Origin of the sequence: Chitinophaga sp. 30R24 (genome assembly GCF_049056765.1) — a bacterium.
Classification (GTDB): Bacteria; Bacteroidota; Bacteroidia; order Chitinophagales; family Chitinophagaceae; genus Chitinophaga.
Genome location: NZ_JBJGXX010000011.1, coordinates 57,672 through 115,342, shown reverse-complemented (window position 1 = coordinate 115,342; position 57,671 = coordinate 57,672). Strand labels below are relative to the sequence as shown.

Here is a 57,671-nt window from a genome sequence, read left to right as displayed (position 1 = left end):
ATAACCTGATCTACGGCGACCAATCCATGATGCCAGACAGTCTTAAAGATAACAAGGCGCACAACACCATGTTCTTCCTGCCCTTCATCCTGGGCCTGCTGGGTTTCTTCTATCAATATAAACACCACCGTAAGGATACACTCATCGTATCACTGCTGTTCTTCTTTACAGGTTTCGCCATCGTTATCTACCTCAACCAGGCAGGTAACCAGCCACGTGAACGTGACTACGCCTATGTAGGCTCTTTCTACGCATTCGCAGTTTGGATCGGCCTGGGCGTATTGTCTGTTTATAGTTTTCTGAAGAAGAAAATAAAAAGCCCGCTCTCCCCTGTATTGGCAACGGCTGTTTGCCTGCTGGCGGTACCGGTATTAATGGGCTTCCAGGAATGGGATGACCACGATCGCTCTACCAAAACAGTAGCCAGGGATGTGGCAAAAGATTACCTGGAATCCTGCCAGAAAGATGCTATCCTCTTTACCGTAGGCGATAACGACACCTATCCGCTCTGGTACGCTCAGGAAGTAGAAGGTATCCGCCCAGACATCAGGGTAATTAACCTGAGCCTCCTGGGTGTAGACTGGTACATCGATCAAATGCGTAAAGCTGTGAACGAAAGCCCGGCCATCCCTATGACCTGGACACAAGATAAATACCAAGGAGAAAACCGTAACTACATCCGCTTCTTTGATCCGGGAAATATTCCTGCTGATAAATACTTTAACCTGAAAGAAATCATGGCCTTCATGGGTAGCGATGATCCTAACAGTAAAGTAACTACACAGGATGGCGGCTCTGAAAACTTCCTGCCTACCCGTCAGCTGTTTATTCCGGTCGACAAACAAACGATCCTGGAAAATGGCGTAGTAGCAGCGAAAGACAGTGCGAAGATCCTCCCTTCCATGCCTTTCAAAATATCTAAGAATTATCTGCTGAAAAATGACCTTGCAGTATATGATATCATTGCAGCCAATAACTGGAAAAGACCTATCTACTTTACCAGCCCTACAGACCTTGGCCTCAACGACTACCTGCAAACCGACGGTCTCACCTACCACCTGGTGCCGCTGCCTAAAGCTACTTCAACAGATCCGCTGGGCATGGACATCAACGCTAACGTAGGCGTAATGTATAACAACCTGATGCATAAATTCGAATTCGGTGGCGCACAAACCCGCGGTACCTATTTCGATGAGCCAAACCGTAAAATGATCATGTACCTGCGCCAAGCATTTACCAAACTGTCTGTTGCCATGACACAGGAAGGGCTGGCCAAAGACAGCGCGCTGAATGTGCTCCACTATATGGACAAAAACATACTGGAAACCAACTTCCCTTATGCACTAACCACACCAGGTAATATGCATAACTATACGTCCATCCAAACCATCTATGCGTATTATATGGCTGGAGATGCGAAAAGAGCAGATGAATTGGCCGACAAGGTGATCAAAGATTGCGAACAACAAATTCGTTACTATAGCTCCCTGCCTGCCAGCAAAATGACCAACGACTTACAACGTGACGGCCAGAATGCACAACAATTCGTCGCCTGGCTCCACCAGATGAAAGGTGAATTCGGTGTAAATGGCACCAAAAATAATAAAGAAGGACTCCTTCAGGTAAATACCCAGGAAGATTCCAATGCTGTAAATACAGCGGATTCTATCCAACAGTAATCACGGAAAGTAACAGCCACTCCCGTTTACCCAGTTGCTTTAACTATCTGTAAAACACCAGCGCCCAGGGCTTCTCCCCTGGGCGCTGGTGTTTTATCCTTGTATCAGTATCGACTACATGTTACTTACCATTGTTCTCCAGAAAGCGGCACTAGCCTTTACTTCTGGTACATTATTATCAAAGTTGTATTCATATTCTGCAGAAAACAGTCCTTTGAATTTCTGGTTTTTCAAGGTTTCCAACACTTTTGGCAGTTGACAAACACCATTGCCCCAAACTACGTCGTGGGAATCAGGAGATTTGTCGTTCAGGTCTTTGAAATGCAAACTTACAATATGTCCATCCAGTTTTTTGATGCATTCTACCGGATCAAGGCCAGAACGTACCCAGTGGCCTATATCTGCACAGGCACCCATTAATTTGCTTCTACCCTTAATAGCTGCCAGCACCAGGTCTGGATTCCAGTAAGGACTGGGTTTAGGATGGTCGTGGAGCGCCAGTTTGATCTGGTACTGGTCGCACAAAGAAGAGATCAGGTCCAGGTCTTCCGCCTTAGGCTCAGAAGTAATGCTCTGGATGCCCATTCTGTTGGCAAAATCGAACAACATACGCCATTCTGCGGCAGATTCAGGTACTACTACGCCAAAAGCAATCAGTACTTTACGTTTCTTTTTCAACAGCGATTTTACCTGCTCCTGTTTATCCGGCGACATATGGTAATCGAATTTACCTTCAATTCCGCCACCGATCACTTGTCCGGGGTAAGCTTCCACATACTGGATACCACAGCTATCCATTTTATCCAATGCTTCTGCAAACGTGAAATGGTTAAATGTCCATGCCTGTGCACCCAACTTCCAGCCCAAGGCGTCTGCCCTGCTTTGTGCAGCAGCAGATTTTGCAAACAATGCAATCGCCAGACCGCCTGCCAGCACTAATGCATTTCTCAGTTTTTTCATATAGATATTTTTTTGATGATTGAAAGTACTTGGTTTCAAGCAAAAAATCAATGTGATGGAATTGATTTTTTTAATAACCCGGAGAAACAGGGCCGGTAACAACACCCTCCACCCCCCTCTTACCCCCTTGTTCATCCGGGATGTCCAAAGAAATCATATGAATCACATCATTTTTTGGCGTATTTTTATTATAGAAGACGGTTATTTTAATACAATAGAAGATGTGTTATGAGAGGATTACAATTTACCAGGTTCAACCCGGACGATAACAAAAAGCCACCTTTCCAGCAATTACTGGACCTTTTTACCCAACTCCTTACCTATACCAGCGGTGATATTACGGAAGCCCTGCAATGGCTCACCGAACTAGACAAGGAATATCAGCTCACCAACGGGGAATACGGTATTGGCGACTTTATAGAAGATCTGAAAAATAAGGGATATATCCGCGAAAATGAAGAAAGCGGTGAAATCGAGATTACCTCTAAAGCCGAACAAACCATACGCAAAAATGCCCTGGAAGAAATTTTCGGCAAACTAAAAAAATCAACTGCCGGCAATCATAATATCCGTAAACCGGGTATGGGCGACGAGCTGAACGCCGAAACGCGGCCATTCGAATTTGGAGACGGAGTAGATCAATTGGATATTACCGCATCAATCCGCAATGCCCAGATCAACCATGGCATCGATAGCTTCTCTATCCACCAGGATGATCTGGAGGTAAAGGAAACTGATTTCAAAACCCAGACCTCTACCGCGCTGATGATCGATATCTCCCACTCCATGATCCTGTATGGCGAAGATAGGATCACCCCTGCCAAAAAAGTGGCGATGGCACTGGCAGAGCTAATCACTACCCGGTATCCGAAAGATACCCTCGATATTATTGTTTTTGGTAATGACGCCTGGCAGATAGAGATCAAAGACCTGCCCTATTTACAGGTAGGCCCCTACCACACCAATACGGTAGCCGGCCTGGAACTGGCCATGGACTTGCTCCGCCGCCGGCGCAATCCTAACAAGCAGATCTTTATGATCACAGACGGAAAACCCACCTGCCTCAAAACAGGTACCCAGTACTACAAAAACAGTTTCGGCCTCGATAGGAAAATACTCAACCGTACCCTTAACCTGGCTGCACAATGCAAAAAACTAAAAATACCGATCACTACCTTCATGGTGGCCTCCGATCCCTGGCTCCAGAAGTTTGTACAGGAATTTACGGAAACCAATAGCGGCAAAGCCTTCTTCTCAGGTACAGACAAACTCGGGCAATTCCTTTTCCGCGATTTTGAAAACGGCAAAAGAAAGTTCTATTAAAGCAGGCAGCCTTCCCGGCTAACAAGCCTGCAATATTTGTAATCGTAATTATCACAGATGAATACAAGCATAAAAACACTAGGCGAATTAAGAAAAAGTGGCTATAAACCAGTTTCAGTGAAAGAAGAGATCAGACGGAACCTGATCAAAAAATTAAAAGATAAGGAAAGTACCTTCCCTGGCATCATCGGTTATGAAGACACAGTGATCCCCGATACAGAAAGAGCCCTGCTCTCCCGTCACAACATCCTTTTCCTGGGCTTACGCGGACAAGCGAAAACACGTATGGCCCGGCAAATGACCGACCTGCTGGATGAATACATCCCGGTAGTGGAAGGCTCGGAAGTAAACGACGATCCGTTTAATCCACTCTCCCGCTATGCCCGCGATCTGATCGCAGAAAAAGGAGACGATACGCCTATTACCTGGCTACACAGCAGCGCCCGCTATGGTGAAAAATTGGCCACACCAGACGTTTCTGTGGCCGACCTGGTAGGAGATATAGACCCGATCAAAGCGGCCAACCTGAAACTCAGCTACGCCGACGAAAGAGTGATCCACTTCGGTATCATCCCACGCTCCAACCGCGGTATCTTCGTGATCAACGAACTACCGGATCTACAGGCCCGCATCCAGGTATCTTTGTTCAATATCCTCCAGGAAGGAGATATACAGATCAGAGGTTTCAAAGTGAGAATGCCGCTTGATATCCTGTTTGTATTCACCGCCAACCCGGAAGATTATACTAACCGCGGCTCTATCGTTACGCCGCTGAAAGACAGGATCGAAAGCCAGATCATCACCCATTACCCGAAAACAATAGAAAACGCCCTGCTCATCACAGAACAGGAAGCCAATATTCACGAAGAACAAGCGAAAGTACAGATCGCCGATATGGTGAAACGCCTCATCGAACAGGTGTCTTTCGAAGCGCGCAGCAGCGAATATGTAGACAAAAAAAGCGGGGTATCTGCCCGCTTAACGATTGCCGCTTACGAAAACGCAGTAAGTGCAGGAGAGCGCCGCGCCATTATCAACAAGGAAAAAGAAACCCAGGTACGCATTGCCGACCTTCAGGCTATTATCCCTGCCATCACCGGTAAAATAGAGCTGGTGTACGAAGGAGAACAGGAAGGCCCCCTGCAGGTAGCCCACAACTTGTTGGATAAAGCTATCCGTACCCTCTTCGCTATCTATTTCCCGAATCCGGATTCCTTTAAGAAAAAGAAACAAAGCGCTCCGGTGGAAAATCCATACCGTAGCGTGATCCAGTGGTTCGATAAAGGTAATGCCGTACAGCTGCTGCAAGATATCAGCGACAAACAGTACGAAACCACCCTAGCAAAAGTGGAAGGCCTAAAGGAACTGGTGAAAGCACGCTTCCCTAAAGCTAATAATAAAGAATCCCTCTTGCTCATGGAATTTGTATTGCATGGCCTGTCTTCCTACTCCCTGATCAGCAAAAAAGTGGTGGAAAATGAAACCCGCTTCAGTGATCTCCTGGGCACTATGATGAATTTCAGCCTGAGCAACGAAGAATCGGAAGAAGAATAACCACGTTATATATACGAAGAGGCTACCTCCCTATGTTTGCAAAAACGGAGATAGCCTCTTTATTTGGGTATAGCCCCTTGCTCCTTTCCACAAACTTCCCTATTTTGTATAATCGTTAATTCCACAATTCCACCACAATGAATAACTCGCGCAGAAATTTTATTAAGTCCACGTCTACCTTAATGGCCGGAGCTGGCCTGGCATCCGCGTTCCCCGGCACCCTAAAAGCTGCTGCTGCCAGCGACCGGGTAAATATTGCTGCTATTGGCATCAATGGCATGGGCTGGTCTGATCTGAATGCCATGCTGAAAAATCCGGCGGCCCAATGTGTAGCTTTATGCGACGTAGATGAAAACGTATTAAACAAACGGGTGGCCGAGCTGGCACGAAGAGGCATCCAGGTAAAAGCCTATAGCGATTACCGTAAATTATTAGCAGATAAGGATATTGATGCGGTGATCATCGGCGTACCAGATCACTGGCATTGTTTACAAATGACCGACGCCTGTGCTGCCGGAAAAGATGTATATGTAGAAAAGCCCATGGGTAATGCTATCGTAGAATGCCGGACCATGGTGGCTGCACAGCAAAAGTACCGCCGCGTTGTGCAAGTGGGGCAGTGGCAGCGCAGCCAACAACACTTTAAGGATGCAATCGACTTTGTACACAGCGGACAACTGGGCAAGATACGCCTGGTAAAGGCCTGGGCTTACATGGGCTGGATGAAATCCATTCCTGTAAAACCAGATGGTACGCCGCCGGCGGGAGTAGATTATACTTCCTGGTTAGGCCCTGCTGCTACCCGTCCTTTCAACGAAAACCGCTTCCACTTCAATTTCCGCTGGTATTGGGATTATGCAGGTGGTCTCATGACCGACTGGGGTGTACACCTGCTGGATTATGCCCTGTTGGGTATGAAATCCGGCGCTCCCAAATCTATTATGGCAGCCGGCGGCAAGTTCGCCTATCCAGACGATGCTGCGGAAACTCCGGATACACTGACAACTGTATACGAATTTGATGGCTACAACATCCAGTGGGAACAGGCTACCGGCATCGATGGAGGACCTTATGGACGGGATCATGGCATTGCCTTTATCGGCAATAACGGCACCCTCGTGCTAAACCGTGGCGGTTGGGAAGTAATACCGGAAAAGGGCAAAATGGAAGCAGTACCCCGGCAAAAATCTGTTGATAACGGATTAGACTTACATACCTCCAACTTTATAGCTACCGTGAAATCACGGCAGTTCGGCGACCTGCACGCCCCAGTGCAGGCAGGCGCCCTGGTGGCTACTACCGCACAAATGGGTAATATTGCCTATCGTACAGGTAAAAAGCTTTATTGGAACGATAGTGCCGGCCAGTTTACCGACAACGATGCCAACAAATTCCTGGTGGCAGCTTATCACAACGGCTATAAAATTCCTGATATTATCTAACTCAACCGTATAATGTGGCAAATAGTACCGTACCATATAGGCAGATGCTGCTAGTAGCTAGAAGCTAAGCGATAAAAATACGGCATCACTGATGGGATTATCATAATAGGCTGCTATTGGTTGAAATCCCAAAGAAGTATAGAGATCGATGGCTGGCCGCATATGCGCCAAAGTATCCAGCAAGATGCGCTTATAACCCAGCCGGCGGCTCTCTTCAATTGCAGTGCTGGCCAATGCTTTACCTACACCATGGCCTTTAAAGGCGTCTTTTACAAAAAGACGTTTCATTTCTGCAGTGCTATTATCGAACGACCGGACAGCAACGCAACCTGCCAGCTGCCCATCTACTAATGCCAGCAATAAAGCTCCTGTAGGAGGAACATATACTCCTGGTAAATGGGCCAACTCTTCTTCAAATTGCTGAAAACTGAGGTCTACATTTAACCAATTGGCATATTCACGGAAAAGCAGCTTCACCTGTTCCACGTGCCTGGCATCTTCGGCGGTTACTTTAATAATCTCTGTCATAGCCACTTCTTTTTATAGTACATAAAACACAACAGGCCTTCTGCATGCAGAAGGCCTGTTGCTTGGATAAATATTGGCACTCTCCTGTTATTGGAAATTGCCGCGTATCTTCTTATCAATCACATATGCTGTAAAACGTAGCTTGCGTAAACTATTGATAAAACCTGTTGCCTCCTATAATTGCTCCTGCTTCATGCGGGGTATGCAATATAATATTTTACATTGATAAAAACACATCAGTCAAAATAAATCTTTCTTAACTTTAAAAACCGCCAGCAGTAAGGCATTTGAAGCCTCTTCTCCCCTAACGGACCAGATATACGCCTTTATAATAACCGGTATACCTACCCAACTGTTAGACAGCGATGTAGAAATATGATGAAGAATTACTTCATGAAAAACCTATTGAATCTATCAGTTGTGACATCCTTTTTTCAGGTTCATGCATCCTTTTTCAGCAAATGATTGTTAACTGAAAAGATTTATCTCCGATGATAAAAAACGCTTTCTTACTCCTTCTGTGCTGCTATCCTGTACTGGCATGCGCCCAGCAACAGCCGGCAGATACGGCGGCGGCACCGCCGCCCAAAGGGTTATTCAAAAAGATGATCTATTACTTGAAACACACTAACGACGTTAAAAAGAAAAAAAAATTTGATTTCAGCATTATTGGGGGTCCTTACTCTGCACCCGAAACCAATGTTGGCATTGCCATTATGGGGGCTGCCCAGTATAAAACAGACTACCACGACCCTAACTTAGCAATATCTAACGCTAATGTATATATCTCTGGCTCCCTCTCCGGCTTCTATGGCGTTGGCCTTAATGACAACACTATTTTCCGTCACGATCGCTATCGCTTAAACGCCCAGGCTGCATTCAACTATATGCCTGATAGGTACTGGGGCATCGGCTATGATGCCGGCAACCTCAAAAATAACTATACAAAATATACGCTGGTAACGGATAATATTGCTGTTGATTTCGGCAGGCGCATTCTCTCTGGCCTATACGCCGGCATAAGTGTGCTGGCCAATAATAGCAGGGCAAGCAAAATAGACAGCAGCGCAGGAAAGCCCATCATGCCTACCTTACACGAATTTGATTTTGGCATAGGCCCATTTGTAGTATACGATACCCGCGATTTTATACCCAATCCTTACAAAGGCATCTACGCCAGGCTGGGCTACCAAATCTTCCCCGCTTTCCTGGGCAGCACGTCAGTTTTTTCCACCTGGACATTACAGCTGGATGCATACCAGCCCCTGTGGAAAGGCGCTATTTGGGCCAACGACCTGTATGGAGCAACCAGCGGCGGCGATGTCCCCTGGACATTGCTACCGGAAGCGGGGGGCGCCAACCGGCTGCGTGGTTACTACCAAGGACGTTTCCGTGATAAAAACTTCATCGCCCTGCAAACAGAATTACGGCAAAGAATCTACCGCCGTAATGGCCTGGTGGTATGGGTAGGCGCCGGCAACGTATTCCCCTCTTTTCCCGCCTTTACGCTCAACCAAACCCTCATCAGTTACGGCATTGGCTATCGCTGGGAATTCAAAAAGCGGGTCAATATCCGGTTGGACTATGGCCTGGCAAAAGACCAGTCGGGCTTCTACTTTGGCATCAATGAAGCTTTTTAAATACCTGAACTATACATCAAATGATTCATCTGCATTGGAATAAACAATCTTTTCTGCTCCTCCTCTTCGCCGTAATGTGGGTAATTCCCAACATGGCATTAGTATATATCCGGTTCTCCTGGCTAAACTTGCTGGCTAACTTGCTGTTTCCCTTTACCATTGGCCTCAGCCTCCTTTCTATTTTCAGAAAGCCAGGTATTATGGTACTGGTGATGTTGCCGATGGTAATCATTCACGCCTATGAGATCGTATTCCTTTACCTGTTTGGCCGGGAAGTAATCACAACTGATATGTTCCTCAACACGGTTACTACAGATATGGAAGAAAGCAGGGAGCTACTCTCCAACATCTATCCGGCTATTCTGCTGGTATGCATAATTTATATTCCCATGATCGTTTTGGGTATTATATCCTGTCGTATGAAAGAGCGGCTCCATGCAGGTTTCCGGCGAACATTCAGTTTATTGAGCGCATTGGCCGCCCTCGCAATGGCTGTTATCATCCTGGCTGTTGGCATGCGGATAGATGTGAGCGTGTACCCACTCAATATGATGTACAATTTCAACTTTGCGATCAACAAATGGTACCGCGAACGGAATTACCCCATTACCTCTGCAGGCTTCAGCTTTCAGGCTACCAAGCGGGTACATGCACGGCAACGTGAAGTATACGTATTGGTAATAGGGGAATCTGCCCGTGCGATGAACTGGCAGCTACTGGGCTATCCACTCCCTACAAATCCTACCCTCAGCCGCATTCCGGGCCTGATCGTATTTTCCAATATTACCACCCAGTCGAACGCTACGCAAAAAAGCGTGCCCCTCATCTTATCTGCTGCCAGCGCCAACAACAGCGATGCCCTCTACAACCAAAAGAGTGTGCTTACCCTCTTCAAGGAAGCCGGCTTTAAAACTATCTTCATTACTAATCAGATCGCCAATCAACAATTGCTAGGTTTTTATGCGCATGAAGCCGATCAATGGATAGACATTAATGCCGGCCCCAGAGAGAAAGAATCGGTGGGTAAATATGATGAAGATATGCTGCCTGTTTTCTCCCAGGCCCTCGATAAGGATACTGGCAACCTCTTTATTGTATTGCATATGCATGGCTCGCATTTCAACTATGCTTACCGCTATCCGCCTAATTATGCGCTGTTCCAACCCGACCATCCGCTGCAGATTAAATTAAGCCACAAACAAGCCTTATTAAATGCTTACAACAATACAATTTTGTACACCGATCACTTCCTGTCGGAAGTAATCCGCCTGCTAGATGCCCGCCAACTCTGCTCCAGCATGCTCTATCTCTCCGATCACGGAGAAAATCTTTTCGACGACAACCGCCACCTCTTCCTCCATTCCACTCCCTTTCCTACCATCTACGAACTGCACATTCCATTGCTGCTATGGTGTTCCCCACAGTATATAAACAACTGGCCTGCCAAAGCAGCCATTGCCAATCGTCATACCGCCTTGCCGGCAGATACACGTATTGTATTCCACACCCTGGCCGATATGGCAGGTATTAGCACGCCCTGGTTAAAAGAAGATGAGTCATTGATCAATGTGGCCTTTGTGCCGGAAATTCCCCGTCTGATCCTAGGCGATCATGAACAACCACAGGTATTTACCACATACTTCCAGCCGGAAGATTATAAAATATTGAAAGCCATGGATACAGCTTCTTTTAAAAGCCCGCTCACGCGCAAATAATGGATCAAATTGAAAACTGATCCCAAATAATATCCGCAAAATAGCTGTAACCTTGCTAGTAAACAAAAAAGCCGCATTACTGCGGCTTTTAGCATTTATTTTTTTGAGGTTCCGAGCGGATTCGAACCGCTGTACGAGGTTTTGCAGACCTCTGCCTAGCCACTCGGCCACGGAACCATTTGTTGATATAACCGCCGCTGATGCCCCACTGGCGTATATCTCATTCGTTTTGTGGGATTGCAAAAGTAGTCAATTTCTGATTACCACCAAATATTATTTAAAAAATATCTAAAAAAAATTTTGATAATAATACAGAACAAAGGAATATTGAGGACCGAAAGCCGACAGGTAAATGGGTGAAATATAAAAATTAATACAATGGATAAACGTATTGCCGAGTCAGAATTGATTATCAACAACCGTGGAGCAGTGTATCACCTCGATGTAAGACCCGATGAACTGGCTCACACCATCATCACCGTCGGTGATCCTGATCGCGTAGGTGCAGTAAGTAAATACTTCGATACCATTGAAGGCAAATTCCAACACCGCGAATTTGTTACACATACCGGATATATTGGTAAAAAACGTTTATCCGTAGTGTCTACCGGTATTGGTACAGATAATATCGATATTGTGCTAAACGAACTGGATGCCCTGGCAAATATCGATTTCAACACGCGCATGGTAAAGCCTGATCTCACTTCCTTGCAGATCATACGCCTTGGCACTTCCGGCGCACTGCAGGAAAGCATTCCGGTAGATAGCTTCGTGGTGTCTTCTCATGGCCTGGGACTCGATAACCTGATGCACTACTACGCCTTTGAAAACACAACGGCAGAAAAACAATTGCTGGAAGCCTTCCGTGGCCAGGTGTCGTTGATACACGGTGGCGCAGGCCCTTACCTCTTCGAAGCATCTGCCTCCCTACACCAACATTTCCAGACAGGCTTTCATACAGGCATCACCGTTACCTGCCCAGGTTTCTATGCCCCACAAGGACGCGTACTGCGTGGCGCCCTCTCCAATCCCCACCTGATCGACGATCTTACAGGGTTCTCTTATGAATCCCACCGTATCACCAACTTCGAAATGGAAACTTCCGGTATCTATGGAATAGGACGCGTACTGAAACATGAATGCCTTTCCATCAGCGCGATTGTGGCAAACCGTATCCGCCAGGAATTCAGCAAAGATGGCGGCGCTGCCGTTACGGCCCTGATAGAAAAAGGATTGGAAATTATAGCGGCTATCTAGCCTTTGCCGTAGTAGTGCCTTCCATTGCGGCATTACTTTATTTTTTATCTTTGTTCATTATGAACAATATCCACTTCTATAAATACCAGGGAACCGGAAATGATTTCATCATCATGGATAACCGGGAAGGACAATATAACTGGCTCACAGATGAACAGGTGAATGAATTATGCGACCGCCGCTTCGGTATCGGAGCAGATGGTCTCATGCTCCTCAATAAAAGCGAAGACTACGACTTTGCCATGAAATACTACAATGCAGATGGCCATGAAGGCTCTATGTGTGGTAATGGCGGCAGGTGCCTGGCGGCCTTCGCCCACAAAATGGGCATTGGCGATGGTAACCTGTATTTTATTGCGTCAGACGGAGAACATGAAGCCACCCTCGACGGCGATAGCTGGGTAAACTTAAAAATGCAGGATGTACACGACCTAGAACAAGGCTCCCTATACTATTACCTGAACACCGGCTCTCCGCATTTCGTAAAATTTGTGGAAGATGTACAGGCTGTAGATGTTTTTAATGAAGGCCGCGCCATCCGCTATAACGAACGCTTCGCCGCCGTAGGCACCAACGTAAATTTTGCCCAGCCTTTTGAAAATGGCATCTTTGTTCGTACTTACGAAAGAGGTGTAGAAGATGAAACCTACTCTTGTGGCACTGGCGTAACCGCCGCCGCCCTTACCTTTGCCGGCAAAGAAGAAAAAGAGTACGTGGTGCCGGTACAAACACTGGGCGGGCAACTCGAAGTACGTTTCACCAAAACATCTGAACGCACATTCGATAATATTTGGCTCTGTGGCCCTGCTACCCTTGTTTTTGAAGGAAACATCACCGTGAAATAATCACGGTTTTACAGCATATGCTACATGGTATGTTTTACCAGCTTCTTCACAAATCCCAGCCATACACGGGCAAGATTATAAGGAATCAGCGGAAGCGGACAAGACAACAAAATAAATGCAGAAAAATAAACCGGGTTACCCGTGGCTCTCTTCGAGAATATTTTCTTTAAATATTTTCGAAGAGATTTTTCCCCCAACTGGTGGATACCAGTAGTTTCTTCGTTCATCAACAATTTTACCCGCTCATCACTGGTTAATTTAAAACCCCGCTTGCCCGCACGGATCGTAAATTCAAAATCAGATCCATAATGCGGTAACATCCCCGGGCGTAATCCACCAATCTTCATAAAAGCGGCTACCGTCATAAATAGGCCGCGGGTAGACAAACAGTTTACATCTTCTTTGCGCTGCGCAATATCAAATGTCATTTTCCTCCAATTGGCCACTACGCCTATATCCAGCAGTTTACCGGTTTGCCGGCTATATGCCTGCGATAACAACAGGGTATCAGGCGCCGTACGCATATAATCGACCCCTTGCTGTAAATAATCCGGCTCAAATTCTACATCGTCATTTTCTATCAATACAATATCATCTTCTTTACCCACATTCTCCTTCACCCACAAATACCCCTGTTGTAAACTACCTCCCCACCACCAATCACCTGTACCTGTTAATACAGTAGCTGTAGGCAAATAAAACCGCACCATCTCTGCAGTACCATCGGTAGACCCATCATCTACCAATACTAGGTGATAATTTTTATAGGTTTGTTTTACCAGGCATTCCATAAACAACCGGGTAATATTGATCCTGTTATGAACAGGGAGAATAATATATACAGTAGGATTCATTCACTATTATGGTTTCCTTAAAAAATAAATGCAGTTATCGCCTGCATTCAACGCATCAAACACACGGGTAATGATATGATTCACTTTCAACCGGTGAAATCCTGCGATCATTTTCATTTTAAATTTCTGTGCTGCCGTTTTGGGCGCATTGGGCGTCCAGAATACCGACTTCTCTCCTGGTTTCGGATAAGTAGCCATATGCAACCATTGATAATGCAGCCACTCTGAATTAGTGACCGTAAACGATTTCTCCAATACCAGGCCGGCATCTTCTGCAAATTTTTTCATCGCTTTACGGCTAAACAGGTGCAAATGGTAAGGCGTATGCCAATGCGCCCATTTTTTGCCAAATGCCGGAATACCCCAACCTTTGGCATTAGGCGTAGTCAGGATGGCCACCCCGCCTGGCTTTAATATTTTTGCTATTCCCTGTAAAGAATCCATAGGGTCTGTTACATGCTCTATCACCTGGTCCATTGTCACATAATCAAAATATTCCGGTTGGTAATCTCTTGGATCAAACAATCCTGCTTTTACCTGAAAACCAAACTTGTCTCCTACCCGCTTAATATTCTCATCAGCTTCCACTCCATACACCTCACAGCCCCTGTTACGGTGATACCCCAAGGTTTCCCCAAATCCACAACCAATGTCCAGGATTTTTACATTTTTAGGAACATAGTGATAACCAGCGCTACGGGAACCCTGGAACCAGGGCTTAAATCCACTGAGCTCTTTGTAAGGAGCCCAATCTTCCAGTTTCAATTGCGTTCTTGGATAATAATTGGAATACAAGTCGCCGATCATCTCCGGCGTAAAATCGGCTGCCAGGGAAAGAATATCGCAGTAGTTACATTTATACATCGTAAAACGCCCAGGGTAACCATAACGGTTATCATACAACTCTTCAGCAACTACCTGTAAAGGGCTATCACAATATTTACAGTTCATATTTTTCATGATAACAATGATATCTGTATTAAATTTAGCGTTTCCTACGTATTCGCTGCACCATCGCCCGGGCGGTACTATCAATATCCTCTGATACCTTGAATGCCAGAATACCGCCTATAAACACCCCTGAAAATACAATACTTCTTATAACAATATCCAATAACGCATTTCCCGTATGCGGCGGCAAAAGACCCACCCCATAAGCAACAACAGCAATAACAATGGCTTTAAGCGTTTGCCGGGTAAAGGGCTGCAATCCGAATTTCTTCCAGATAAACACACAACGGATACAGTTAAACACCAGCATAGACAGGAAGTCAGCATATCCAGACCCCATAATACCGAAGGTGCGTATCAATGTATAATTCAACGGAATGGATAAAATAACCAGGATCACAGAACTATACAGGTCAAAACGCCATAAACGCGAAGTGCTCAGCAACTGCGCATTCACCCCCGTTCCCAGGTCTATTACTTTAGATAGCCCCAGGAAAAAGAACACATACTTCCCCACGCTGTAGCTAGATGGCAGCAACTGAAAAAAGCTATCTATACTTAACCAGATGCCCAGGTAAATATACAACGCTGCAATCAACTGTAAAAGGGAGGATTTCTGGTAAATCTCATGGATTTTACCCATATTTTTATCTATCCATGATTGCGCCAGTACAGGTAATGCAATGGAAGAAATGCTGCGCTGAGGCACCTGTATCATCGTAGCCAGATAAGTAGCAATGGAGAGATAAGCCACCTGCTTCAAACCATCGGTACTGGAAATGATCAACGGCGCCACATTTTTCGCAAGCAGCGTAAAAAAAGTAGCGCCCAGGATAGACGCAGTATAGGTACGCATTGAGCGAAAAAGCCGGCGTGTTACGTTGCTTACCCGGAAACTCAGGTACAGCTGACCCTGCTTCCGCAGGTATATCAGCAATATCACCAACGCTACCCCCCACAACAAATTTAATAACCACAAAAAAAGATCAAACCCGATAACCCCGAACAAGTACAATACAATCAGCAACATAGTCGCCAACCGGATACCCACTTCCTTCAAAAAGTTGGGCATTACTGTTCTATGCCGCGACCAACTGTAGTTCTCTACAATGGAAAAAAAAGCATAGCAAAATATAAATGGATAAAACTGATAGAAATATGTCAGCAACATGGGAGCATTCACGGAATATTTCCTGACAATCACCCCCTTGAAAACCACGGTACCCAACACAAATAACAAATATCCCACCAAAGTAACCGCCAGCGCCCAGGTAAGCATATCATTTTTCTTATCTTCCAGATGGCTGGTATAATAAGGATAGAACTTATTAATGGTAGGACCCATACTCAAAGTACACAATGGCACCAATACAATCCCAATTTCCGGGAACATGCGGGTGAGTGCATACTGATCGTCCGTAAAAAAATGCGGGAAAAGAAAAAGCGTATTGATCCCTCCAATGGCAAATCCAAGATAAATCAGTACCGTAGATATAATGCTTTGCTGTTTTACTACTCCCATTAAAATATTAGCATATTGATGTATATGAATTCCGGTCCACAATATTACATTAAAAGTCAACATGATTCAACATTTTAACTACCTTTGCGCCCGATGATCCAGTATTTTACAAATATTGACTCCAAAACGGTAGAAATCAGCCATCCGGAGAACGGGGCTTGGGTAAATATTACGCCCCCGCTCAGACAGGCCGAATTCGAACAGTTATCCGAGGGGCTGGATATTCCACTGGACTTCCTCACCGACTCGCTGGATATCGATGAAAAATCGAGGTATGAGATAGAAGACAATGTAAAGCTCATTGTACTGAAAACACCAACCGAAAATAACTCGATCAACGAAAGCGATGCCTTTTATATCACGATCCCGATCGTAATTATCCTGACCCATCATCAGATCATTACCGTTAACTCGTTCGATAACACTGCTATCAAAAAATTTCTGAATACTTTCCATAACCGCTCTCCTGAAAAGAGAAATATGATGGTGCTGAAAATTTTCGAGAAAGTGGTCATTAACTTCCTGGATTATCTGAAAGAGATCAACCAACGCAGGAATATACTGGAAGCCAAATTGTACGACGCTAACCGTAATGAGGAACTGCTGGGCATTATGCGTATCCAGAAAAGCCTGGTGTACTTTGTAACTGCCCTCCGCAGCAATGAATTATTACTGATGAAGCTGGAACGCAATAATTTTCTGGGATTAAATGAAGAGGAAAAAGAATTCCTGCACGACCTGATCGTAGATACTTCACAGGCGCTGGAAATGGCCAACGTATATACCAATATCCTCAGCAGCACGATGGATGCTTTTGCCAGTATCATTTCCAACAACCTTAACGTGGTCATGAAACGGCTTACTTCCATCACCATCATTCTTACCTTTCCTATGCTGGTAGCCAGTATCTATGGTATGAACGTAGATATCCCCTATCAGCATACTATGCACGCTTTTTATATCCCGATCATACTATCTATTGCCATTTCGGTGGTGATCAGCTGGTATTTTATGAAAAAGAAGTGGTTCTAATCTGATTTATATTATAATATGCAAACAGGATTCAACGTAAGGGTATACGGCATCATGATCAATGATCAACAACAGGTGCTGGTAAGCGATGAGTATATCCGTGGAAGTTATTATACCAAATTTCCCGGCGGCGGCCTGGAATTTGGAGAAGGCACCCTGGAATGCCTTGTCCGCGAATGGCAGGAGGAACTGGGCCAGGAAGTAAAAGTAGTGGAACATATTTACACTACCGATTTCTTCCAGATCTCTGCTTTCGATAATGTTACCCAGATTATCTCTATCTATTATCTTGTTACGCCAGTATCGGCTTTTACTGCGCCAGTCATCACCCAACCATTTAACTTCCCGGTGCCGGAAGGTGCAGAGGAAGTAGAGCGCGCCCGCTGGATCGATTGGAAAGACTTTTCTTCCGCTGCGGTAACTTTGCCCATAGATAAGGTAGTAGCAGATATCGTAAAAGTGAAATACGGCGCCTAAAAAAGGCGCCATTTGCACAATGCAGGCCTGACGCTAGTGCCAGCCCTATATCTAATCGTTCGTTAAGGTGGTTTCCAATAATGGTTCTTTACCCATGGCCGCCGCCTTCATTCTTTTAGCCGTATCATGCCCCAGGTAACGATCCACCCGGTGCTCCAACAGGTAGATCAACGGCGTTAACCCTACAGCCAACACAAATTTATAGCTGTAGTTAACCATGCAAATCGCCAGCACCCGCTGCCAGCTCCAGTTATTTCCCAACTTAAATGCAATGTACAACACGATGAAACTATCTACCAGCTGCGATACAATAGTAGAACCGGTAGCCCTTAACCATACATGTTTGTCGCCGGTACGCCGCTTAATCCGGTGAAATACGGTAACATCCACAATCTGGCTTACCAGAAAAGCCGTTAAGCTACCCAGGATAATCCACATGCCCTGCCCAAATATGCTGGCGAATGCCGTTTGCATATCCGGTACGCCGGCTTCGGCCTTACTGCCTCTCCACCAACTGTCGGCCGGTACGCTCATGGCTACCCAAAACATAATAAATGCATACGCGATCAGCCCTATCGCAACGTAAGAAATACGGTGCACCGCTTTAGGACCGAAATACTCATTTACAATGTCTGTCATCACAAATTCCAACGGCCATAATAATACCCCGGCGGTAAGGGTATAAGACAATCCACTTTCCCCGAACAGGGTAAAAGTATGCACCGGCAGCCCTAAGAGTTTCTCCAGCGAAAATAATTTTCCACCTATACATTCTGCAATCAGGGCATTAGCCACAAAAAAGCTCGTAAAGATGACAAAAAGTTTAGTGGGCTTATCGTTTAACAGATTTTTGATCATTAATAATTAACTATAAGTTGAAATATAAAGATGGCAATATTGAGCAAATATAACCAGGGAGGCAACGCCTTCCATTGTATTTTTTTTAACAATAACAGTATACCCATCAACAGGCATATCAATGTATTCAATGGGAAAGCAACCCCCACACCTAGTACCAGCACATGATTCACCACCGTATCCCAGGAATGGCTGTACGCAGTAATGCGCAGGATTTCACTACCAAGAAAGCACAGATTGCAGATAAATGCAAATTTTAAAAGAAACCGTATCCAGCGCATATTGAAATTTCGGATAAATTACAGTTATTTTTGTTTCTTTAAAACTAAATCCAAAATATCCGATGAAGCAAAACCGGCTAAAAGCCATTCTTCCTCATCTTGCAGCCATAGGCATCTTCCTGTTGCTGGCATTTGTGTATTGCTCTCCTGTCCTGGAAGGCAAAGTGGTGAACCAAAGTGACATGAAGAGCGTGAAGGGAATGGCCAAAGAAGCAAAGGACTATTATGAAGCAACCGGTGACCGTCCTTTGTGGACTAACAGCATGTTTTCCGGCATGCCCTCCTATGTGATCTATACAGGCCCCAGTGGTAACAAGATCGGACACCTGAACCGGATCATCACGCTCAATACGCCCGATCCGGTAAATATGCTGTTCCTCGCAATGCTATCCATGTACCTGCTCTTATGTATACTAGACTTTAAATATTGGATACGCGTTATGGGCGCCATCGCCTTTGCGTTCTGCTCCTATAACGTAATTATCATCGACGTAGGCCACATCACCAAAATGTACGACATCGCCCTGATGCCGGCAGTACTGGCAGGTATCGTTCTTGCCTACCGGGGCAAACTGCTCTCCGGTTTCGCCTTAACTGCCCTGGCCACTGCTATGCTCATTTACAATAACCACCTGCAGATTATCTACTATACCCTTATCATGGTAGTATGCCTGGTAGCTGGCGCCTTTGTACATGCTTTACAGGAAAAACAGCTGCCCCGGTTCCTCAAAGCTTCCGGATTGCTGGCCATTGCCGGCGCACTGGCCATCTTTACCTGCATGGATAACCTCCTGGTTTTACGTGAATACACCGACTATACCATGCGTGGCAGCAAATCGGAACTTACCATCGATAAAGATGATGTTACACAAAAAAAATCTTCCGGCCTGGAAATAGAATACGCATACGACTGGAGCTATGGTAAAGCCGAATCCGGCACCTTCATCATCCCTGGCTACGTAGGCAATTCTTCCGGCCAGAAACTGGATGTACACTCCAACTTCGGCCAGCAAATGATTAGCCTGGGCGTTCCTGAAGCACAGGCAGAACAATTTCTCTCCCAGCAACGGCTGCCACTTTATTATGGCGCCCAGTCTAAAGGTACTTCCGGCCCTGTTTACGTAGGCGCTATTATCTGTTTCCTTTTCGTGCTATCGTTACTGTTAGTGAAAAGCTGGCATAAATGGTGGTTGCTGGCAGTTACCCTTATAGGCTTTATCCTTGCATGGGGTAAAAACCTGGCTTTCATCAACGATTTCCTTTTCTACCACCTCCCGCTGTATAATAAATTCCGTGCCCCCGCACAAGCGCTGGTACTGCCTTCGCTCACCTTTGTAGTGCTGGCCTGCTGGGGATTACAAGAAGTGATCAACGGACAGCATACCAAAGATGCCCTGCTCAAAAAACTGAAAGAAGCCGCTCTGATCACCGTAGGGGTGATCGTTGGATTTATACTCATCAGCAATTTCTTTGTAGGCTTCTCTGGCGCCAGCGATGCTACCATGCTGCAATATTTCTCCCAGATGATGGGCGGCGAAGAAAATGGTAAGCTCCTCATCCGCGCACTGGAAAAAGACCGTAGCAGCTTACTGTGGAAAGACGGCTTCCGTTCTGTAGTCTTTATCGCCATCGCTGCTGCAGCCATATGGGCCTTCCTACAGGGAAAACTGAAATGGCAGGTAACTGCGATGATCATCACCGCCGCAGTTACTATCGACCTCCTGGCAGTAGATAAAAACTACCTGAACAACGAAAGCTTCGTGGACGACCTGAGCTATATGCAGGAACTGCAGCCTTCCGCAGCAGACCAACAAATCAGCCAGGACCCCGATCCATACTACCGCGTATTTAACCTTACCGTATCTCCTTTCGATGATGCTACCACATCCTATTTCCACAAGAGTATTGGCGGATACAGCCCGGCCAAATTGTGGATCTACCAGGACCTGATCTCCCATCAGATCGCCAAGAACAATATGCATGTGCTGAATATGCTCAACACAAAATACTTTATTGTTCCCGATCAGAAAACAGGACAACCACAAGCACAGCATAATCCGGATGCTTATGGTAATGCATGGTTTGTAAAAGATATTATCTGGGCACCAGACGCCAATACAGAAATGAAAACACTGGATAATCTGAACACCCGCGACACTGCCGTAATAGACAACCGTTTCAATAAACAACTGGCCGACTTTAAACCGGGAGCCGACAGCAGCGCTGCTATTAAGCTCACCAAATACGGGCTCAATCAGTTAGAGTATGCCTCCCATAATAGCCAAGAAGGTTTCGGCGTTTTCTCTGAAATCTACTACCCTGCCGGATGGGAAGCATTTATAGATGGCCAGCCCGCAGCAATTATCCGCACCGATTATGCACTACGTGGTATCAAGATCCCGGCAGGCGATCATAAAATTGAAATGAAGTTCACGCCTAAAACGTACTTCCTGGGTATGAAAATAGCCAGCACTTCTTCTATCCTCCTGCTGGTACTGGTAATAGGTATCTTTGCCTGGGAGATCTTCCGCTCGCGGAAAGAAGCCAAATAATTATATTAGTCAAACGCAAAAAAGGCGTTGGGTAGTAACCCAACGCCTTTTTTATGCCTTCCCGGTTGTTAATTAGTTGAGCCGGCAATCAATATCTTTTAGAAAAAATATAACGCAATCCTATAAACAGATGGTGCGCAAAATTGGGCAGGTGCCCATAATACCGGCTTAATATCGTATATCGCTCTTTCCAGGCCAGCTGTTGGTGTTGCTTGGAAGTACCGCCTACCCTGAACCGGCATACCACCTGATGCGTGTTGCAAATATGCTTCGCTGCTTTAAGGGTACGGATCATCCAGTCGATATCCGCACATATTTTATATTGCAGATCGTACAAAGGGCTCAGCTTACGCCGAACCACATACGCCTGATGCGAAACCACCATACCGTGCTTCAGGCTTTTCCAGGTAAGCTGCACCGGCACCTGATGTGGCGTTTGGGAAGATCTTAATCCTATATCCACCCCATTTTCATCCATAAACATCGCTTCCCCATAGTATACATCCGCATCCGGGCAGGTGGCCAACATTTGGCGGATCACGTCTTTGTCCGCCAGTACATCGTCTGCGTTGAGAAACAACAGGTATTCACCGGTAGCAGCCTGCATACCTTTGTTCATGGCGTCGTATAAACCATTATCTTTTTCCGAGATCACCTTGGCGATGCGGGAGCGGTATTTGGCAACAACGGCCAGGGTGCTGTCTTTCGATGCCCCATCTACAATAATGTATTCAATATGCGGATATGTTTGCGCCTGCACGCTCTGAATGGTGCTTTCTATAAATTTTTCGGCATTATAACACACTGTGATGATACTCAATACCGGTGAGGTAGTATTTGTCACGTACAAAAATTTAAACGTTATACTTGTTGCTTGGCTGCCTCGCTGAATACGCGGTAATATTGCGCAGCCACTGTTTCCATACCAAAATACTGTTCCACAAAAAACCTCGCCGCCTTGCCAAATTGCTCGCAGAGCGCTTTATCCTGCAAGAGCGCCAATGTACCGGCTACAAACTGTGCATAATCGCCAGGTGCAATCACATAGCCGGTTTGCCCGTCTTTCACAATTTCTCCGCAACCGCCTACGTTAAAGGTGATACAGGCGGTTTCACAGCTCCCGGCCTCTATCAGTACATTCGGCAAGGTATCTGCCCGGGTGGGATAAAAGAAAATATCACTGGCGCTGTAGCATTGCATCATTTTATGGGTATCCTTCACGTAACCGGTATAAATGCATTTTAAATGCCGGAACGTGCCGGGTAGTTGGTCTTTCCCTATCATCAACAAATGTACCTCTTCTTCCAATTGATCATCCAGCATTTGCAAGATGCGTAACAGATCTGCACCACCTTTAAACTCACTGTTGAACAGCCGTTCAGACACAAAAGTGATGACCCTGGCCTGGGCCGGAATGCCTAGTGCCTCGCGGGCAGCTGCCTTATCCAGCGGCCGGAAGTAAGCAGTATCTATCGGATTGGGAATGTGGTACAAGGGTTTTTCGCGGGTAAGCGGGCTTTCCTGGGTCATTTGGTACAACCACCAGGCAGGCGAAACAATGTGCAGGTTGCTGGCAGCGTACAGGCGTTGCTTTCTTCTAATCAGATAATTACCTGTAGGCAATCCCATAGCAGGAGATCGTTTATGCTCTGATTCCCCCACCCGCGCCTGTTTCCAGGAAGTATCGCCAAAAGTATGCGCGGCATTACCGGTGAGCGCCCACATATCGTGCAAGGTCCATACAATAGGCGCTATTTGCGATAAACGGGGCAACAGGGCTGCATCAAAGTAGCCACCATGGATATTCTGTAAACTGATTACATCTGGCTGAAAAGCTTGCGCATGCCGCAAAATAGCGGGTGTAGAAAAAGGAAAATATAGGTACTGCAACCCCAATTTGTTGCTGATCACATTAATCCCCCGCTCTATCACATGACGCACCATGCCTGGCCTTGTAACGGTTACATTGCTGGCAGCGGTATGCGGCATGCCTACGAGAAAATGATTTTGCGTATGATAATAACGCAACAGCCCTTCTGCAATTCGTTGTGCCGCAATAGCTGCTCCGCCGCTATTTTCGTATTTATTGATGAAGAGTATTTTCACGGATCAGTATTTAAAGAACTGTTGCATGTGCGCACGAAACACCGCTAATGGCCAATCGCGCACCAATATCCTGGGCAATGCATAGGGGTTGCTCCAGCTATGTACCTGTCCGTAATAATTGGCGCATACCATTTGTAAGCCCAGGGCTTTACAGGCTTTAATGCTGTCTGCGTTATAATAACGTTTGGAGCCCAGAAATTTTCTGCCGCCGAAAGGATAGGAAAAATGTACCTGGGGTGCGCCCAATACGCCTTCCAGGATCTCTTTAGACAGCCCTATTTCGGTATATTGCTCTTCATAGCTCAGCATACCAAGGGCAGGATGTTGGTGCGTATGACAACCAATAGCGGCATAAGTGGCACTACCCAGCGCTTTCAATTCTGCCCAGGTCATTAGCCGGTGTGAAGGGCGGCCGGTAGCGTCCAAACCAGACCACTCGTATAATTGTTGCATCACTGCTGCTATCTCGGCCGGTTTGCAGAAACGCAATACCTGTTGCAAAGCGAAGTAGGTTTCCCGGGTGGCCAGCGGCGAGTCGGTAGCGTATTCCCAAGTGTGTCCATTAATCCGGATATCCAGGGTAAGGGGCAGGTTATCTGTGTTTAATAGCACACGTTCCAGGTCGTCCCACCATAATTCATAGGCGGTATTGATCTTGGAGGTAGTAATATAGAACAAGGCGGGTACCTGCTGCATGGTCAGCAGGGGCAGGGCCTCCTGGTAATTATCTGCATAGCCATCATCAAACGTAACAAATACGGATCTTTCTGGGAAAGCCTTCTTATGCTTTACGTGATACAGAAACCGGTCGGCGTCCAACACGTGGTAATCGGAGGAAAGGTGAGCCAGCTGATCGTTAAAATTAGCGGGGGTTACCGACAGTTCCTGTGGATCCTGTTGCAGGGTAGTAACCCGGTGATACAATAGGATCACGGCAGGCCGCTCTACCTTATTGGCCACATAGTGTGCCACAGAAAATATTTTTTGACTCAGATTTCCCATTCCTGTTACGCTTTTTTTGCTCTTACTGCAATAATGATCGGATATACCGGATCATGGTAGCTTAGCTCCTCCGGCTGCAACTCTTCTACGGAAATACCGTGCAGAATTGCAGTACAGGTGAGTACATTCCCATAGGTAGTGATCTCCACATTTTCCTTGCCGAATATTTCACCAAATACTTTTTCTGCCGATTGGGCGGTAAAACGCCAGTAGTCGCCCCAGCGCTGCATATCATACGCCGATATTTGCGTAGCGCCGGCTAGCGTGGCCAACAGCACCCCACCAGGTTTCAGCAGGTGCCAGGCCCCTTCTATGGCCGCTTTAAAGTCGTAGATAAAGTTGAACGTTTGCGTACAGATAAAGCAATCTATCTGGTTGGCAGGCAAAGTAGCCTTATCCGTCAGATCACCCTGAATGGTTACCTGTTTGCCTGGCTGTACATGCAATACTTCAAAGCTACTCACTTGCGCCCCAAATTGCTTCGAATAGCTGCTTTCAGCGATTTCCAGCACATGGCCATGAATATCTGCCTGATGGGTGCTTAAAAAACTGGTGATATAATGCCGGTCTACCGGAGTACCGCGGTCAAATCCAAAGGTGGTAGAAAGCGGCTGCAATCTCCTGAGGTTATCCCAGCGTACCGGGGCAATCACCTCCCGTTTCATTTTTTTAAATATATTCCGGATCATTTTAAGCATGGCCAATTATTTTTCTCCAGTATTTTTTAAGCCTGTTCTTAATTTTTGCCGGGATGGTCATACCCGCATTAGACCGCAGGAACTTTGCAAACGCTTTTTCCATCGGCAGATTATTTTGCACCGGGATGGCTTCTACTGCAATAGGCTCCTGGTAAATATCGGTATATAGCCAGTCTTCTTCCTTGAAGTGATGGGTAGCGGAGGCTACGTTACCATCATGCCTCACCAGCGATTTCACCGGGTACAGGGTCAGCATATCATAAAGATAAGCCGTAGCCCTCCAACGGATAGCCCAGGAGCTTACCTTACCGTTTTTATGCTGGTGCAGCATCCGGAAAAAAGGATAAGCGCCCCAGAAATCAAATGCAGACTTCAGCCCTTTTTCTTTTATCTGTTGGATCACCTTATCGGTGTTTGGTTCAAACTTACTCCAGGCCCGGCTCCAGGTGCCCCATCCCAAACTGCCCGGATCATGTACCAGGAAGGTATCTGCCTTATAGTTACTGGGAATAGGCAGCGGATACAGGTATCCGTGCACACTCATCACTTTCTCTTCGTGCGCATACCTGTTAAGCCCGTCGTTCATATATTTCAGGAAGAAAGGAGATACGGTGAGGTCATCTTCCAATACAATCACTTTACCATGTTTGCCTATCACTTCTGTAACGCCATCGATAACAGCAGTGGCCAATCCCTTATTTTTCAGGGCTTCCATTACCACTACCTTACCACACCATTGTTCACTGTGTACAATTTCACGCACTTGCTCCACCAATTGCAACTGCGCTGGGGTAGCGCTTTCTTTAGGGCCGTCACAATACACATACAATATACTGTCTTTTGCTTCCCTGTTCTTACTCAGATGCTGTAAGGTGCTTAATGTTAGCGCCGGGCGGTTGTATACAAATAATACGATGGGAGCCAATTCCATGATATGAAAATCGCTGCCACTGGCAGCCTGTTAGGTTAAAAGGGTAAAAATCGCATAAAAATAACAATAAAACAAATATGTAAAAACAGGTTATAACCTGCCGCCGCCGGCATAATATTTCTTCCAATAAGGTTCTTTCAGATCGCTGATCATCACGCCTGCACTGGTAGAGGCATGTACAAATTTATCATTCTCCAGGTAGATGCCTACATGGGAGATACGTTTGTGATGTATCTTAAAAAATACCAGGTCGCCTTCATGCAGCTCCCTCGCTTTTAACCTTTTTATCTGGGTAAAAAGATCCGTGGAATTTCCGGAGAGCGCCAGTTGGAATACTGTGTTCATCAGGGTATTTACAAAGCCTGAACAGTCAATGCCGTCTCTTGTTTTACCGCCAAGGCGGTAAGGAGTGCCCCACCACTCTTCTATAAAGCGGTACAATTTGTAATTCAGTACTTCCTCTACTGGTACATCCAGCAACTGGGCATATTTGAACTGCCAGCTCTGCGCATTTTCCAGGTTAGCGCTGCTCATGGTAATATGCTTGCTGATACTAATATCTTTACTGGCATAGCTGTTGGAAATCGTGCGCGGCTCACGGTTAGTGGCAATGCCGGTGATAAATTCCGAATGTCTGTTACTGGCAGTAGTGGCAGATGTGTTAGTTGCAGGTGTGTTGACAGCAGGTTTTTTGGCGGTACTTTTTTTCAGTGAAGCGCAGGAACTGAGTGACAATGCACAAATCGATAACTTCACAAATAATTGTCCCTTGACTCTGATCATATAATAAATATCTGGCTAAAAATTTTTGCTAAAATACAAATATCTAGTTATTTACAAATTAAGAGGTGTTGATACTGGCGGCTTTTCACCCTCTTCTTCGTAGTTACTTCTGCGTAATCTTGTTGTATGGATAGATGAAGAACGTATTTTACTACCCGTTATTATGTGCGGAAAATTAAATCTGTGTAAACTTACCCACCGGCGGTGGATTTCTAAAATTCCTAATTCCGAAAATCCTACCTACTTTTGTCGCTTGACGAAACAGATTAGCAGATGAATTTTTCCCACTTACACGTTCATACCCAATTCTCATTACTGGATGGTGCCGCCGATATTAAATCGCTGTATAAGAAAGCGATGGCCTCCAATCAGCCGGCACTGGCAATCACAGACCACGGTAATATGTTTGGTGCTTTTCAGTTTGTGGCAGAAGCATATAACAACAGATTAAATCCCGGCGATCCAAACGATAAAAGACTGAAAGTAAAACCTATTGTTGGTTGTGAATTTTATCTGGTAGAAAACCGTCATAAACGCGCTTTCACCCGCGAAGAGAAAGATATACGCTACCACCAGGTACTCCTGGCCAAAGATGATGAAGGCTACCGCAACCTCATCAAGCTTTGTTCTTTAGGATATATGGAAGGGCTGTATGGCAAATACCCGCGTATCGACAAAGAGCTGATTTTACAATACCATAAAGGGCTGATCGCCACCACCTGCTGCCTGGGCGCCTCTGTACCCAAAATCATTTTGCGGCATGGAGAAGAAGCCGGTGAAAAAGAATTTCGCTGGTGGCTGGATATTTTCGGAGAAGATTTTTATGTAGAACTGCAACGCCACGGTATTCCCGAACAAGAACAGGTAAACGTAGTACTGCTGCGCTTTGCAGAAAAGTACAATGTAAAGGTGATTGCCTCCAACGATTCCCACTATGTAGACCAGTCGGATGCCAACGCCCACGACATCCTGCTTTGCATCAATACCGGCGAAAAGAAAAGCACCCCTACCAATAAAGAATTTTCTGATGATGAGTCTTCCATGAAGAACCGTCGTTTTGCCTTTTACAACGACCAGTTCTACTTCAAGACCACCGAGGAAATGACCAAGTTGTTCCATGACCTCCCGCAGGCTATCGACAACACCAATGAGATTGTAGACAAAGTACAGCTGCTGGACCTGAAAAGGGATATCCTGTTGCCGAACTTCCCTATTCCAAAAGAATTCATTACCCAGGACCAATACCTGCGCCACATCACTTATGAAGGCGCCCACAACCGGTACCAGGAAATGACCGCCGAAGTGGAAGAGCGCATCAACTTTGAGCTGGGCGTTATCGAAAATATGGGCTTTGCCGGCTACTTCCTGATTGTGGCCGACTTTATCAAAGCCGGCCGGGAACTAGGCGTGTTCATCGGCCCAGGCCGCGGCTCTGCCGCCGGTTCTGCGGTGGCCTACTGTATCGGTATCACCAATATAGACCCGATCAAATACAACCTCCTGTTTGAGCGTTTCCTTAACCCGGAACGTAAGAGCATGCCCGATATTGATACGGACTTCGATGATGAAGGCCGTCAGAAAGTAATTGACTACGTAGTACAGAAATATGGCCGCAACCAAGTAGCACAGATCATCACCTATGGTACCATGGCGGCTAAAATGAGCATCAAAGACGTAGCCCGTGTAATGGACCTGCCCCTGGTAGATTCCAATGGCCTGGCCAAACTGGTGCCCGATAAACCTGGTATCCAGCTAGCCCGTATCTTCAATGCCCCCCTGGATGGCGAAAAAAGCCTGGCCGACAAAGAAGGATTGGCCGGAGAAGATATTGAAAACGTAAAACGGCTGCGGGAACTCATCAAAGGAGACGACCTTCAGGGTGAAGTACTCCGCGAAGCCTGCGTATTGGAAGGCTCCGTACGCAACACCGGTATCCATGCGGCCGGTATCATCATTGCCCCGCAAGACCTGTATAACCTCATCCCTGTGTCTACGGCGAAAGATTCCGACCTCCTGGTAACCCAGTTTGAAGGCAGTATCATTGAGTCGGCCGGCGTAATCAAAATGGACTTCCTGGGTTTGAAAACCCTTACCATCATCAAGGGCGCCCTGGAAATGATCCGTATCAACCACGGCATAGCTATCGAAATAGACCATATACCGCTGGATGATGCGAAAACATACGAGCTGTACCAGAAAGGCGAAACCAACGCTACTTTCCAGTTCGAGTCGCCCGGTATGCAGAAATACCTCCGCGAGCTTAAACCCGACAGGTTCGACGATCTCATTGCCATGAACGCCTTGTACCGCCCCGGACCATTGGAGTATATCCCTTCCTTTATCCGCCGTAAACATGGGCTGGAACCCGTGCAATACGACATTGCAGAAATGGAAGAATACCTCAACGATACCTATGGGATCACGGTATATCAGGAACAGGTGATGCTGCTGAGCCAGAAACTGGCCAACTTTTCCAAGGGAGATGCGGATGTGCTCCGTAAAGCCATGGGTAAAAAGCAGATCGCCGTACTGAATAAGATGAAGGCGCAGTTTATGGAAGGATGCGCCAAAAACGGCCATGATCCAAAGGTTTGTGAAAAAGTATGGACCGACTGGGAAGCGTTTGCCTCTTATGCCTTCAACAAATCACACTCTACTTGCTACGCCTTCGTGGCTTATCAAACGGCTTACCTCAAAGCCCACTACCCGGCAGAATATATGTCGGCCGTACTTAACTGCGCCAGCAACATTGAAAAGATCACCTTTTTCATGGAAGAGTGTAAACGCATGGGCATCGACGTATTACCTGCCGATGTAAATGAATCTTTCAAAGGATTTGCGGTAAACAAGCAAGGCCAGATCCGTTTTGGCTTAGGTGGACTAAAAGGAGTGGGTGAAGCTGCGGTAGAAAACCTCCTGGAAGAACGTAAAAAAGAAGGCCCTTATAAAAACATCTTCGATTTTATCAAGCGGGTGAACCAACGCGCTGTCAATAAAAAATCGTTGGAGGCCCTGGTGATGTCTGGAGCATTTGACTGTTTCCCGGAACTACATCGCGCCCAATATTTCCATAAACCAGAGGGCGAACAGCTTTCCGGATTAGATAGAATCGTGAAATTTGGCCAACAGGTAACAGCAGGCTCCTCCAGCATAGGCAGCCTCTTCGGCGCCGAAGAGATGCCGGATATAGAACCGCCGAAGATCCCGGCTTGCGAACCCTGGCCGCTGATCATGAAGCTGAACAATGAAAGGGAAATCACCGGTATATATATCTCCGGGCATCCGCTGGACGACTACCGTTTCGAGCTGAAGCATTACCATATGAACACTGTCCAGGAACTGGTTGAATACCAAACAGAAATAGCACAGCCTGGCGGTAATGGGGGCCGTTCCAGGGAACGTAATTTCCGGCTGGCTGTGTATATCACCAATGCCCAGGAAAGAATTTCCCGCAATAACCGGCAGTTTGGGGTGATGACCATAGAAGATTATACCGGGAAATTTGAATTTGCCCTGTGGAGTGAAGACTTTATCCGGTTTGCACCCTACCTGAAACCCGGACTTTGCCTGTTTATTAATGGAGGCTTTAAATCCAAGCGTTTCAATGATAATGAATACGAATTCAAGGTAAACAGCATACAATTACTGCAGGAAGTTAAAAAAACACATACCAAACAGGTATTTCTCAATACCCTGCCTCAGTTCATTAACCGGCAGACCATCGACTTCCTGGCAGAGAACGTAAACCGCTTCCCAGGCAATAGTATACTGCATGTGCACTTAACAGACCGGGATGAAAATACCCAGGCAAAATTGCATACTTTTAACAGGAATATTGAGATGAATGACGAGTTGGCGGGGTTCCTGTACAAACAGCCTGATATCGATGTGTATATAGAGATAATCAATAAGTAAGATGCCAAAAATGCAGTAATTTGCACCACGGATCGGGATTTGCTCTTATCAGCATAATCATAAAATCAAAACAATCATTAAATCAAAACATTAAATCACAGAATATTATGGCTTTAGAAATCACTGATGCGAACTTTGAAACGGAAGTGTTGAACTCCGATAAATTAACTGTTATTGACTTCTGGGCAGAATGGTGTGGTCCTTGTCGCGCTATCGGTCCGGTTATTGAAGAGCTGTCTAAAGACTACGCTGGTAAAGTAAATATCGGAAAAGTAAACGTGGATCAGAATCCGCAACTGTCTGTAAATTATGGTATCACCAGTATCCCTGCTATTCTTTTCGTGAAAGGTGGCCAGGTAGTTGACAAACAAGTAGGTGCAGTACCTAAATCCGTACTGGATAAGAAAATACAGGCCAATATGTAATTTTTATAAAAACTGAGTTTAAAAAGCGTTCCGGATTATTCCGGGACGCTTTTTTTTTCATTTATGCCACCGTATATTACAGCATATTAAACTCAACCGTCCGAAAACCATCTTATCAATAAACCTTACGTATTTGCGCAAATATTTACTCCCCATCCTTATTACCATTGTATATAGCGCTACGGCGCTGGCACAGCGAAAATGCGGTACGGCTGATGCATTGCAACAACGGTCAAAAGATAACCCCTCCCTGCAATTATTATTGCAAAACAATGAAAACCGGATGATACAGGCACAACGTGCACGCCTATCCCGGGCAGGAGTGGAACGTATACCCCAAACCGTTTCTATACCAGTAGTGGTACATATCGTATTAGACGACCCTACACTGGTAACAGACGCACAGGTATTATCGCAGATCGCAGCACTGAACATCGATTACAACGCCGCCAATGCCGATACCAGCCTGGTACCTGCCGCCTGGAAATCCATTATCGGCAACACGCGGATCAATTTCTGCCTGGCACAGCGTACCCCCGGCGATGAACCTACCAATGGCATTGTACGGGTAAAAACACCTCCCGGACAAAGCTATTATATTACCAATGCGGCTGCCGACGTAAAATACGCCAGCACCGGAGGCTCCGATGGGTGGGACCATTCCAAGTATCTCAACATATGGGTAACCCGGCTGGCGGGTAACTACCTAGGCGTTGCCGCTCCTCCCGGTAACGGCTATCCCGTAGAGCAGGAAGGCGTTGCCATCCACTATAGCGCCTTTGGCACTACCGGCAGCGTAGGCCCTATTTATAACCTGGGCAGAACAGCTACCCATGAAATAGGCCACTATTTTGGACTCAAGCATGTATGGGGAGATGATAACGGCGCCTGCACAGTAGACGACGGCATTGATGATACTCCCCTACAGGGCAATAGTACCTACGGCTGCCCGTCTTTTCCGCGGGTAGATAATTGCACTACCGCGGCGCCCGGCATTATGTTTATGAACTACATGGATTACACCGATGACGCCTGTATGTATTTGTTCACCGCCGGCCAGGTAGACCGCATGCGTTATGTACTGGAAAACATTATCGCTACGCTGATGACCTCTAACGGCTGTACGCCGCCCGACCAATACAATAACGACGCTGCGCTGGTAAACATCACCTCTCCCGCCGGCAAAATATGCGATAACCACATCGCTCCCGTAGTAACCATGCGCAACAAAGGGCTACAACCACTTACCAGCGTTACCATCTGGTACCGGTTGAATAATGGCGCGCTTACCTCCTACCAATGGAGTGGCAACCTGGGCAGCCTGCAACAAACCACCATTACATTACCAGCTACCAATATACCTATCGGAAGCTATCACCTCACCGCCTATACACAATCACCGAATGGGCAACCCGATGGCCACGTTGCCAACGATACCGCTTCTATACTTTTCCGGTACGACGCCGAAGCCGTACTCCCTTTTACAGAAGGCTTCGAAAACGATAGCTTCCCCCCACCCGGATGGGACCTCTATAACCCCGACCGCAGCTTTACCTGGGAACGCGACCGGAACATAGGCAAAAACAGCAACGCTTCCGCCCTGATGCGCAACCTTGGCTATAACACAAACGACCAAACGGACGACCTAATTACACCAGTGATAGACCCGCAAAATGCCGATTCTGTTTTCCTGTTTTTTGACGTAGCCGCTGCCGTGTACACCGACCCTGCCGCCACTGGCAATGTTTGGGATACTTTGCAGGTGCTGGTGACCACCGATTGCCGCGAAACAGGACAGATCCTGTATACCAAATGGGGACCCAACCTTATTACACACCCCACTGCCTTACATACTGAGTTTGTGCCTGCTGCCAACGAATGGCGACGGGATTCTGTAGACCTGACAGGAGCTATACATAAAGGAAAATTCCAGGTTGCCTTCAGAAATATATCAAACTCAGAGAATAATATTTATATTGATAATATACAAATTGTTGCCAAATCGATAAATGCCACCTTACGGGAAAAGGGATTCCTGGTAAATCCCAACCCAACCAAAGGCCAGGTATGGATCACCTTTTACGAGATACCGCCAGACCTGATACAAGTAGCCATTTATAATACACTGGGACAATTGATCATGAGTCAGCCGCTAGCAAATATCGGCGCCGGCAACCGAATGACCTTTAATTTGGTAAATGAGCCAAATGGTGTTTATTTTGTAAAATTAATTTACAGGAACAGGGCCAACACCATCAAATTAATGAAAGTAAGATGACGATAAGACAAGATTATCCGGCCGTTCAGGCGCTGCTGCAGCAACCTAACCTGGACGCAGCGCTAAAACGCATTGCAGAAAAGATCCTTCAACAGGAAAGAATTACACCTGATGAAGGGCTGATCTTATTTGAGAAAGGCGACTTCGGCCTTTTGGGAGCTTTAGCCAATCATGTGCGAGAGCGAATGCACGGTGATAAAACTTACTTCAACCGTAACTTTCATATAGAGCCGACCAACGTTTGCGTGTTTACTTGCCATTTCTGCTCCTATTCCCGCCTGTACAAAAACCGGGAAGATGGATGGGAATTGAGTATAGACCAAATGATGGACATTGTTAAAAGCTACGACAACCAGCCTGTTACCGAAGTACATATTGTAGGTGGCGTGCATCCTAAAATGCAGCTCGACTTCTTCGTGGAACTGATCAAAAAAATCAAGGCACACCGCCCCGATCTGCATATCAAGGGTTTTACTGCTGTAGAATTGGACTATATGTTCCGCAAAGCGAAAGTATCCCTGGAAGAAGGTATGCGTATCCTTAATGAAGCCGGCCTGCAATCCATGCCTGGCGGCGGTGCGGAGATATTTGCCCCGGAAGTACGGGCCAAAATATGCCACGACAAAGTAGATGCAGAAGGCTGGCTGGCTATCCATAAAGCGGCACACCAACGCGGTATGACCACCAATGCAACCATGCTATACGGACATATTGAATCTTACGCCGACCGTATAGACCATATGGAACGCCTCCGCCGTTTGCAGGATGAAACCGGTGGTTTCAATACCTTCATTCCACTGAAATTCCGCAATAAAGGCAATGATATGTCCGACATTCCGGAAAGCTCCATCGTGGAAGACCTGAAATTATATGCAGTGGCCCGCTTGTACATGGATAACTTCCCTCACCTGAAGGCCTACTGGCCAATGTTGGGCAGGAACAGTGCACAACTGACCCTCTCTTTTGGCGTAAACGATCTTGATGGTACTATCGATGATACCACCAAAATATACGCTATGGCTGGCGCTGAAGAACAATCGCCATCCATGAACACAGCGCAACTGGCCACGCTGATCAAGCAAGCTGGCAGAAGACCTGTGGAAAGAGATACCGTATACAACGAAATAAAGGATTATACAGAAGTTGTTTTTTCTGACGAAGAACTGCTCACTAAATAGTATCGCCGTTTTATGCAACTACACCTGAAATGTATACTGATTACCGGACTATATGCAGCAGGCTGCCATCAGCCCAACAACAGCAATAACACAGCTGGCAATAGCACGTCGGCGCCCGCTACAGAAACATCTAATGGCACCGCGTTTAAGCAGCAAGGTACTTTATCGTTCATTGCTAAATCAAACGCCGACACCCTGCGTAAAATTGACATACAGCTGGCTAAAACAGACCAACAACGGACAGACGGGCTCATGTACCGCAAATCTATGAGCGACGACCAGGGGATGCTGTTCATTTTTCCCGATATGGAAGAACGTGCCTTCTGGATGAAAAACACTTATATTTCCCTCGATATTATTTATATCGCAGACAATATGGAGATCGTTTCCATTCAGAAATATGCCACCCCCTTATCAGAAGAAAGCCTTCCTTCCTACAAAAAAGCCAAATATGTACTGGAAGTAAATGGTGGTTTTTCCGATAAATACCATATCTCCTACGGTGATAAAATTACTTACGAGACACTTCAACCGTAATACCAACAGACTTTTTCTACTTATCGATAACTCGTTCAAACAAAAAGCCCTGGCAGATGCCAGGGCTTTTTTACTCTTGATACATTTGATCGCTAACCGTTTTAGCTGCTTTTGCCTAAAGGCCATCAACTAATGAAGCATAAAGACAAAGGATAAATTACCGGTAACTACTAATTCCCATGGTATATTTCCTGATAAGACCGTATATCCGTTCTTGTTACCCGCCTGTACAAGGCCGCCGGGTTTACCTGGTCTGCTGTAGCAAATCCACAAGCACCCATTAATTCAGCCAATGCCGCTACAGTATTGCGATGGTAATTGGCTACCCTAATCCGCTTATCGGCCACATTCACCCCCTGGTATAAATGCGGATCTTGCGTAGCCACACCTACCGGACAGCTACCACTATCACACTGCAAAGCCTGGATACAGCCCAGCGCCAGCATCATCCCACGGGCGCTGTAACAAGCGTCGGCGCCCAAGGCCAGCACTTTCATAATATCGAACCCTGTAATAATCTTGCCACTCGCCATCAGGCGGATATGCTGTTTTAACTGGTATCGCTTCAGCAGGTTCACTACCAACGCCAATGCATCAAACAAAGGCATGCCAATAGAATCGGTAAACTCCAGGGGCGCTGCGCCGGTACCGCCTTCTGCGCCATCTACTGTAATAAAATCCGGATAAATACCGGTATTTACCATGGCAGAACAAATACGTTCAAATTCATCTGCGCGGCCTACACACAGCTTAAAACCAACCGGCTTACCCCCGGATAATTTGCGTAATTGCTGCAAAAACACCAGCATTTCATATTCATTGCTAAAGGCTGTATGCGCAGCCGGAGATAATACGCTAACACCTGGTTTTACCTTACGGATAGCGGCTATCTCAGGCGTATTTTTAGCAGCGGGCAATACCCCTCCCTTACCTGGCTTAGCGCCCTGGCTCAACTTCAATTCAATCATTTTTACCGCAGGTGCCGATGCAGTAGCAGTAAATACTTCAGGAGAGAAATAGCCTTTTTCATCCCGGCAACCGAAATAACCAGTACCTATCTGCCAGATCAGGTGCCCTCCATGTTGCAAGTGATAAGGACTGATACCGCCTTCACCGGTATTATGCGCAAAATTGCCCAATTGTGCACCTCCATTAAGGGAAGCAATTGCGGTTTTACTTAATGCACCATAGCTCATGGCACTGATATTCAACAAGCTGGCAGTATAAGGCTGCTCGCATTGTTCATTGCCAATAGTTACCCTTAACGATTCCGGCTTTACTTTAGTAGGAAAGGCTGTATGAGCAGCCCATTCGTAACCAGGCTCGTACATATTATCCAATGCCCCGAAGGCCACGGTTTGTTTCACATCTTTAGCCCGTTGGTACACCACTGCACGCTGACGACGACTGAAAGGCCTCCCATCAGTATCTGATTCAAAAAAATACTGCCGCATTTCCGGACGGATCTGCTCCAATAAATAACGTAAACGCCCTAACAACGGGTAATTACGCAATAAAGCATGTTTTCTCTGCAAACGGTCGTATAACGTTAACAACGACAAACCCACTGCTATAGGCAACAGGAACCAACCACTTAAATATCCACGATAAAGGCTTGCAGCCACACTCACATCCAACAACAGGCAACAAATATAAATTACCCATCGTGCGATCCGATGATTCATAAAACTGATTTATAGATTATTTTGGAAATATGAATGGAATAAAACTACGCAGGTAGCCATTCCCCCCGGAACAACGTTTTAATGTGTAAAAGTTGCCCGGGATTACTTGTTGAAGTCTTTAGGACAGGATAAGAACGGCAACAGAAATCCTCCGATGCATCTGGATGCACAGGGTGTGTTAAGAATATATAACATATACGTTGCCGGATTCAATGAAAATTGCTACTTGTACCCGGCAAATATAGGGCTTTTATTTAAAATCAAAATTCTTTCCCCCGCCATTATGCCTACAAAACCAACGCTACACCCCACTTTTAAAGGGCTGTATTAAATCAGCCACTTGTTTTTACAAAGGCAAACCACCCTAACAATGCGCATATACGTAATAAATGAAACGATGGTTAAAAAGTTAGCCGCCGTTCCATATTAATGCGGCAATTCCGGCACAGTGAACGGCTTCTGGCGGCCGGCATTTTGTTTACGTACCTGCTGAATATCTGCAGTAGTGATCTTACCCGCTTTATTATTCCAGGCACTACGTAAAAAAGTTAGCAATTGGGCGATATCTTCATCACTGAACTCATCGCTGCTACCAATACCCGGCATATCACCATTAATTTCAGGCGCTTTATATACTTTCCCATGTACTTCTACCGGACCTGTTAATCCAAATAATACGATGGAGATAAACGCCTGTTTATTTCCGTTTACCCAATTGCTTTCATCCAGCGGTGGGGCCATGGCCGTAACGCCTTCCCCGTTTTTACCATGACAGGTCTGGCAAACGGTATTAAAGATCTTATAGCCCCGGTGCATCATTTTCTTCAATTCCTCCATTTTCTTTGCATTAGCCTTATTCTGCATATTCATGAGCACCGCTTCCAACTGCCTGCGCAACACCAGCATAGTATCCGGGTTCCAGGCTATCACCTGTTTTAAAAAGGCGGCTTCCCGGCTGGCGGCATTGCTAACCAGTGCTGCGGCCACATACGGGTTGGCGGCATAAGATTGGATCATTTTATCTTCCAATCTGGCAGCACCTCCTTTATCGTATAGTGCAATAGCAGGTATCTGGTAGGCGACCACAGGCGCCAGAAAAGAATTGGTCAATAAACTATCCATAGCGGCTTCAACAGCTTTTACGTTACTATTGCCCAATACCGCCGGCAGGGCCGCCAGGGCCTGTACTTTCAACCACTCGTCCGCCTGTGGCCAGATACCATTCAGATCTGTTATATTCAATTGATGCAATCCTTCCAAAGCCCAGAGGGCATGTAAACGCGTAAGCGGGTGCAGGGTGTCTGCCAGCATCTTCCTTAAATAAGGCGCCAAAGCGGTTACCTGATGGTCTATGATCAGTTGTTGCGCTTTATCTCTCAGCATACCATTGGAATGATGCAGCATGGCACCTAAAAAAGCTGGCGTTAACTCAAACGGGGTAAACTGCGGGCGGCTTCCTTTAGGTACAATGCGGTAAATACGACCGCAATTGAGCGGCTGCGTCAGGCTCCTCATATTAATTTCATGCTTGAGATAAGGGGTAAGATAAGTCTTGTGCTGCAAGATACCCCGATACATATCCGCTATATAAATAGCGCCATCCGGGCCAGTGAGAAGTCCTACCGGCCGAAAACGCTCGTCGGTACTGGCCAGAAACTCCTGATGCTCATACGCCTGTACTCCCTTCACCTGATAACTACTATCAGACAGGATATTTCTTTTGATTAGGTTAGCAGCAGGCTCAGCCACAAAACCATTACCGGTATATGCAGCAGGTAGAAGGGCGCCACGATAGATGAGCGGGCTGCAGGCCGCTGTAAAGTTTACCAGGCGCAGACTATCGTCTAGCGTGCCTTTTTGGTAACCACGGTTTACACCGGGTGTAGGCCGGATAGGATAAGTACGGTTATCTGGTACAATATGCTCGTCGAAACCGGCAGCCTGCTGTTGATAAGGGTTATTGCCCCCCAGCCCGGGCGGGAAATAATCGCCCCGCAAGTTTTCCGAATTGTTATTGAAATACAGGCGGCCGTGATCATCTTGGGTAATACCCCACTGACCGCGGAAATGCGTTGTTTCTTTCAGCCATTTATTACCGGCTTTACGGTAACGCCTATCCGATTTTGCATTATAGATCCAATTATCCAGGGCGCGCAAGAGCCCATTGGGCTGGTGTTCCACATTACCTCCGGCAGCATATTGATCATCTACCAACGTCCGTTTACCAGCTTTATCGTTGTTATTCTCTATAAACCATAACTGAGGTGGCGTGGCCACCAGTATCCCGTTTTCCACAAGGCACACTGCCCTGGGCAATACCAGGGAATCCAGGAAAACGGTACGTTTGTCCATTATTCCATCTTTGTTGGTATCTTCCAGGATCACTATTTTTCCATCGGGCTTATCTTCCCCGGTACCAGCTGTATCTGGCATGAAACCCGCCATTTCAGCTACCCATATCCTCCCGCGCTCATCAAAGGTCATGGCCACGGGCGCCACTACCAAAGGCTCTGCGGCCACCAGTTGTACTTCCAGCCCTGTATCGTACTGCATATGGCTAATGGCAGTTTGGGCATCCAGTACGGGAGAAGTGGCAAACTGTTCCCGCATGGCCAGGGAATCCTTTTCGTGCGATGAATGGGAGAACGGTTTCTTTCCTTGTTCACATCCTGATAAGGTAACAGCTAACGTGGTTATGAATAAATAATAAATACGGTGCATTGTAATAATCCGATAAGGGGCTAAAAATACATTTCCACCTATATTTTTTCCTAAAAAATTATATGAGCGTACATTTTACCCTCTTCTGCCTTCACAAAAACCCTTATCTTCGTCGCTTCATTGCACACATTTTACGATTTATTTGCATTTATGGAGCGCTTTCAGGGCATTATAGGTATTGTACTTATTTTGGGTATTGCCTTTTTATTTTCCAACAATAGGAGTAAAATCAACTACAGATTAGTACTAAGTGGTATTGGCTTACAGATAGCCATTGGTATTCTGGTATTTAAAGTACCTCCCGTTACCTGGTTTTTCCAGCGGGTAGGTGATGCAATGGGAAAGCTGGAAGCTTTTGCACGCAAAGGCGCTGCCTTTGTGTACGGTGGTATAGGCGTATCCCAAACAGATGGTAGTTTAAATGACTATGCCGGCGGAGGATTTGTTTTCGCTTTTAACGTAACCGCTACTATTATCCTGGTATGCGTGCTGGTAGCTGTTTTATATCACTACGGCATTATGCAGCGGGTTGTGGCGGTAATTGCCAGAGCGATGAACATCATCATGCGGGTAAGCGGCGCCGAAGCCCTCAGTAACGTAGCCAGCGCATTTGTAGGCCAGGTAGAAGCCCAGGTAATGATACGTCCTTACCTCTCCAGCATGACCAAAAGCGAATTACTGGCATCTATGAGCGGTAGTTTGGCTTGTATTGCGGGCGGCATCCTGGTAGTATACGTGAATATGGGACTACAGGCGGGCATGCACATCGCTCCTTTCCTGATCACCGCCAGCCTGATGGCGGCGCCCGGCGCCCTCGTGATCTCAAAGATCGTATTCCCTGAAACAGAGGAAAGCCTTACCCTGGGACGTGTAAAAATGGAAGTGAAAAGCAACTATACCAACGTTATTGATGCTATCTCCCACGGCGCGGGCGATGGTTTTAAGATTGCCATGAACGTAATTGCCATGCTGATCGGCTTTATCGCCTTTATCGCACTGATAGATTGGTGCCTGATACATATCGGCCACATCTTCAATCCCAACTTCAACCTGAGCCTCGACTGGATATTCGGTAAGGTATTTATGCCAATGGCCTGGGCAATAGGCGTACCGCAAAGCGATGTACAGAACGTAGCCACCCTACTGGGACAAAAATTGACGATCAATGAATTTGTGGCTTTCAAAAGCCTGACCAGCCATAATGTACCGGTGATATCTTCAAAAGGTATCGCTATTGTAACCATCGCTATTGCCGGTTTTGCCAATTTCAGCAGCGTAGGCATGCAGATCGGTGGTATCGGGGAACTGGCGCCCGACAGAAGGGCGGATCTGGCCAAACTCGGCCTAAAGGCTTTATTATGCGGCACCCTTGCGTCGTATATGTCTGCCGCAATTGCCGGAATACTGATATAACTGCTGATTATCCTGGCTTGATGCTCCTGCTTTAGGTATCTAAAGCAAGAGCATCAAGCTAGACATCTAAAACAGTCTACCTAATTAGCGATTAAAAAACAAAGCCCAATACCGCGCATAAAATAACTTATGCGCGGTATTGGGCTTAATAATATAATATAGCGGAAATCAATCCGGTATAGGTTAAACGAATGGATGACCAGGTAAAGCAAGTGTTTACCAAGTCTGCTGTTATAAGTCGAGGCGCTTAATTAGGCCTTGTTCTACAGCGATCCACGCATCTAACTGTCCTTCTTGTTCCCAATGATTTTTCATTTCGGAAGCAGCTACAATTTTATTTATTGCTGTAACAGCCAGCTGCCGGAGTGCTTTAGTACCGATCAGGTTCAGCACATCCAGTTTGTCCATTGGATCTTCCGGGAAATCTTCGCTAGGGCGGCTTACCAGCGCTGCAACCACTTCTGCCGCTGCCAGTGCCTCTTCGCAATCGGGTATTTCAAGTGTTTCGATGTTGTTAATGATACGGGACAACGTATCAGCAACTAACCCACCGTCTTTATTGTCGATCAGGTCAAATATCCAATCCTGTGATCCATCATTTTCAAAATTCCTGGTGCCCCATGCGCCCATAGTGTTTACGTTTTTTTATTTTTTTAGAATAAAGAATAAAGTTATTCAAGTTTCTTTACAACAACCAAACCATGCGATCAGTTCAAACTTCTGAAATCAACCGGCACCAATTTACTGACGCCCGGCTCCTGCATAGTAACTCCGTAGATCACATCTACAGCGGCCATCGTCTGTTTGTTGTGTGTAACAATAATAAATTGTGAATTATCAGAAAATTTCCGGATCATATTCGTGAACTTACCCACATTGGCGTCGTCCAGCGGCGCATCCACCTCATCGAGGATACAAAATGGCGCCGGCTTAATCAGGTAAATGGCAAACAACAACGCAGTAGCGGTAAGGGTTTTTTCTCCACCGGATAACTGCGTGATCGCTGCCGGACGTTTGCCTTTGGGCTTCGCGATGATTTCTATACCTGTATCAGCCAGATTTTCAGGGTCATTCAATATCATATCGCACTGATCTTCTTCCGTAAACAAGGCTTTGAATACCCGGATAAAGTTTTCCTTTACCTGGTTAAAAGTATCCAGGAATTTCTGGTTGGCGGTAGATTCTACTTCCTGAATAGTGGCCAACAGGGAGTCTTTCGCATTTACCAGGTCTGTTTTCTGTTCCAGGATAAACTCATATCTTTTTTTCATTTCCTGATAAGCCTCAATAGCGGTAGGGTTAATTTCCCCCATATTCTCCATGCGCTTTTTCAGTCTTTCTGCACTCCCTTGCAACTCTTCCACCGACAGCTCAGAACTACGCTGTTCATCAATGATCTCATCCAGGTTCACTTTAAACTCTACGCTCAGCCTTTCTTTCATAGAGGCCAGTTGCAGCTTCAGCTCATTTACCTTATCCTTGATGCTGTTCAATTGCTGCTCCAGCTGCTCCCTGGCCCGTTGTTTCGTTCTCAGGGCGCTTTCCAGTTCTTGCAGGTGGTTACGGAAATTGTAATATTCCTGGTCTTTTTCGTTGAGCGCCTTTTCTTCTTCTTCACGTTGCCGGAACAATTCCACCAGGCCATCATCAGCATGACTGAGTTTTTCCACTACTGCGGCAATATTAGCCACTGCATCTTCCAGCTGCGCTTTGTTGCTGGTGATCTGCACATGGAGGTCGGCCAGTTGCTTCCGTTTAAATTCCAGCTCTTGTTTCAGCGCCTGCACCTTACTTTGCTGGCGGGTATGTTGCAGGTTCTGGTTATTAAACTGCACAGTAGCCATATTAAACTGCTGTTCTGCCTCTTGGGCCATACGGTCGGCGGCAGCGATGCTATCTTGCAGTTCATGCACTCTTTCATTCAGGTTTTCCAATTCATCCCGTACACCGGAAATGCTTTCCTGGTTATTTTCCAGTGATTGCTGCATCTCTTCCAACCGTTTATCGCTGGCTTCAATGAGATGATGGAAGTTTTCAATCCTGTTCTGTAGGCCAAACAGCTGGTTGTTCTGCTGATTTACCTTTTCCCAGGCAGCATTGATATTATTTTCATTTAATTGGCTGTTGTAGCCTAATACTTCGTTGTGTTTATTCTGGAGCGCTGTCCGCAAGCTGCCAACTACCGCTTCCAGGTCTTTGATCTCTACTTCCAGCTTTTCCAGGTTCTTGGCCCTTCCCAGCTTCTTGCCTTCAAACAATCCTACAGAACCGCCGCTGATATTATATTTACCCCGGTGCATCCGGCCAGACTTCTCTATCAGCAACATGCCTTCATCTGCCAATTGGCTAAATTCCAGGCGGGTAAGGTCTTCTGCAATAAATACCTTGCCCAGCAAATGCTGTCCCAGGCCTTTATATTTCTCCTCTATCTCTACCACATCCAAGGCCGGAATAGCGCCAGGAGGACTAAGCAACGGCGTAGCGCCGGTACGGAACTGGTCTAGTATAAAGAAGTTAGCTTTCCCTTTTTTGTTGGCATCGAGCAGTTGTATGGCCTGAATGGCTTCCTGCACATTATTCACCACATAATAGCTCAAATAAGGCTCCAGGAGGTTCTCTACGCAGGTACGATACTCTTCCTTACAGAAAAAGATATCGCTCAGGATAGGAGCATTATTGTTCCATTCAGGGTTTTTCTTCAGGAATTTAATACTTTCCGGATAACCTTCCAAACTGTCTACCAACGATTTAAGCAGATCAAATTCATTCTTTTTGGCATCCAGGGTACGGTTTTCATCTACCAGTTTATCCCGGAGGCCTTCAATATCGGATTGGGTGGCCAGTATCTTACTTTTGGTTTCTTCCTGGAAGCGCACCATATCCTCCAACACAGTTTTGCTGTTGGTCAACGTAAGCTGCAGGGCATCTTTTTCCGTTTCTAACTGAGCGATCTGTTGCTGACGGCTGGCTTTTTCTTCCTGCAGTTGTTGCATACTGCGTTGCAGGTTTTGTACAGAGGTATCTGCTACCGCCACTTTCTTTTCGGCCTCAAACTGTTGGCGTTGCCACCGCTGCTGGTCGTTGCGCAAGGTTTCGAGCGCCTGTTTCCTTTGTTGGAAGCGCTCTTTTTTGTCTTCCACCATATCGCGGAGGGTATCCAGCTCGTCGGCCATCGTTTCAAACACCTCTCCTTCCTCTTCTACCTGTTTTTCAGTAAAAGTGATGGAATGGGTGAGGCCCTCCAGTTGCCCTTCTGCATTGGAGAGGAAGTCGCTTATATTTTTTTCCCGTTCGCGCAGATAGCTAAGCTGTTGCGTAGCGAGGTTCTTATCATTTTCTTTGGTGCGGATAGTGGATACCAGTTCATTGAAAGACTTTTGCAAGGTTTGCAGTTCCCTTTCTTTAGCCACGAAATGAAGCTTATCTTGCTCTACAGCCGCTTCGGCAGAAAGTATCTCTGTTTCCAGCGCCAGTTTACGGTCGCTTTCTGTTTGCTGGGTTTCAGACAGCTCTTTAAAGGTAACATTGAAACCTTCCAGCGCTGCTTTTGCCAATTCTATACTGATTTCCCGGTATTCCTTTTTCACCTCATAGAAGCGCTCTGCCTTACGGGCCTGGCTTTCCAGGGTTTTAAGGTTATTATTGATCTCGAACAGGAGGTCTTCAATGCGGTTAAGGTCGCCCTCTGTGGCATCGAGCTTCGTTTTGGCTTCCTTTTTACGGGTTTTATAGATAGAGATACCTGCCGCTTGTTCCAACATGCGGCGGCGGCTGTTTTCTTTGTCTTTGATGATATCATCCACCATTCCCAGTTCAATGATCGCATAGGAATCGGTGCTCACCCCGGTATCCATAAATAGGTTATGGATATCTTTCAGGCGGCAGGCAACATCGTTGAGCCGGTATTCACTGTCGCCATTTTTATAAAATTTACGTGTAATGGTTACCGTAGTAAACTCAGTAGGCAGTACATTCCTGGTATTTTCGAAGGTGAGGCTCACTTCTGCCATTCCACTGGCAGAGCGGTTTTTGGAGCCATTAAACACAAGACCGGCCTGATTTTCAGACCTGAGGTTACTGATCTTATGTTCGCCGATCACCCAGCGGATGGAGTCGATGATATTACTTTTGCCACAACCGTTTGGCCCAATTACACCTGTGATCCCCTCATCAAACTGCAAAACAGTTTTATCCGCAAAACTTTTAAAGCCTTTAATTTCTAGTGTTTTTAAGCGCACGTCGTACTCCGAGATTTTTAAGGCGTCAAAGATATAATTTTACCCGAATCAAAAAGTAATTTAAGTGAGATGTCATAATCTACCTTAATTATTTATTCACAATTACCCCTACATTCTCTGCAAACTTCTCACAAAACAGAAGTCTAAAAGACTGATTATAAATATAATGAAAAGAACGATTGTAATTTTATTTACTGTGGAATTTTTATTGCGCCACCCCCTTGTTAAAACAGATCAGCAGAAAGGCATACCAGGGCAGAAACCCCATCTTTTCCTATCTTTGCAAATCAAAAAACCAATTTCGGTTGCATACAGAACAGCGGATCAACGATATTAAAAATTTCCTTTACAGCTATCATTTCAGTAACGGTTTACGTACTACAATCAGTGTGGTAGTGCCCTCCCTGGTATTTGCCTGGATGGGGCAACTGGGCCTGGGCATTGCCGTATCGATGGGCGCATTATGTACAGCACTTAGCGATGTACCTGGCACCATCATCCATAAACGGAACGGCCTGATCATCAGCATCGTTCTCATATTTTTTACCGCGCTGGGCACCGGCCTGCTTATGCCATATATACTGCCCATGGCTTGCTGGATAGCTATCTGCTGTTTTGTATTTGCCATGTTGCTGGTATATGGCAACCGGGGAGGCAATATTGGCACTGGCTGCTTGCTGGTGATGGTATCCATCCTGGGAGAAGCCCATATGAGCCCTCAGCTTACCTTACTACACGCTTCCATGGTATTGCTGGGAAGTATCTGGTATGCCACCCTTGCACTGATTCTATGGCAGATACGCCCTTACCTGAATGTACAACAGGCGCTGGGCGACTGCATCATCCAAACCGCCCGCTACATGGAAGTAAGGGCCAACTTTTATACTCCCGGCGTTAATGTTACCGAGAATTATAAAGATGTGCTGGCACAACAAGTGATCGTCAACGAAAAACAGGAAAATGTGCGGGAGCTGCTGCTTAAAAGGCGTTCCGCCCAACAGGGTACTACCAGCATCAACAAAAGCATGGTATTGATTTTCATGGATATAGTAGACTTGCAGGAACAAATTATGGCCTCTCAAACCGACTACAACGCCTTGCAAGCCGATTTTAAAGATGAAGCCATCCTGCAACAGCTCCATACCCTTATCCTGGATTTTTCCCAAGAACTCCGGACCATAGGTTTGGCTGTGGCCGCAGGCCAACGCTCGCTACCCCGGATCAACCTCAGGTTTGAAATGGAAAAAGTCAAGAAAACCATTGCCAACATCACCCTCAAACTCCCTACCCTTAAAGAAAGAACACGTACAATCCCTTTAACCAACATCCTGCAAAACCTGCAGGACATGGCGCAGCGTATTTATAACCTGCATCGCCTTACCCGCCTGGAAAGATTAAAAGATGAAGCGATAGACCCTAAACTGGAACTGTCTAAATTCATTACCCGGCAGAAATACGATGTAGAAACATTCCGGAACAACCTCACGTTCAAATCCCATATCTTCCGGCATGCTATCCGGGTTAGCCTGGCTACCCTATTGGGTTATGGCCTTGGCGTTGCACTCCATCTCGACCGGGTATACTGGATACTGCTAACGATTGTAGTTATCCTGAAACCAGGCTTCGGCATTACCAAATCACGCAGCATACAACGCCTCATAGGCACGGTAACCGGCGCCCTCTTTGCGGCCGGCCTCCTGTACGTAACCCATAACAACACCGTAATCTTTATGGTGATGCTGCTTTGTATCCTGGGTTCCTACAGCTTTATGAGCTTCAAATATACCCTAAGCGTATTTTTTGTAACACCTTTTATCATTTTCTTGCTGCACTTTCTGCACCCTACCGATTTACATAACGTTACCCAACGCGTATTGGACACATTTATCGGCGGAGGTATCGCTTTTTTAGCTAATATGTTGTTATGGCCGGCCTGGGAACGTAATTTCCTGCCTAACTACATGAAGAAGATGATGGAAACCAACCGCCGGTATTTTGAGGTGGTGATGCCGCCGTATTCCAACGAAAAAGTGACGGTAACCGACTTTAAACTAGCCCGGAAAGACACTTATGTGGCTTCCGCCAATATGATGTCTGCCTTCCAGCGGATGCTGTCTGAGCCTAAAAGCAAACAGAAAAATGCTTCGCAGGTATATCACTTTGTGGTACTGAATCATACCCTAACCTCCCATACTGCTACCCTGGCCAACTATAGCATGCACCACGGCGTACAGTTCCCTAGGCCGGAATACCGGGAAATTACCGATTACCTATTGCATTACATGGACCAGCTTACCCTGATGCTCGATCCAGCTACCAGTACTAACGCACAGCCTTCCCCACAAATACATGCCTTCGACCAACTGGATGCCCACCTGGAAAATCTGGTATATCTACGCCAACAGGAAATTAATGAAGGACAGGGGCCAACTGCTACCCGCGATGAAATGCTGGAAACCAAACAGGTACATGATCAGTTGAGAGCCATCCTCTCGCTGGTGAGAGATATGGGGAAAGCTATTAGCTATTAACTACCGGCAGCTAATAGCTAATAGCAGCATTAGCAACGGGTTTGTATAATAAATTGATCCGTTACCGGCGTTAATGCCTCCAAAATACGGTCAAAAAAGGCCGGACCTTCCTGGGCATACCAGGGCATAAAGTTCTCTTTCCGTTCCTGCAGGGAGCCAGCGGGGAACAATTTATTCTTCACCTGCCGGATCTGGTCTGTTTGCCAGGTAAATTTCTTCTTCTCTGCCCGCAGGAACTTATGTTCCAGCTTACCGATAGATTTCAGCGCCTGGGTTCTTTCAGATGCAGTAGATGCCACCAGGGTAATATCTATGCTCCGCGCCTTTTCTTCCAATGCGTCAAACAACTGCTCTATAGCAGCATATTCGTCTTTCAGCACCAATGCAGCATTGGTATGCCGCTTCACAAAGTCATTAACAATATCTTCTGTTGGCTTAAACAATTCGGTGGTAGTAATGCCCAGTTTAGCCATTCTTTGTTGCGATGCCTCGTCGGTAAGCAACAGGGAATTACGTAACAACACTACCGGATAGGGCACCTGATAGTGTGCAAATAACGTTTGTAACTCCAGCCAGTAGGCAATTTCCCCACCACCGCCAATAAAAGCGATATTAGGAAGAATAGACTCCTGGAACATACCCCTTAGGATCACATTGGGACTAAATCTTTCAGGGTGCGCCTGTAGCTCCTGTTCCAGGGAAGTGGCGGTGAAAGTCAACGAGGTGTGTAATACTTTCCACTGCTCCCCTTCCTGTACAATGCGTTCCCTTAACCCATCCTGTAAATAAAACAAATTTATTTCCCTTGGATTAGCCTGTACTTTATAATAAACCGATAATTTTTCTACGGTATCGTTTACAATCCGGTGGGATACCTGGTTAAACAGTTCATCTTTAATAACCGGCAGGTATAAACGTTTCAGATCTGGATTATCCGGCACTAACACCACCAGGCCATATTTGCCAAATAGGGCATGTACCAGGCTGAGGGTGGCCGCTTGTATATTATCGTGTTCCAGATAGGCTTGTTGCAACAGGGAGATGAGCGAGGCGGCATGCGGTGCATAACCTAACGCTTTCTTTATTTCCCCGATAAGCGCTTCCAGCCCTTCCGGCTGCATACGGCCTACCGCGCCCTGTTGGTGGGTATGCCAGGCAAGGGTTTTACCTTCCAGGTAAATACTGCCCAGTTCCTCCAGGTCGTTATCTTCGCTGCCCATATAATATACCGGCACAAAGTGATATTCCGGATATTGTTCTTTGAGGGAAGCGCACAGCTTCACTGTTTGCAGGATCTTATAAACAAAATAGAGGTAACCGGTAAAGATATTGGGCTGATGTGCGGTACATACAGTAAAGGTATTGGGCTGCAGCAATGCCTGGATATTCTCTGTTACTTCCTTTACCGGTTCCAGTAGCTCGTACTGTTGCTGCAAAGCTGCTACCAGCGCTGCTCTCGGTGTATCAAAGTTTTGCCGGGCCTGAATGGCGGCCGAAAAATCCGGATGTACAGGAGAATAGGTATAAAACGGTCTTATCTGCGTATGTTCGGCTAAAAAATCTATTACCAGCTGATTAAAATAACCAGTCTTCCCATAAGGAATATACTCCAGCATATTAAATTGCGAATTACAAATTACCAATTAAAAAGGCATGCAATGCCAATACATCGAATTTTTTGAATGTACGAAGTTAGTAAATAGTTCATTGATTGAACAGATTATTGGTTAACTGGTTAACTGATTATATCTTTTGTTTTGCCAGACTACGTTCTTTGGCGCTTGTTTTGACGGTGGTTTTCCGGAAAAAATGCTTTACCATGAAAATAGCCATATTAGCGCCGGTGGCCTGGCGAACTCCCCCCAGGCATTATGGGCCCTGGGAACAGATGGCCTCCAATCTCACCGAAGGTCTTATAGCCCAGGGCATGGATGTTACACTTTTTGCTACTGCCGATTCCCTTACTACAGCCAAACTCGCGGCCATCTGCGCCAGGGGATACGAAGAAGACCCGTTGGCAGATGCCAAGGTAAATGAGTGTATGCATATCAGTTATCTGATGGAGCAGGCCAGAGACTTCGATATCATCCATAACCACTTCGATTTCCTCCCTCTTACCTACTCCCGGTTAATTAAAACCCGCATGATCACTACCATTCATGGCTTTTCTTCTCCCAAAATATTACCCGTATACCAGCGGTATAATGATATAGGTAGATATGTATCCATCAGTAATGCCGACCGCCACCCTACGCTGCATTATACAGCAACTATCTATAATGGCGTACGGCAAACAGATTTCCCTTTTGAACCGCAACCGGAAGATTACCTGTTGTATTACGGGCGTATCCACCCCGACAAAGGCACCCACAGCGCGATACAAATAGCCCTTCATTCCGGCCGCAAGCTCATTATAGCCGGCATTATACAAGACGTAGCCTATTACAATGAGCGGGTAAAACCTTATCTCGACGATGAGCAGATCACCTACATAGGCGCAGTAGGCGGAGACCAACGCGGACAGTTACTGGGCAAGGCCCTGGCCCTGCTGCATCCTATCCATTTCAACGAACCCTTTGGCCTGAGCGTAGCAGAGGCCATGCTTTGCGGCACTCCCGTTATTGCCTATAACAAAGGCGCTATGCCAGAACTGATCATAGACCGCAAAACGGGGTTCCTAGTAAACGACATGTACGAGGCAGCTGCTAGTATAGAAGACCTGAGCCTGATCAACCGGCAGAATTGCCACGAGCATGCCATAGAAAATTTCAGTGCAAAAACGATGGTGGAGAAGTATATTTCATTGTACAACGAGTTATAATAGATGATAGTTGCAACTACCTGCCGGCTGCTGCAACTATATCTTTAACTTTTCCCGTAATCAGATACAGTCTGACTTGATCTGTGTCAGCAACTTTTCGAGGTTAACAGTGGCAAAGCCAGAGGCATAATCCGATAATCCGTATGGGATAATTACTTCGTCGTTGTGAATGATAGAACCACAGGAATACAACACATTGGGCACATAACCTTCCCTTTCATCCTTATTGGGCACCAGCAATGGCTCACGGAGGCGGCCAATCTCTCTGGCGGGGTCGTTAAGGTCCAGCAAGCTGGCGCCGATGCAATAAGTACGCATGGGCCCTACGCCATGGGTAATTACCAACCAGCCTTCCGGTGTTTCAATGGGAGATCCGCAGTTACCCACCTGTACAAACTCCCAAGCATACTTAGGCGTGTGGAGTATCTGCGGATTTTCCCAGATATTGATCTTATCTGAATACATGATATAGCCGTTGATGCCATCTATCCGGGAGATCATCACATACTTACCATCTACCTTACGGGGAAACAGTGCCAGGTTCTTATTCTGTGCGCCTTCTCCATAGAGGGGCATGATATTGAAGTTATAAAAATCCTTTGTAAGCAACAGCTTTGGCTGGATAGTCACCCCGTCAAAGGCCGTATAAGTGGCATAATAGGTAACGCCGCCATTTTCGTTGGTAAATCTTACAAAACGGGCATCTTCTATCCCCCTGCTTTCGGCATCGGAATAAGGGAAGATAACGCGGTCGGAAATATCAGTATCCAGGGAGAAGTTGAGCTCGTAATAAGAATCTGCCAGCCATAGCAAGCGTTCCAATCCTTTTTTGAGCAGGTGATCTACCTGGTAACGCTGCTGCATTTCCCGGATTACCTTTTTCAGGTTGATATATTCAAACTGATCCGGCAAACAAGTTTGTATTTCCTGGATCACCGAATCCGGCAACCGGATAGATACGGCATTCTGGAAAAAGATGTTTTTTTCGTACATAGAGTTACGGATCGCCTCCGCTTCATCTACGTAATTACCAGGCGACATCAGGGAGATCTCATTATTTTTATCGATAATACCGGAGCGGAAAGCAATAGAAGATACGTGCCCTTCCCCCACCGCACGAAAGCTCATGATCACCCGTTTTTCCCCTTTTTCCAATCCGCTCTGGTCTACATCTTCTATCATGGAAGGATTAAAGAAGGCCGCAGATTCGATAGAATACTCGTTGGTGAAATAGGAACCTGTCAATAGTTTTCTCTTGAGCGAGAGGTTTTCATAATCGATATGCAAACCGGGAAACAAATGCCGTAACCTATCGGCGTGTTTTTCAAACACCCGGGTAATATTTCTATGACGGCGTGAAAATTCTCTCAGTATAGGCATTATCGTTAGATCCACCTCCTGATCGCTCATGGCGGCCACCTGTTGGATGATAGATTTAGCCCTGGCCTCTCCGTTGAAAAAGAATCTGGCGACAACGCGCTTGAGATCGGGGTAAATTTTTGTGGTTTTCCGCTCTATTGACAATCGCATGTTTATCGTTTTGTTATATACTGAATCCGTCTTCCAGGACACTACCCTTTTTTACAACAACAATGCCGTCTTTCACTGTATATTTTTCAAAATCGCCATCCGCCAGGTGCTTACCTCCGTTTATATGTACGCCATTTCCAATACTACAGTTTTTATCGATAATAGCATTATTGATCATGCAGTTTTCACCAATACCGATAGGCGGGTGTCCCTGGAGCTTGGCTTTCTCGATATCTTCGAGAGTTTGGTAATAGTCGCTGCCCATAATATAGGAGTTACTGATTTCCGAGCCCTTTCCGATGCGGGTGCGTATTCCTACCACTACCCTTTCCAACCGGTTCGCCATTATAATACAACCATCGGCTATCATTGTTTTCTCCATGGTACCGGAAATTTTTGCCGGGGGGAGCATACGGGCACGGGAGTAGATGGTTTTAGACTCATCAAACAGATTAAATTGCGGAATATCATCTGTTAAACCAATATTCGCTTCAAAGAAAGACTGGATATTTCCAATATCTGTCCAGTAGCCTTCGTATTGATAACTGAAAATGCGCCGTTTCATTTCAATAGCATGCGGGATGAGCTGTTTCCCAAAATCGGCCGCATCTGGCTGTTCGTTCAGCATATCGAACAGTACCTGCCGGTTAAAGATATAGATCCCCATACTGGCCAGGTAAATACGCCCCTCTTTCTGCATCTCTTCACTTACTTCTGAAGCCCAAGGAGGCAATACCGCCTGGGATGGTTTTTCGGTAAAAGACGCGATAGCACCCAGTTCGTCTTGTTTCAGGATGCCAAAATCAGAGGCATCCTTTGCACTTACCGGGATAGTAGCAATAGAGATCTCCGCTCCTTTCTCCATGTGATGGCGGATCATCTTTTTAAAATCCATCTGGTACAACTGGTCGCCCGATAAGATGAGCACGTATTCAAAGTCGAAGTTCTCCATGTGGTGGATACATTGCCGGACTGCGTCTGCCGTACCTTGATACCAGGTAGGATTTTCAGGTGTTTGCTCTGCCGCCAGGATATCTACAAATCCCTTGTCAAAGTTGCTGAAATGATAAGTGTTTTTGATATGCTTGTTCAGGGAGGCCGAATTAAACTGGGTTAAAACAAATATCCGGTTTAAGTCGGCATTCAAACAATTGGAGATAGGAATATCCACCAGTCTGTATTTACCGGCCAAAGGCACCGCAGGCTTAGAGCGGCGGCGGGTAAGCGGATACAGGCGGGTTCCGGCCCCTCCTCCGAGAATAATGGACATTACATCGTTAGTCATAATGGGAATTGGTTTTAGAAGTCATCATTCAATTTTCGGGCTATTTCGTACTGCGGTACATTTCCAGGTAACGCTGTGCCGAGCTATTCCAGGAATGGTCTATGTTCATGCCGCGTAAACGTACTTCCTCCAGATGATGATGGTCGCCGTATAACGCTATGGCCCGCTTTACGGAATTGCATACATCCCATACGCTGGGCTGAATAAAACGTATACCCACGCCATCTTGATCACCGAAGTCGATCACCGTATCTTTAAGACCGCCAGTGCTTCTTACAATAGGTACGGTACCGTAACGCAGGGCGTACATCTGATTAAGCCCGCAGGGTTCCACCCGCGACGGCATCAGCAGAAAATCGCTGCCTGCATAGATCTGATGCGATAATGACTCGTCGTATCCGATATGTACATTAAAGCCAAAGCTTACTAAATGACGCGTTTGTTGCAGAGCCCACTCTATGTGTGGCTCTCCACTCCCCAGAACGAGGAAGTTCACTTCACCGGGTAATTCCGCCAAAGAACGGCCTATGATTTCCGGCAGCAGATCAGCGCCCTTATCGCCTACCAAACGCCCGATAAAAGAAACCAATGGCAAAGAAGCATCGAGGCCAAAGCGCTCGCAGAGCTGTTGCTTATTTTCATGCTTGCCCTCCACTACCGTAGCCGTGTCATAATTGAGCGCCAGCATATAATCGGAAGAAGGGTCCCATACCACATTATCTATTCCATTAAGGATACCAACCATTTTACCTCTTTCATGGCTAATCAGCCACTCCAGCCCATTGGCGTTGGTAAATAATTCTTCGAGATAACCGGGAGATACAGTGGTTACCCGCCAGGCGCATTTAATAGCAGCAGCCAGGGGATTAATAGCCCCACCCCAATCAAGCAAACCCGACTTCCACAAGTCGAACGATGGAATCAGATAAAGTTTATCCCAACCAAACTGTCCCTGGTACTGTGCGTTGTGAATGGTCATCACAGAAGGAATCTCTTTCAGCCGGGCATATTTGTAACCATAACTGAGCAAGAAAGGAATTAATCCGGTGTGATGATCGTGGCAATGGATCACATCCGGCTGATGTTGCCATTCATTAATCCAGTCTAGTACGGCAATCTGAAAACCCAGGAAACGTTCTATATCGTTGGGATAACCATAAACGCCAGGAGTATCGAGCAAGCCGGGAATATCTACCAGGTATAGGTCAAATCCCAACTCATTGCTGCGCTCCTTTAATACATTGAAGTGGTACCAGTTGTGCCCCATCCACATGCCGGCCTGGTGCACCACATCAAATTCGTGGGTTTCGTAGTACCGGGTCCGGTAAGCAGGCACCACTACCTTTACAAAATTCCCTGCCTGTTGCTGATATTTGGGCAATGCGCCCACTACATCGCCTAGTCCCCCTACCTTGGCTACCGGGTAACATTCCGCGCTAACGTGTAAAATCTCCATGCTAAATAATTGATAATCTTTATTAAGTTAGTCTGGAAAAATAAGAAAACAATGGCTGGACCGGAAAATAATTTTTAACGCTCTCCAACAAACGGCTGCAACCAACCGCTAACAGGTAAAAATTACCACTCAACTTTTGAGCAGCATAGTGTGTTTATCTTACTGCTGGCCGCTAAAAGCTAGTTGCTACTATGGATTTTGGCCGTGTTCCACCGGATGAATTACCGGACATCGATTTCAAATTACCTGCTGAACCTATATACAATAAAAAGGTGCTGAATGGTAAACGGGAGAAACAGCCACTTGTTTACGTGGGCTGTGCTAAATGGGGCAGAAAAGAATGGATAGGAAAAATATATCCAAAAGGCACCCGTGAGGCCGACTTTCTGCGGGAATACATACATCATTACAACAGTATAGAACTGAATGCTACCCATTACCGCATCTATGGCCCGGATACCATTGCCAAATGGGATGCGCAGGCCCAGGGACAAGACTTTAAATTTTGTCCGAAAGTGCCGCAAAGCATCAGCCATTTCAGCAACCTGGTAAATGCCGGTGATCGAACTACTGCCTTCCTGGAAGGTGTGTTGGCTTTCGGCCAGCACCTCGGACCCATCTTTTTACAATTAAGTGATAAATTTGGTCCGGCCAAACGGGCATACCTATACGAATACTTGGCTTCCCTACCCCTGGACCTGCAATTTTTTCTGGAAGTGCGCCACCCACAATGGTTTGAGGATGAAGCCATTCGTATAGAATTATTCGAAAAATTACGGGAGCTCAAGGTAGGCGCCGTTATCACCGATACAGCCGGCAGAAGGGACGTAGCCCACATGCACCTCACCGTGCCCAAAATATTTATCCGGTTTGTAGGCAACAGCCTTCACCCTACCGACTACACGCGGATCGACGACTGGACCAACCGTATCAGATACTGGCTGGATAAAGGTTTACAAGAAGTCTATTTTTTCATGCATATGCACAACGAGGCCACCTCCCCTGAGCTTACCGTGTACCTAGCAGATAAACTGGAAGCCGTTTGCGGCCTGCATATAAAAAAACCTCAATTCATAAAAGAATAATACCATTTTTTACGAATAGATTACAAGGGGTGAAAAAGACAGACTGAAATATTATTTTCGCCCTTTCAAAACCGGTACTTAAACTATGATGCGCGATAAGCTAGAGCAATTGGCCAATAAACTGGAAGGCAGGCTTTATACAGATGATACCATGCGAACACTTTATGCCACCGATGCCTCGGCATACCGTGAAATGCCTCTGGCAGTAGCTATTCCTCAACATATCGACGATCTTAAAACACTGATCAGCTTTGCGCGTGAAAATAAAACATCCCTGATTCCCCGCACTGCCGGTACTTCCCTCGCCGGGCAAGTAGTGGGCAACGGTATCATTACAGACGTATCCCGCACTTTCACCAGGATACTGGAATTGAATAAAGAAGAAGGTTGGGTACGGGTACAACCCGGCGTTATCCGCGACGAGCTCAATATGTTCCTGCACCCCCATGGTTTCTACTTTGGTCCGGAAACATCTACCGCCAACCGCGCCATGATTGGCGGGATGGTAGGCAATAACTCCTGTGGCTCCAACTCCGTGGTATACGGCAGTACCCGCGAGCATCTCCTGGCAGTAAAAGCACTCCTGAGCAACGGGGAAGAAGTGACCTTCGATAGCATAGATGCAGATACCTTTCACCAGAAATGCGAAGGGCCCGATACCCTGGAAACACGCCTCTACCAACAGATCCGCAACATACTAGGCAACTACGCCAACCAGGAAGAAATCAGAAAGGAATTTCCAAAGAAAAGCATTCCCCGCCGCAATACCGGTTATGCTGTAGATATGCTGCTGGAAACTAACCCTTTCACTGCCGGCACCGAAAACTTCAACTTCTGTAAACTAATTGCCGGATCAGAAGGCACACTCGCCTTTCTTACCGAAATAAAACTGCATATAGATCCGCTTCCTCCTAAGGAAACCGGGTTACTTTGCATACATTTCCACAATGTAGACGAATCATTACGCGCCAATATCCTGGCCATGGAATATGCACCCAGCGCCAGTGAACTGATCGACCACTACATCCTGGAGTGCACAAAAGACAATATAGAACAAAGCAAAAACCGCTTCTTTGTACAAGGAGATCCAGGCGCTATCCTGGTAGTAGAATTTTGCCGCAATACCCGGGAAGAGATCACCGAAATTACCGGCCAGCTAGAGGCCACGCTCCGTTCAGCCGGACTGGGTTATCATTTTCCATTACTGTTCGGAGAGGATACCAAAAAGATATGGGCACTCCGTAAAGCCGGACTGGGCCTCCTCAGCAACCTGCCCGGCGATGAAAAAGCTGTACCCGTAATAGAAGATACTGCCGTAGCAGTGGAAGACCTCCCCGATTTTATCCGGGATTTCAACCACATCCTGCAACAATATCAACTATATGCCGTACACTACGCACACGCCGGCAGCGGAGAAATACACCTTCGTCCAATCATCAACCTGAAAACGGCAGAAGGTAATCTCCTGTTCCGGAAAATTGCTGAAGAAATAGCTACACTGGTAAAAAAATACCAGGGCTCCCTCAGCGGAGAACATGGCGATGGAAGACTTCGTGGTGAATTCATCAAACAAATGGTAGGTG

At 46.3% G+C, this 57,671-nt stretch carries 41 protein-coding genes and 1 tRNA gene (2 of these 42 cut by a window edge); 21 read left to right on the top strand and 21 right to left on the bottom strand.

Features of this window, described 5'->3' with window-relative positions; translation table 11 throughout:
- Positions 1-1,679, top strand: partial view of a DUF2723 domain-containing protein gene (locus tag ACDQ55_RS18390; RefSeq protein WP_420982950.1) — the 3' portion only. It extends 1,558 nt beyond the left edge of the window; only the last 1,679 of its 3,237 coding nucleotides appear in the window; the start codon falls outside the window, past its left edge; its stop codon occupies positions 1,677-1,679.
- A 114-nt stretch (positions 1,680-1,793) separates the two neighbouring features.
- On the opposite strand, the gene ACDQ55_RS18385 is transcribed toward ACDQ55_RS18390, so the two are convergent.
- Positions 1,794-2,639 (bottom strand): sugar phosphate isomerase/epimerase family protein, encoded by an 846-nt coding sequence (locus ACDQ55_RS18385; RefSeq protein ID WP_420982949.1) that lies wholly within the window; start codon positions 2,637-2,639, stop codon positions 1,794-1,796.
- A 228-nt stretch (positions 2,640-2,867) separates the two neighbouring features.
- Here ACDQ55_RS18385 and ACDQ55_RS18380 point away from each other — a divergent pair, with 228 nt between their 5' ends.
- The 3 genes from ACDQ55_RS18380 to ACDQ55_RS18370 all read left to right on the top strand — a co-directional run bounded on the left by ACDQ55_RS18380 (position 2,868) and on the right by ACDQ55_RS18370 (position 6,958).
- Positions 2,868-3,962 carry a vWA domain-containing protein gene (locus ACDQ55_RS18380; protein WP_420982948.1) on the top strand — a complete coding sequence of 365 codons (1,095 nt, stop codon included), beginning with the start codon at positions 2,868-2,870 and terminating at the stop codon, positions 3,960-3,962.
- A gap of 57 nt (positions 3,963-4,019) precedes the next feature.
- On the top strand, positions 4,020-5,516 hold the full coding sequence (locus ACDQ55_RS18375) for a magnesium chelatase (RefSeq protein WP_420982947.1): 1,497 nt from the start codon (positions 4,020-4,022) through the stop codon (positions 5,514-5,516).
- A gap of 137 nt (positions 5,517-5,653) precedes the next feature.
- A complete protein-coding gene (locus ACDQ55_RS18370; RefSeq protein WP_420982946.1) occupies positions 5,654-6,958 on the top strand; it encodes a Gfo/Idh/MocA family protein in 1,305 nt (434 codons plus the stop codon).
- Between the two features lie 57 nt (positions 6,959-7,015).
- On the opposite strand, the gene ACDQ55_RS18365 is transcribed toward ACDQ55_RS18370, so the two are convergent.
- Entirely contained in the window at positions 7,016-7,486 is a 471-nt protein-coding gene (locus tag ACDQ55_RS18365; protein ID WP_420982945.1) for a GNAT family N-acetyltransferase, read from the bottom strand.
- A gap of 491 nt (positions 7,487-7,977) precedes the next feature.
- Between ACDQ55_RS18365 and ACDQ55_RS18360 the strand changes: the two genes are divergently transcribed.
- Positions 7,978-9,126: a BamA/TamA family outer membrane protein gene (locus ACDQ55_RS18360; RefSeq protein ID WP_420982944.1), complete on the top strand. Its 1,149-nt coding sequence runs from the start codon at positions 7,978-7,980 to the stop codon at positions 9,124-9,126.
- Between the two features lie 20 nt (positions 9,127-9,146).
- A complete protein-coding gene (locus tag ACDQ55_RS18355; RefSeq protein WP_420982943.1) occupies positions 9,147-10,841 on the top strand; it encodes a sulfatase-like hydrolase/transferase in 1,695 nt (564 codons plus the stop codon).
- Positions 10,842-10,947: 106 nt separating this feature from the next.
- Here the strand turns inward: ACDQ55_RS18355 and ACDQ55_RS18350 are convergent.
- Positions 10,948-11,018: transfer RNA gene (locus tag ACDQ55_RS18350), tRNA-Cys, on the bottom strand.
- A gap of 201 nt (positions 11,019-11,219) precedes the next feature.
- Here ACDQ55_RS18350 and ACDQ55_RS18345 point away from each other — a divergent pair.
- Complete coding sequence (locus ACDQ55_RS18345) at positions 11,220-12,098, top strand: nucleoside phosphorylase (protein ID WP_420982942.1); 879 nt, start codon at positions 11,220-11,222, stop codon at positions 12,096-12,098.
- Positions 12,099-12,157: 59 nt separating this feature from the next.
- On the top strand, positions 12,158-12,943 hold the full coding sequence (gene dapF, locus ACDQ55_RS18340; RefSeq protein ID WP_420982941.1) for a diaminopimelate epimerase: 786 nt from the start codon (positions 12,158-12,160) through the stop codon (positions 12,941-12,943).
- A 20-nt stretch (positions 12,944-12,963) separates the two neighbouring features.
- Here the strand turns inward: dapF and ACDQ55_RS18335 are convergent, their stop codons facing one another.
- The 3 genes from ACDQ55_RS18335 to ACDQ55_RS18325 are packed head-to-tail and all read right to left on the bottom strand — an operon-like array spanning position 12,964 to position 16,333.
- Positions 12,964-13,797 carry a glycosyltransferase family 2 protein gene (locus tag ACDQ55_RS18335; RefSeq protein WP_420982940.1) on the bottom strand — a complete coding sequence of 278 codons (834 nt, stop codon included), beginning with the start codon at positions 13,795-13,797 and terminating at the stop codon, positions 12,964-12,966.
- Positions 13,798-13,803: 6 nt separating this feature from the next.
- Positions 13,804-14,757: a class I SAM-dependent methyltransferase gene (locus ACDQ55_RS18330; protein WP_420982938.1), complete on the bottom strand. Its 954-nt coding sequence runs from the start codon at positions 14,755-14,757 to the stop codon at positions 13,804-13,806.
- A 25-nt stretch (positions 14,758-14,782) separates the two neighbouring features.
- Positions 14,783-16,333: a lipopolysaccharide biosynthesis protein gene (locus ACDQ55_RS18325; RefSeq protein ID WP_420982936.1), complete on the bottom strand. Its 1,551-nt coding sequence runs from the start codon at positions 16,331-16,333 to the stop codon at positions 14,783-14,785.
- A 30-nt stretch (positions 16,334-16,363) separates the two neighbouring features.
- Between ACDQ55_RS18325 and ACDQ55_RS18320 the strand changes: the two genes are divergently transcribed.
- On the top strand, positions 16,364-17,302 hold the full coding sequence (locus ACDQ55_RS18320; protein WP_420982935.1) for a magnesium transporter CorA family protein: 939 nt from the start codon (positions 16,364-16,366) through the stop codon (positions 17,300-17,302).
- Positions 17,303-17,320: 18 nt separating this feature from the next.
- Entirely contained in the window at positions 17,321-17,779 is a 459-nt protein-coding gene (locus tag ACDQ55_RS18315) for an NUDIX domain-containing protein (protein ID WP_420982933.1), read from the top strand.
- 51 nt (positions 17,780-17,830) lie between these two features.
- Here ACDQ55_RS18315 and ACDQ55_RS18310 read toward each other — a convergent pair whose 3' ends face one another.
- The gene (locus ACDQ55_RS18310) at positions 17,831-18,637 is read right to left on the bottom strand and encodes a queuosine precursor transporter (protein WP_420982932.1); all 807 of its coding nucleotides are present in this window, start codon (positions 18,635-18,637) and stop codon (positions 17,831-17,833) included.
- Between the two features lie 343 nt (positions 18,638-18,980).
- Here ACDQ55_RS18310 and ACDQ55_RS18305 point away from each other — a divergent pair, with 343 nt between their 5' ends.
- Positions 18,981-21,470: a YfhO family protein gene (locus ACDQ55_RS18305; RefSeq protein WP_420982931.1), complete on the top strand. Its 2,490-nt coding sequence runs from the start codon at positions 18,981-18,983 to the stop codon at positions 21,468-21,470.
- Positions 21,471-21,558: 88 nt separating this feature from the next.
- Here ACDQ55_RS18305 and ACDQ55_RS18300 read toward each other — a convergent pair whose 3' ends face one another.
- The 6 genes from ACDQ55_RS18300 to ACDQ55_RS18275 all read right to left on the bottom strand — a co-directional run bounded on the left by ACDQ55_RS18300 (position 21,559) and on the right by ACDQ55_RS18275 (position 26,990).
- Positions 21,559-22,314 carry a glycosyltransferase family 2 protein gene (locus ACDQ55_RS18300; protein ID WP_420982930.1) on the bottom strand — a complete coding sequence of 252 codons (756 nt, stop codon included), beginning with the start codon at positions 22,312-22,314 and terminating at the stop codon, positions 21,559-21,561.
- A gap of 17 nt (positions 22,315-22,331) precedes the next feature.
- Positions 22,332-23,576 (bottom strand): glycosyltransferase, encoded by a 1,245-nt coding sequence (locus ACDQ55_RS18295; RefSeq protein ID WP_420982929.1) that lies wholly within the window; start codon positions 23,574-23,576, stop codon positions 22,332-22,334.
- 3 nt (positions 23,577-23,579) lie between these two features.
- Positions 23,580-24,578 (bottom strand): polysaccharide deacetylase family protein, encoded by a 999-nt coding sequence (locus ACDQ55_RS18290; RefSeq protein WP_420982928.1) that lies wholly within the window; start codon positions 24,576-24,578, stop codon positions 23,580-23,582.
- Between the two features lie 5 nt (positions 24,579-24,583).
- Entirely contained in the window at positions 24,584-25,276 is a 693-nt protein-coding gene (locus tag ACDQ55_RS18285) for a methyltransferase domain-containing protein (RefSeq protein WP_420982926.1), read from the bottom strand.
- Positions 25,269-26,207: a hypothetical protein gene (locus tag ACDQ55_RS18280; RefSeq protein WP_420982925.1), complete on the bottom strand. Its 939-nt coding sequence runs from the start codon at positions 26,205-26,207 to the stop codon at positions 25,269-25,271. The genes ACDQ55_RS18285 and ACDQ55_RS18280 overlap by 8 nt, the downstream gene beginning before the upstream one ends.
- A gap of 90 nt (positions 26,208-26,297) precedes the next feature.
- Positions 26,298-26,990, bottom strand: a complete 693-nt coding sequence (locus ACDQ55_RS18275) for a C40 family peptidase (RefSeq protein WP_420982923.1) — start codon at positions 26,988-26,990, stop codon at positions 26,298-26,300.
- A 273-nt stretch (positions 26,991-27,263) separates the two neighbouring features.
- On the opposite strand from ACDQ55_RS18275, the gene dnaE reads away from it, so the two are divergent.
- The 5 genes from dnaE to ACDQ55_RS18250 all read left to right on the top strand — a co-directional run bounded on the left by dnaE (position 27,264) and on the right by ACDQ55_RS18250 (position 35,323).
- The gene (gene dnaE / locus ACDQ55_RS18270) at positions 27,264-30,905 is read left to right on the top strand and encodes a DNA polymerase III subunit alpha (RefSeq protein ID WP_420982921.1); all 3,642 of its coding nucleotides are present in this window, start codon (positions 27,264-27,266) and stop codon (positions 30,903-30,905) included.
- Between the two features lie 107 nt (positions 30,906-31,012).
- Positions 31,013-31,330, top strand: coding sequence for a thioredoxin (trxA, locus tag ACDQ55_RS18265; protein WP_079472839.1), 318 nt, complete (start codon positions 31,013-31,015; stop codon positions 31,328-31,330).
- Positions 31,331-31,463: 133 nt separating this feature from the next.
- Complete coding sequence (locus ACDQ55_RS18260) at positions 31,464-33,608, top strand: M43 family zinc metalloprotease (protein WP_420982920.1); 2,145 nt, start codon at positions 31,464-31,466, stop codon at positions 33,606-33,608.
- Positions 33,605-34,786 carry an aminofutalosine synthase MqnE gene (gene mqnE, locus ACDQ55_RS18255; RefSeq protein ID WP_420982919.1) on the top strand — a complete coding sequence of 394 codons (1,182 nt, stop codon included), beginning with the start codon at positions 33,605-33,607 and terminating at the stop codon, positions 34,784-34,786. The genes ACDQ55_RS18260 and mqnE overlap by 4 nt, the downstream gene beginning before the upstream one ends.
- A 12-nt stretch (positions 34,787-34,798) precedes the next feature.
- Positions 34,799-35,323: a DUF192 domain-containing protein gene (locus ACDQ55_RS18250; RefSeq protein ID WP_420982918.1), complete on the top strand. Its 525-nt coding sequence runs from the start codon at positions 34,799-34,801 to the stop codon at positions 35,321-35,323.
- 170 nt (positions 35,324-35,493) lie between these two features.
- Here ACDQ55_RS18250 and ACDQ55_RS18245 read toward each other — a convergent pair whose 3' ends face one another.
- Positions 35,494-37,008 carry an FMN-binding glutamate synthase family protein gene (locus ACDQ55_RS18245; protein WP_420982917.1) on the bottom strand — a complete coding sequence of 505 codons (1,515 nt, stop codon included), beginning with the start codon at positions 37,006-37,008 and terminating at the stop codon, positions 35,494-35,496.
- A gap of 426 nt (positions 37,009-37,434) precedes the next feature.
- On the bottom strand, positions 37,435-39,729 hold the full coding sequence (locus ACDQ55_RS18240) for a DUF7133 domain-containing protein (protein ID WP_420982915.1): 2,295 nt from the start codon (positions 39,727-39,729) through the stop codon (positions 37,435-37,437).
- Between the two features lie 150 nt (positions 39,730-39,879).
- Here ACDQ55_RS18240 and ACDQ55_RS18235 point away from each other — a divergent pair, with 150 nt between their 5' ends.
- A complete protein-coding gene (locus ACDQ55_RS18235) occupies positions 39,880-41,142 on the top strand; it encodes a NupC/NupG family nucleoside CNT transporter (protein WP_420982914.1) in 1,263 nt (420 codons plus the stop codon).
- A gap of 231 nt (positions 41,143-41,373) precedes the next feature.
- Here the strand turns inward: ACDQ55_RS18235 and ACDQ55_RS18230 are convergent, their stop codons facing one another.
- Both ACDQ55_RS18230 and smc read right to left on the bottom strand, forming a co-directional pair.
- Entirely contained in the window at positions 41,374-41,772 is a 399-nt protein-coding gene (locus ACDQ55_RS18230; protein ID WP_420982912.1) for a DUF4259 domain-containing protein, read from the bottom strand.
- A gap of 77 nt (positions 41,773-41,849) precedes the next feature.
- Complete coding sequence (smc, locus tag ACDQ55_RS18225; RefSeq protein WP_420982910.1) at positions 41,850-45,380, bottom strand: chromosome segregation protein SMC; 3,531 nt, start codon at positions 45,378-45,380, stop codon at positions 41,850-41,852.
- A gap of 305 nt (positions 45,381-45,685) precedes the next feature.
- On the opposite strand from smc, the gene ACDQ55_RS18220 reads away from it, so the two are divergent.
- Positions 45,686-47,911, top strand: a complete 2,226-nt coding sequence (locus ACDQ55_RS18220) for an FUSC family membrane protein (protein ID WP_420982909.1) — start codon at positions 45,686-45,688, stop codon at positions 47,909-47,911.
- Between the two features lie 29 nt (positions 47,912-47,940).
- Here the strand turns inward: ACDQ55_RS18220 and bshC are convergent, their stop codons facing one another.
- Positions 47,941-49,527 carry a bacillithiol biosynthesis cysteine-adding enzyme BshC gene (bshC, locus tag ACDQ55_RS18215; protein ID WP_420982907.1) on the bottom strand — a complete coding sequence of 529 codons (1,587 nt, stop codon included), beginning with the start codon at positions 49,525-49,527 and terminating at the stop codon, positions 47,941-47,943.
- A gap of 203 nt (positions 49,528-49,730) precedes the next feature.
- On the opposite strand from bshC, the gene ACDQ55_RS18210 reads away from it, so the two are divergent.
- The gene (locus ACDQ55_RS18210) at positions 49,731-50,732 is read left to right on the top strand and encodes a glycosyltransferase family 4 protein (protein WP_420982906.1); all 1,002 of its coding nucleotides are present in this window, start codon (positions 49,731-49,733) and stop codon (positions 50,730-50,732) included.
- Positions 50,733-50,792: 60 nt separating this feature from the next.
- On the opposite strand, the gene ACDQ55_RS18205 is transcribed toward ACDQ55_RS18210, so the two are convergent.
- Genes ACDQ55_RS18205 through ACDQ55_RS18195 form a run of 3 tightly spaced genes read right to left on the bottom strand, consistent with a single transcriptional unit; the run spans position 50,793 to position 55,003 of the window.
- Complete coding sequence (locus ACDQ55_RS18205) at positions 50,793-52,262, bottom strand: glycoside hydrolase family 130 protein (protein ID WP_420982904.1); 1,470 nt, start codon at positions 52,260-52,262, stop codon at positions 50,793-50,795.
- Positions 52,263-52,275: 13 nt separating this feature from the next.
- A complete protein-coding gene (locus ACDQ55_RS18200; protein WP_420982902.1) occupies positions 52,276-53,547 on the bottom strand; it encodes a glucose-1-phosphate adenylyltransferase in 1,272 nt (423 codons plus the stop codon).
- 40 nt (positions 53,548-53,587) lie between these two features.
- Positions 53,588-55,003, bottom strand: coding sequence for a glycogen synthase (locus tag ACDQ55_RS18195; RefSeq protein WP_420982901.1), 1,416 nt, complete (start codon positions 55,001-55,003; stop codon positions 53,588-53,590).
- Between the two features lie 191 nt (positions 55,004-55,194).
- Between ACDQ55_RS18195 and ACDQ55_RS18190 the strand changes: the two genes are divergently transcribed.
- Positions 55,195-56,088, top strand: coding sequence for a DUF72 domain-containing protein (locus ACDQ55_RS18190; RefSeq protein WP_420982900.1), 894 nt, complete (start codon positions 55,195-55,197; stop codon positions 56,086-56,088).
- An 85-nt stretch (positions 56,089-56,173) separates the two neighbouring features.
- Positions 56,174-57,671: the 5' portion of an FAD-binding and (Fe-S)-binding domain-containing protein gene (locus ACDQ55_RS18185; RefSeq protein WP_420982899.1), read on the top strand. The gene runs 1,430 nt beyond the window's last position; only the first 1,498 of its 2,928 coding nucleotides appear in the window; it begins with the start codon at positions 56,174-56,176; its stop codon lies beyond the right edge, outside the window.

Bases quoted from the DNA above. Each gene is read 5' to 3' on its own strand.
- ACDQ55_RS18315 (WP_420982933.1), top strand. From the start codon at position 17,321: ATGCAAACAGGATTCAACGTAAGGGTATACGGCATCATGATCAATGAT.
- ACDQ55_RS18310 (WP_420982932.1), bottom strand. From the start codon at position 18,637: ATGATCAAAAATCTGTTAAACGATAAGCCCACTAAACTTTTTGTCATC.
- dapF (WP_420982941.1), top strand. From the start codon at position 12,158: ATGAACAATATCCACTTCTATAAATACCAGGGAACCGGAAATGATTTC.
- ACDQ55_RS18200 (WP_420982902.1), bottom strand. From the start codon at position 53,547: ATGACTAACGATGTAATGTCCATTATTCTCGGAGGAGGGGCCGGAACC.
- ACDQ55_RS18335 (WP_420982940.1), bottom strand. From the start codon at position 13,797: ATGAATCCTACTGTATATATTATTCTCCCTGTTCATAACAGGATCAAT.
- ACDQ55_RS18375 (WP_420982947.1), top strand. From the start codon at position 4,020: ATGAATACAAGCATAAAAACACTAGGCGAATTAAGAAAAAGTGGCTAT.
- ACDQ55_RS18330 (WP_420982938.1), bottom strand. From the start codon at position 14,757: ATGAAAAATATGAACTGTAAATATTGTGATAGCCCTTTACAGGTAGTT.
- ACDQ55_RS18380 (WP_420982948.1), top strand. From the start codon at position 2,868: ATGAGAGGATTACAATTTACCAGGTTCAACCCGGACGATAACAAAAAG.
- ACDQ55_RS18370 (WP_420982946.1), top strand. From the start codon at position 5,654: ATGAATAACTCGCGCAGAAATTTTATTAAGTCCACGTCTACCTTAATG.
- ACDQ55_RS18345 (WP_420982942.1), top strand. From the start codon at position 11,220: ATGGATAAACGTATTGCCGAGTCAGAATTGATTATCAACAACCGTGGA.
- dnaE (WP_420982921.1), top strand. From the start codon at position 27,264: ATGAATTTTTCCCACTTACACGTTCATACCCAATTCTCATTACTGGAT.
- ACDQ55_RS18305 (WP_420982931.1), top strand. From the start codon at position 18,981: ATGAAGCAAAACCGGCTAAAAGCCATTCTTCCTCATCTTGCAGCCATA.
- ACDQ55_RS18205 (WP_420982904.1), bottom strand. From the start codon at position 52,262: ATGCGATTGTCAATAGAGCGGAAAACCACAAAAATTTACCCCGATCTC.
- ACDQ55_RS18275 (WP_420982923.1), bottom strand. From the start codon at position 26,990: ATGATCAGAGTCAAGGGACAATTATTTGTGAAGTTATCGATTTGTGCA.
- ACDQ55_RS18195 (WP_420982901.1), bottom strand. From the start codon at position 55,003: ATGGAGATTTTACACGTTAGCGCGGAATGTTACCCGGTAGCCAAGGTA.
- mqnE (WP_420982919.1), top strand. From the start codon at position 33,605: ATGACGATAAGACAAGATTATCCGGCCGTTCAGGCGCTGCTGCAGCAA.
- bshC (WP_420982907.1), bottom strand. From the start codon at position 49,527: ATGCTGGAGTATATTCCTTATGGGAAGACTGGTTATTTTAATCAGCTG.
- ACDQ55_RS18190 (WP_420982900.1), top strand. From the start codon at position 55,195: ATGGATTTTGGCCGTGTTCCACCGGATGAATTACCGGACATCGATTTC.
- ACDQ55_RS18230 (WP_420982912.1), bottom strand. From the start codon at position 41,772: ATGGGCGCATGGGGCACCAGGAATTTTGAAAATGATGGATCACAGGAT.
- ACDQ55_RS18385 (WP_420982949.1), bottom strand. From the start codon at position 2,639: ATGAAAAAACTGAGAAATGCATTAGTGCTGGCAGGCGGTCTGGCGATT.
- ACDQ55_RS18210 (WP_420982906.1), top strand. From the start codon at position 49,731: ATGAAAATAGCCATATTAGCGCCGGTGGCCTGGCGAACTCCCCCCAGG.
- ACDQ55_RS18355 (WP_420982943.1), top strand. From the start codon at position 9,147: ATGATTCATCTGCATTGGAATAAACAATCTTTTCTGCTCCTCCTCTTC.
- ACDQ55_RS18240 (WP_420982915.1), bottom strand. From the start codon at position 39,729: ATGCACCGTATTTATTATTTATTCATAACCACGTTAGCTGTTACCTTA.
- ACDQ55_RS18365 (WP_420982945.1), bottom strand. From the start codon at position 7,486: ATGACAGAGATTATTAAAGTAACCGCCGAAGATGCCAGGCACGTGGAA.
- ACDQ55_RS18320 (WP_420982935.1), top strand. From the start codon at position 16,364: ATGATCCAGTATTTTACAAATATTGACTCCAAAACGGTAGAAATCAGC.
- ACDQ55_RS18245 (WP_420982917.1), bottom strand. From the start codon at position 37,008: ATGAATCATCGGATCGCACGATGGGTAATTTATATTTGTTGCCTGTTG.
- ACDQ55_RS18280 (WP_420982925.1), bottom strand. From the start codon at position 26,207: ATGGAATTGGCTCCCATCGTATTATTTGTATACAACCGCCCGGCGCTA.
- ACDQ55_RS18325 (WP_420982936.1), bottom strand. From the start codon at position 16,333: ATGTTGACTTTTAATGTAATATTGTGGACCGGAATTCATATACATCAA.
- ACDQ55_RS18360 (WP_420982944.1), top strand. From the start codon at position 7,978: ATGATAAAAAACGCTTTCTTACTCCTTCTGTGCTGCTATCCTGTACTG.
- ACDQ55_RS18290 (WP_420982928.1), bottom strand. From the start codon at position 24,578: ATGGGAAATCTGAGTCAAAAAATATTTTCTGTGGCACACTATGTGGCC.
- trxA (WP_079472839.1), top strand. From the start codon at position 31,013: ATGGCTTTAGAAATCACTGATGCGAACTTTGAAACGGAAGTGTTGAAC.
- ACDQ55_RS18235 (WP_420982914.1), top strand. From the start codon at position 39,880: ATGGAGCGCTTTCAGGGCATTATAGGTATTGTACTTATTTTGGGTATT.
- ACDQ55_RS18250 (WP_420982918.1), top strand. From the start codon at position 34,799: ATGCAACTACACCTGAAATGTATACTGATTACCGGACTATATGCAGCA.
- ACDQ55_RS18285 (WP_420982926.1), bottom strand. From the start codon at position 25,276: ATGCTTAAAATGATCCGGAATATATTTAAAAAAATGAAACGGGAGGTG.